At 27.4% G+C, this 57,671-nt stretch carries 56 protein-coding genes (2 of these 56 cut by a window edge); 17 read left to right on the forward strand and 39 right to left on the reverse strand.

The window, feature by feature from the left end:
- The 9 genes from pqqB to D9T19_RS06600 all read right to left on the reverse strand — a co-directional run.
- A protein-coding gene (pqqB, locus tag D9T19_RS06560) for a pyrroloquinoline quinone biosynthesis protein PqqB (RefSeq protein WP_121627430.1) crosses the window boundary here: on the reverse strand, positions 1-633 show its 5' portion. The gene continues 285 nt to the left of window position 1, outside the view; 633 of the gene's 918 nt are visible here — the first part of the coding sequence; the start codon lies at positions 631-633; its stop codon lies off the left edge, out of view.
- Between the two features lie 105 nt (positions 634-738).
- Positions 739-813, reverse strand: coding sequence for a pyrroloquinoline quinone precursor peptide PqqA (gene pqqA / locus D9T19_RS06565; RefSeq protein WP_071626476.1), 75 nt, complete (start codon positions 811-813; stop codon positions 739-741).
- Positions 814-846: 33 nt separating this feature from the next.
- Complete coding sequence (locus D9T19_RS06570) at positions 847-2,622, reverse strand: methanol/ethanol family PQQ-dependent dehydrogenase (protein WP_121627431.1); 1,776 nt, start codon at positions 2,620-2,622, stop codon at positions 847-849.
- A 76-nt stretch (positions 2,623-2,698) separates the two neighbouring features.
- Complete coding sequence (locus tag D9T19_RS06575; RefSeq protein ID WP_121627432.1) at positions 2,699-3,481, reverse strand: ABC transporter permease; 783 nt, start codon at positions 3,479-3,481, stop codon at positions 2,699-2,701.
- 4 nt (positions 3,482-3,485) lie between these two features.
- Positions 3,486-4,208, reverse strand: coding sequence for an ATP-binding cassette domain-containing protein (locus D9T19_RS06580; protein WP_121627433.1), 723 nt, complete (start codon positions 4,206-4,208; stop codon positions 3,486-3,488).
- 283 nt (positions 4,209-4,491) lie between these two features.
- A complete protein-coding gene (locus D9T19_RS06585; protein WP_121627434.1) occupies positions 4,492-5,193 on the reverse strand; it encodes a pentapeptide repeat-containing protein in 702 nt (233 codons plus the stop codon).
- Between the two features lie 86 nt (positions 5,194-5,279).
- On the reverse strand, positions 5,280-7,169 hold the full coding sequence (locus D9T19_RS06590) for a methanol/ethanol family PQQ-dependent dehydrogenase (protein WP_121627435.1): 1,890 nt from the start codon (positions 7,167-7,169) through the stop codon (positions 5,280-5,282).
- A gap of 329 nt (positions 7,170-7,498) precedes the next feature.
- A complete protein-coding gene (locus tag D9T19_RS06595; RefSeq protein ID WP_121627436.1) occupies positions 7,499-8,596 on the reverse strand; it encodes an Opr family porin in 1,098 nt (365 codons plus the stop codon).
- A gap of 18 nt (positions 8,597-8,614) precedes the next feature.
- On the reverse strand, positions 8,615-9,577 hold the full coding sequence (locus D9T19_RS06600; RefSeq protein ID WP_121627437.1) for a PQQ-dependent catabolism-associated beta-propeller protein: 963 nt from the start codon (positions 9,575-9,577) through the stop codon (positions 8,615-8,617).
- A gap of 131 nt (positions 9,578-9,708) precedes the next feature.
- Here D9T19_RS06600 and D9T19_RS06605 point away from each other — a divergent pair, with 131 nt between their 5' ends.
- Together D9T19_RS06605 and D9T19_RS06610 are read left to right on the forward strand one after the other, a co-directional pair.
- The gene (locus D9T19_RS06605; RefSeq protein ID WP_121627438.1) at positions 9,709-10,857 is read left to right on the forward strand and encodes a type 1 periplasmic-binding domain-containing protein; all 1,149 of its coding nucleotides are present in this window, start codon (positions 9,709-9,711) and stop codon (positions 10,855-10,857) included.
- The gene (locus tag D9T19_RS06610) at positions 10,854-11,315 is read left to right on the forward strand and encodes a DUF302 domain-containing protein (RefSeq protein WP_121627439.1); all 462 of its coding nucleotides are present in this window, start codon (positions 10,854-10,856) and stop codon (positions 11,313-11,315) included. The genes D9T19_RS06605 and D9T19_RS06610 overlap by 4 nt, the downstream gene beginning before the upstream one ends.
- A gap of 2 nt (positions 11,316-11,317) precedes the next feature.
- Here D9T19_RS06610 and D9T19_RS06615 read toward each other — a convergent pair whose 3' ends face one another.
- From D9T19_RS06615 to D9T19_RS06625, 3 genes are read right to left on the reverse strand one after another with little or no spacing between them, the layout of a single operon-like run.
- On the reverse strand, positions 11,318-12,016 hold the full coding sequence (locus D9T19_RS06615; protein WP_121627440.1) for an ABC transporter ATP-binding protein: 699 nt from the start codon (positions 12,014-12,016) through the stop codon (positions 11,318-11,320).
- A gap of 1 nt (position 12,017) precedes the next feature.
- Positions 12,018-12,752: an ABC transporter permease gene (locus D9T19_RS06620; RefSeq protein ID WP_121627441.1), complete on the reverse strand. Its 735-nt coding sequence runs from the start codon at positions 12,750-12,752 to the stop codon at positions 12,018-12,020.
- A 4-nt stretch (positions 12,753-12,756) separates the two neighbouring features.
- Entirely contained in the window at positions 12,757-13,728 is a 972-nt protein-coding gene (locus D9T19_RS06625; RefSeq protein WP_121627442.1) for an ABC transporter substrate-binding protein, read from the reverse strand.
- 164 nt (positions 13,729-13,892) lie between these two features.
- Between D9T19_RS06625 and pedF the strand changes: the two genes are divergently transcribed.
- Genes pedF through D9T19_RS06645 form a run of 4 tightly spaced genes read left to right on the forward strand, consistent with a single transcriptional unit; the run spans position 13,893 to position 16,863 of the window.
- A complete protein-coding gene (gene pedF / locus D9T19_RS06630) occupies positions 13,893-14,303 on the forward strand; it encodes a cytochrome c-550 PedF (protein WP_121627443.1) in 411 nt (136 codons plus the stop codon).
- A gap of 8 nt (positions 14,304-14,311) precedes the next feature.
- Positions 14,312-15,181, forward strand: a complete 870-nt coding sequence (locus tag D9T19_RS06635) for a substrate-binding periplasmic protein (RefSeq protein WP_121627444.1) — start codon at positions 14,312-14,314, stop codon at positions 15,179-15,181.
- A gap of 21 nt (positions 15,182-15,202) precedes the next feature.
- Positions 15,203-15,949 carry a quinoprotein dehydrogenase-associated SoxYZ-like carrier gene (locus D9T19_RS06640; RefSeq protein ID WP_121627445.1) on the forward strand — a complete coding sequence of 249 codons (747 nt, stop codon included), beginning with the start codon at positions 15,203-15,205 and terminating at the stop codon, positions 15,947-15,949.
- A 2-nt stretch (positions 15,950-15,951) separates the two neighbouring features.
- Positions 15,952-16,863 carry a quinoprotein relay system zinc metallohydrolase 1 gene (locus D9T19_RS06645; RefSeq protein ID WP_121627446.1) on the forward strand — a complete coding sequence of 304 codons (912 nt, stop codon included), beginning with the start codon at positions 15,952-15,954 and terminating at the stop codon, positions 16,861-16,863.
- A gap of 12 nt (positions 16,864-16,875) precedes the next feature.
- Here D9T19_RS06645 and D9T19_RS06650 read toward each other — a convergent pair whose 3' ends face one another.
- The 3 genes from D9T19_RS06650 to D9T19_RS06660 all read right to left on the reverse strand — a co-directional run bounded on the left by D9T19_RS06650 (position 16,876) and on the right by D9T19_RS06660 (position 20,303).
- Complete coding sequence (locus D9T19_RS06650; RefSeq protein WP_121627447.1) at positions 16,876-18,312, reverse strand: leucyl aminopeptidase; 1,437 nt, start codon at positions 18,310-18,312, stop codon at positions 16,876-16,878.
- 96 nt (positions 18,313-18,408) lie between these two features.
- Positions 18,409-19,476 (reverse strand): class II fructose-bisphosphate aldolase, encoded by a 1,068-nt coding sequence (fbaA, locus tag D9T19_RS06655; protein ID WP_121627448.1) that lies wholly within the window; start codon positions 19,474-19,476, stop codon positions 18,409-18,411.
- A 17-nt stretch (positions 19,477-19,493) separates the two neighbouring features.
- Complete coding sequence (locus tag D9T19_RS06660; RefSeq protein ID WP_121627449.1) at positions 19,494-20,303, reverse strand: foldase protein PrsA; 810 nt, start codon at positions 20,301-20,303, stop codon at positions 19,494-19,496.
- Between the two features lie 202 nt (positions 20,304-20,505).
- On the opposite strand from D9T19_RS06660, the gene hsrA reads away from it, so the two are divergent.
- On the forward strand, positions 20,506-21,216 hold the full coding sequence (gene hsrA, locus D9T19_RS06665) for a homeostatic response regulator transcription factor HsrA (protein ID WP_121627450.1): 711 nt from the start codon (positions 20,506-20,508) through the stop codon (positions 21,214-21,216).
- Positions 21,217-21,224: 8 nt separating this feature from the next.
- Positions 21,225-22,520: a sensor histidine kinase gene (locus tag D9T19_RS06670; protein WP_121627451.1), complete on the forward strand. Its 1,296-nt coding sequence runs from the start codon at positions 21,225-21,227 to the stop codon at positions 22,518-22,520.
- Between the two features lie 13 nt (positions 22,521-22,533).
- Here D9T19_RS06670 and D9T19_RS06675 read toward each other — a convergent pair whose 3' ends face one another.
- From D9T19_RS06675 to D9T19_RS06685, 3 genes are read right to left on the reverse strand one after another with little or no spacing between them, the layout of a single operon-like run.
- Positions 22,534-22,962 (reverse strand): CoA-binding protein, encoded by a 429-nt coding sequence (locus D9T19_RS06675; RefSeq protein ID WP_121627452.1) that lies wholly within the window; start codon positions 22,960-22,962, stop codon positions 22,534-22,536.
- Positions 22,963-23,005: 43 nt separating this feature from the next.
- Positions 23,006-24,016, reverse strand: a complete 1,011-nt coding sequence (galE, locus tag D9T19_RS06680; RefSeq protein ID WP_121627453.1) for a UDP-glucose 4-epimerase GalE — start codon at positions 24,014-24,016, stop codon at positions 23,006-23,008.
- Positions 24,013-25,065, reverse strand: a complete 1,053-nt coding sequence (locus tag D9T19_RS06685) for a glycosyltransferase family 4 protein (protein ID WP_121627454.1) — start codon at positions 25,063-25,065, stop codon at positions 24,013-24,015. The genes galE and D9T19_RS06685 overlap by 4 nt, the downstream gene beginning before the upstream one ends.
- A gap of 87 nt (positions 25,066-25,152) precedes the next feature.
- On the opposite strand from D9T19_RS06685, the gene D9T19_RS06690 reads away from it, so the two are divergent.
- The gene (locus D9T19_RS06690; RefSeq protein WP_121627455.1) at positions 25,153-25,866 is read left to right on the forward strand and encodes a tyrosine-protein phosphatase; all 714 of its coding nucleotides are present in this window, start codon (positions 25,153-25,155) and stop codon (positions 25,864-25,866) included.
- A gap of 30 nt (positions 25,867-25,896) precedes the next feature.
- Here the strand turns inward: D9T19_RS06690 and D9T19_RS06695 are convergent, their stop codons facing one another.
- From D9T19_RS06695 to D9T19_RS06740, 10 genes are all read right to left on the reverse strand, one after another.
- Positions 25,897-28,257, reverse strand: a complete 2,361-nt coding sequence (locus tag D9T19_RS06695; protein ID WP_121627456.1) for a polysaccharide biosynthesis tyrosine autokinase — start codon at positions 28,255-28,257, stop codon at positions 25,897-25,899.
- A gap of 2 nt (positions 28,258-28,259) precedes the next feature.
- Positions 28,260-29,045 (reverse strand): polysaccharide biosynthesis/export family protein, encoded by a 786-nt coding sequence (locus D9T19_RS06700; RefSeq protein ID WP_121627457.1) that lies wholly within the window; start codon positions 29,043-29,045, stop codon positions 28,260-28,262.
- A 462-nt stretch (positions 29,046-29,507) separates the two neighbouring features.
- Positions 29,508-30,236 (reverse strand): WecB/TagA/CpsF family glycosyltransferase, encoded by a 729-nt coding sequence (locus D9T19_RS06705; RefSeq protein ID WP_121627458.1) that lies wholly within the window; start codon positions 30,234-30,236, stop codon positions 29,508-29,510.
- Positions 30,220-31,401 (reverse strand): glycosyltransferase, encoded by a 1,182-nt coding sequence (locus D9T19_RS06710; RefSeq protein WP_162984553.1) that lies wholly within the window; start codon positions 31,399-31,401, stop codon positions 30,220-30,222. The genes D9T19_RS06705 and D9T19_RS06710 overlap by 17 nt, the downstream gene beginning before the upstream one ends.
- Positions 31,391-31,849: a hypothetical protein gene (locus D9T19_RS14675; protein WP_228197978.1), complete on the reverse strand. Its 459-nt coding sequence runs from the start codon at positions 31,847-31,849 to the stop codon at positions 31,391-31,393. The genes D9T19_RS06710 and D9T19_RS14675 overlap by 11 nt, the downstream gene beginning before the upstream one ends.
- Before the next feature lie 803 nt (positions 31,850-32,652).
- Positions 32,653-34,143 carry a hypothetical protein gene (locus D9T19_RS06720; protein ID WP_121627461.1) on the reverse strand — a complete coding sequence of 497 codons (1,491 nt, stop codon included), beginning with the start codon at positions 34,141-34,143 and terminating at the stop codon, positions 32,653-32,655.
- Positions 34,140-35,378, reverse strand: a complete 1,239-nt coding sequence (locus D9T19_RS06725; protein ID WP_121627462.1) for a flippase — start codon at positions 35,376-35,378, stop codon at positions 34,140-34,142. The genes D9T19_RS06720 and D9T19_RS06725 overlap by 4 nt, the downstream gene beginning before the upstream one ends.
- A complete protein-coding gene (locus D9T19_RS06730) occupies positions 35,379-36,428 on the reverse strand; it encodes an NAD-dependent epimerase (RefSeq protein ID WP_121627463.1) in 1,050 nt (349 codons plus the stop codon).
- Positions 36,429-36,438: 10 nt separating this feature from the next.
- Positions 36,439-37,608, reverse strand: a complete 1,170-nt coding sequence (locus D9T19_RS06735; protein WP_121627464.1) for a nucleotide sugar dehydrogenase — start codon at positions 37,606-37,608, stop codon at positions 36,439-36,441.
- A 109-nt stretch (positions 37,609-37,717) separates the two neighbouring features.
- Positions 37,718-39,547, reverse strand: a complete 1,830-nt coding sequence (locus D9T19_RS06740) for a mechanosensitive ion channel family protein (protein ID WP_121627465.1) — start codon at positions 39,545-39,547, stop codon at positions 37,718-37,720.
- 134 nt (positions 39,548-39,681) lie between these two features.
- Here D9T19_RS06740 and D9T19_RS06745 point away from each other — a divergent pair, with 134 nt between their 5' ends.
- Both D9T19_RS06745 and D9T19_RS06750 read left to right on the forward strand, forming a co-directional pair.
- Positions 39,682-40,653: a zinc transporter ZntB gene (locus tag D9T19_RS06745; protein ID WP_121627466.1), complete on the forward strand. Its 972-nt coding sequence runs from the start codon at positions 39,682-39,684 to the stop codon at positions 40,651-40,653.
- Between the two features lie 12 nt (positions 40,654-40,665).
- On the forward strand, positions 40,666-42,021 hold the full coding sequence (locus D9T19_RS06750) for a mechanosensitive ion channel domain-containing protein (protein ID WP_121627467.1): 1,356 nt from the start codon (positions 40,666-40,668) through the stop codon (positions 42,019-42,021).
- A 13-nt stretch (positions 42,022-42,034) separates the two neighbouring features.
- On the opposite strand, the gene D9T19_RS06755 is transcribed toward D9T19_RS06750, so the two are convergent.
- Positions 42,035-42,589, reverse strand: coding sequence for a GNAT family N-acetyltransferase (locus D9T19_RS06755; RefSeq protein ID WP_121627468.1), 555 nt, complete (start codon positions 42,587-42,589; stop codon positions 42,035-42,037).
- Between the two features lie 103 nt (positions 42,590-42,692).
- Between D9T19_RS06755 and D9T19_RS06760 the strand changes: the two genes are divergently transcribed.
- Complete coding sequence (locus D9T19_RS06760) at positions 42,693-43,355, forward strand: response regulator transcription factor (protein ID WP_121627469.1); 663 nt, start codon at positions 42,693-42,695, stop codon at positions 43,353-43,355.
- A gap of 33 nt (positions 43,356-43,388) precedes the next feature.
- On the opposite strand, the gene D9T19_RS06765 is transcribed toward D9T19_RS06760, so the two are convergent.
- The 8 genes from D9T19_RS06765 to rpsO all read right to left on the reverse strand — a co-directional run bounded on the left by D9T19_RS06765 (position 43,389) and on the right by rpsO (position 50,498).
- Entirely contained in the window at positions 43,389-44,582 is a 1,194-nt protein-coding gene (locus D9T19_RS06765; RefSeq protein WP_121627470.1) for a hypothetical protein, read from the reverse strand.
- Positions 44,582-45,943, reverse strand: a complete 1,362-nt coding sequence (locus D9T19_RS06770; RefSeq protein ID WP_121627471.1) for a c-type cytochrome — start codon at positions 45,941-45,943, stop codon at positions 44,582-44,584. Before D9T19_RS06770 ends, D9T19_RS06765 begins: the two co-directional genes overlap by 1 nt.
- Positions 45,944-46,099: 156 nt before the next feature.
- Positions 46,100-47,155 (reverse strand): succinylglutamate desuccinylase/aspartoacylase family protein, encoded by a 1,056-nt coding sequence (locus D9T19_RS06775; protein ID WP_228197979.1) that lies wholly within the window; start codon positions 47,153-47,155, stop codon positions 46,100-46,102.
- Positions 47,145-48,071, reverse strand: coding sequence for a 30S ribosomal protein S6--L-glutamate ligase (gene rimK / locus D9T19_RS06780; RefSeq protein WP_121627472.1), 927 nt, complete (start codon positions 48,069-48,071; stop codon positions 47,145-47,147). Before rimK ends, D9T19_RS06775 begins: the two co-directional genes overlap by 11 nt.
- Positions 48,068-48,502, reverse strand: coding sequence for an ATP-dependent zinc protease family protein (locus D9T19_RS06785; protein ID WP_121627473.1), 435 nt, complete (start codon positions 48,500-48,502; stop codon positions 48,068-48,070). The genes rimK and D9T19_RS06785 overlap by 4 nt, the downstream gene beginning before the upstream one ends.
- Positions 48,503-48,609: 107 nt before the next feature.
- The gene (locus D9T19_RS06790) at positions 48,610-49,671 is read right to left on the reverse strand and encodes a DHH family phosphoesterase (protein WP_121627474.1); all 1,062 of its coding nucleotides are present in this window, start codon (positions 49,669-49,671) and stop codon (positions 48,610-48,612) included.
- Positions 49,668-50,069, reverse strand: coding sequence for an RrF2 family transcriptional regulator (locus D9T19_RS06795; protein WP_121627475.1), 402 nt, complete (start codon positions 50,067-50,069; stop codon positions 49,668-49,670). Before D9T19_RS06795 ends, D9T19_RS06790 begins: the two co-directional genes overlap by 4 nt.
- A gap of 156 nt (positions 50,070-50,225) precedes the next feature.
- Complete coding sequence (gene rpsO, locus D9T19_RS06800) at positions 50,226-50,498, reverse strand: 30S ribosomal protein S15 (RefSeq protein WP_121627476.1); 273 nt, start codon at positions 50,496-50,498, stop codon at positions 50,226-50,228.
- 143 nt (positions 50,499-50,641) lie between these two features.
- Here rpsO and D9T19_RS06805 point away from each other — a divergent pair, with 143 nt between their 5' ends.
- Positions 50,642-51,289: a hypothetical protein gene (locus D9T19_RS06805; protein ID WP_121627477.1), complete on the forward strand. Its 648-nt coding sequence runs from the start codon at positions 50,642-50,644 to the stop codon at positions 51,287-51,289.
- Positions 51,290-51,311: 22 nt separating this feature from the next.
- On the opposite strand, the gene moaA is transcribed toward D9T19_RS06805, so the two are convergent.
- Together moaA and D9T19_RS06815 are read right to left on the reverse strand one after the other, a co-directional pair.
- Positions 51,312-52,283, reverse strand: coding sequence for a GTP 3',8-cyclase MoaA (gene moaA / locus D9T19_RS06810; protein ID WP_121627478.1), 972 nt, complete (start codon positions 52,281-52,283; stop codon positions 51,312-51,314).
- Positions 52,284-52,342: 59 nt separating this feature from the next.
- Entirely contained in the window at positions 52,343-53,260 is a 918-nt protein-coding gene (locus tag D9T19_RS06815; protein ID WP_121627479.1) for a glycosyl transferase, read from the reverse strand.
- Positions 53,261-53,458: 198 nt separating this feature from the next.
- Here D9T19_RS06815 and cobA point away from each other — a divergent pair, with 198 nt between their 5' ends.
- From cobA to D9T19_RS06835, 4 genes are all read left to right on the forward strand, one after another.
- A complete protein-coding gene (gene cobA, locus D9T19_RS06820; RefSeq protein ID WP_121627480.1) occupies positions 53,459-54,190 on the forward strand; it encodes a uroporphyrinogen-III C-methyltransferase in 732 nt (243 codons plus the stop codon).
- A 131-nt stretch (positions 54,191-54,321) separates the two neighbouring features.
- The gene (locus D9T19_RS06825; protein ID WP_121627481.1) at positions 54,322-55,338 is read left to right on the forward strand and encodes an amino acid ABC transporter substrate-binding protein; all 1,017 of its coding nucleotides are present in this window, start codon (positions 54,322-54,324) and stop codon (positions 55,336-55,338) included.
- A gap of 77 nt (positions 55,339-55,415) precedes the next feature.
- A complete protein-coding gene (locus tag D9T19_RS06830) occupies positions 55,416-56,600 on the forward strand; it encodes an amino acid ABC transporter permease (protein ID WP_121627482.1) in 1,185 nt (394 codons plus the stop codon).
- A 1-nt stretch (position 56,601) separates the two neighbouring features.
- Positions 56,602-57,671, forward strand: partial view of an amino acid ABC transporter permease gene (locus tag D9T19_RS06835; RefSeq protein WP_121627483.1) — the 5' portion only. It continues 10 nt past the right edge of the window; the window shows 1,070 of its 1,080 coding nt (coding positions 1-1,070); its start codon is at positions 56,602-56,604; its stop codon lies beyond the right edge, outside the window.

Here is a 57,671-nt window from a genome sequence, read left to right on the forward strand (position 1 = left end):
TTCAAAAACATGATCTTCTAATACTCCAAGACCTGGTAAATAAAACAGTCTTTTTCCTGTATTTTTATTTACTACTGTAAGTCCAATATTGTCACCTTTTCTTGGCTTATCTCTATAAGCAGAATATGGTGGTGCATTTGAAATTAATGCATGAGCATAAAATTCATAATTTGGCATTACAGGTATTTCAAACTTTGTTTTACTATCTGGAAGAATTTCATTCCAAAAAGTTCCTCCACCATCCCAATGTTGTAACATTTTAAATAATGGAAAAGAAGTATTAAGTTCTTCATTTACTTCTTTTGTACAGTATACTTGATGAGGACAGCCTTCACGTAGCATTAAAAGTCCTGTTGTATGATCGATTTGTCCATCATTAAAAACAATAGCTTTTATTTTTGTTTCTCTTAAAGCTGTAGGATGTAAAAAAGGGGAATTATGTATTTGTTCTAAAATATCTGGTGAAGTGTTAAATAAAACCCAATTCTCACCATCTTCACTTATTGTTATAGAACTTTGAGTTCTTCTTTTTACTGTTTTTGACCCTGCTCTATATGCTTTACAATTATCACAGTTACAATTAAACTGAGGAAGACCTCCACCTGCACCTGATCCTAAAACTTGAATTTTCAAAATAAATCCTTTTTCTTTTCATTTAAATAAGCTTTCTAAAAAAGCTCAATTAAATGAAAAAAGATTAAAAGCCTAAGCCCTTAATCTTTTTAACCTTAATTGAAATTATACTGTACAAATGTACATTGTAACTTCAAATCCAAATCTGTTGTCAACGTAAGTTGGTTTTTTCCATTCCATGATAATCTCCTTTCATTAAGATTTTTTTATTTGTTATTTTGATTTATGTAACTTAAATACATGAACCGTTCCACCTTGGTTTATGTTTTTAATTTGTTTTGCAACTTCACCACCCCATAAAGGAACAGCTCCACCCCAACCTGAAACGATAGAGATATATTGCTCACCATCTTGTTCCCAAGTAACTGGTGATCCAACAATTCCAGAACCAACTTGGAATTTGTATAAAATCTTACCTGTTTCATCATCAAACGCTAAGAATTTACCTTCAGGAGTTCCTGCGAATACTAAACCACCAGCAGTAGTTAAAACTCCACCCCATAATGGTGCAGGGTTTTTATATTCCCATTTAATTTTTCCAGTTAAAGGCTCAATAGCTTTTAAAGAACCAATATGGTCTTTAAAGATTGGTCTAATTGTAAATCCAGCACCTAAATATGCAGCACCTTTTTTATAAGAAACTGGTTGATTCCAAATATCCATTCCCCATTCATTTGAAGGAACATAGAAATTTTTTGTCTTTTTAGAATATGCCATTGGCATCCAGTTTTTAGCACCTAAGAATGCAGGTACAGCAAATACTGATTTACCTTTACTTGCAGATGCAGGATTACCTGGTCTTCCCTCTTCTATATAAAGTGGTCTACCATTTTTATCAATTCCTTTAGCCCAAGTAATATTAGAAACAAATGGATTAGCTGTAATAAACTTACCATTTTCTCTATTTAATACATAGAAGAAACCATTTCTATCCGCAGTTGCTGCAGCTTTAACTGTTTTACCGTTTTTATCTTTGTAATCAAATGAAATTAATTCATTTACACCATCAAAATCCCAACCATCATGAGGAGTTGATTGGAAATGCCAAACAATTTTCCCTGTATCAGGATTAATTGCAAGTCTTGAAGAAGAGAATAAGTTATCTCCAGGTCTTAAATGTGAATTCCAAGGTGATGGATTTCCAGTTCCTATATAAATTAAGTTTGTATCAGGATCATAAGTACTTCCTAGCCATGGAGCAGCTCCACCATTTTTCCATAAATCTCCAGGCCATGTTTTACCAGCTTCTCCACCACTAATACCATTTTCTTTACCATTTAAGTAACCCATATGACCTTCAACAGTTGGTCTTGACCAGATTAATTTACCAGTTTTTGGATCTCTTGCTTCAACTTTTCCAACAACACCAAACTCACCACCAGCAACACCAGTGATAACTTTACCTTTTACAATTTGTGGAGCGGCTGTAATTGAGTAACCCTCTTTATATTTTGCAATTCTTTTTTTCCAAACAACTTTTCCAGTTTTTCTGTTAAGAGCTACTAGTTTAGCGTCTAACGTACCAAAAATTACTACATCATCAATAATTGCAACACCTCTGTTAATAACATCACAACAAGGTAAAATAGCATCGGGAAGTTTTGCATTATATTGCCATAACTCTTCACCACTTGCTATATCAATTGCGAATACTCTAGAATAAGAAGCAGTAACATACATTACTCCATCTTTAACTATTGGTTGAGATTCTTGCCCTCTTTGTTTTTCACCACCAAAAGAAAAATTCCATACAGGAACTAAATCTTTAATTGTGTCTTTATTAACTTGAGTTAAAGGTGAATATCTTTGACCTTTTTGCCCCATACCATATGTTAATATGTCACCAGTTGTTTTTTCATCATTTAAAATTTCTGAATATGTTACTGGACTATACGATGCTTCTGTTTTTACATCACTATTTGCTTGTCCGCTAATAACTGCACAAAGTGCAAAAGCAGTAGCAGCAGAAAGTAGTTTTTTCTTAATCATTCTCTCTCCTTATAATTATTATAACAAATTGGGAATTTGTCTTATCGAAAGTATACATAACAAATATAGCTTCAGTTTAGCTATTTGAAATTTTTTTTGATTTAAACCCAATAAACGCCATTAATAGGCTAATTACAAATGAAATTGCTATAATTAGGAATATTTTTTCATCAAATTTTCCATATAAAGAGAATCTAATTGCCTCTACAATATAAGTAAATGGGTTATAAGATGATAAATTAAATAGCACTAATGATGAATCTTTTATTTTCCAAAGTGGATAAAGTGCTGAACTTAAAAAAAACATCGGGAAAATTACAAAGTTCATAACTGTTGCAAAGTTTTCTAATTGTTTTATAACTGATGAAATAAAAAGTGCAAAAGCATTTAATATAATTGATGACACTATTATTATAGGAATAGTAAGAATCATTGCACTATAAGAAATATCAACACCATACCATCTTGCAATTATTAAAAAAGCCATAGCTTGAAGTGTTGAAACTATTGCAGTTGCGAACATTTTACAAAATAAAAGATAGTTTCTATTTATATATGATGTTAAAAGTATTTTCATACTTCCCATTTCTCTATCAAATATCATAGTAAGTGAACTTTGCATTCCATTAAAAAGTAAAACCATACCAACAAGTCCTGGAACAATATATGTTTCATAAGTAATATATGTTTCATAAGGTGGAGTAATTGCAAGACCTAATGCTGTTTTAAATCCAACTGAAAATATGAATAACCATAATAGTGGACGAACCAATGCTGAGAAAAATCTACTTTTTTGTTTTAAAAATCTAATTAATTCTTTGTAAACAATACCTTTCATACAAGAAACATATTTTTTCATAACGCTACCTTACTAAATAGTTAAATGTATTTACTAAATTGTTTTTTTCGTGTTTAGCAACAATATTTTTAACTATTCCTTTATCTATAATTTTTCCTGCTTTTATAATCGTAATATCATCATTTTCATCTACCTCATCAAAAAGGTGTGTTATCCATAAGACACTAAGTCCTTCTCTTGCAACTAAATCTCTAACATAATCTAAAATATCAAATCTACTTTTTAAATCTAATCCAACAGTAGGTTCATCAAGTAATAAAAGTTTTGGTTTATCAATCAAAGCTCTTAAAATCTCAACTCTTCTTCTATGTCCACCATTTAGATTTCGTACAGTTGTATCTAAAACATTGTCTAGTTCTAATCTTTTTATTTCTTCATGGATTGATTTTAATGTTTCTTTAAATCCCAAACCTTTTAATGCACCATAATAATACAAATTTTGTTTTACAGTTAAATCTAAATCCAATGTAGGTTCTTGAAATACAATTCCAATATCTTTTAATGCTTTTGAGTAATTTTTAATAGGATAATCATTTATAATAATTTCACCTATTTGAAGATTTTGGAGTCTTGTTACTAAAGAGAATATAGTAGACTTCCCTGCTCCATTAAGTCCTAATAGAACTGAAAATGAACCATTATTTATTTCAAACGATATATTGTTTAATACTTGTTTCTTTCCATATGAAAAGTCTATGTTTTTAAGTTCTAATATTTTTTTTTGCATTTTTATCACTAACTTTTATTTTTATTCATTATATGTAAAGTTTATAGCAATAATTTAGCATTGAGTTTTAAAGCAAAATTATATAGATAAAAAATCTAAAAAAGTAAATAAAAAATAATTTTTTACTTAGAGAATAGAAAAAGTACATATTAAATACAATTTTTCTAGATATTTTTAGTTATTTAATCTGCTGTAATTATCAACAAAAAATTATTAATTCTAGATAGCAAGTTAAAAATATGCAACTTACTATCTAATAAAATTATACATATTTTATGAATTTTTACCAATCAACAGGACAATCAACACAATCTTGCATATAAACAGAATTAAAATTTGCATAATGAATTCTTGCACCTGTTAATATCGCTTTATAAAATGAAGAATCTGATAATTTTGATTCTTGTAAATCTGCATTTGATAAATCTGAACCTTCAAAATCAACCTTGTTCATCCATGCTGCTTCTAAATTAACTGCTTGTAAATCACAATTTTTCATACTTGCACCATTCATTCTTGCAAAATTAAGATTTGCTCCATGAAAAGAGGAATTATCAAAAGTTCCACCTTGTGCAAATATTGCCCAAGCATTAACACCATCAAAATTAGCATTTGTAGCTTTTGTAACTTTAATATTTGTATGTCTTAAATCTGCCATTGCTAAATTTGCATTTTCAAGATTAGTATTACTCATATTTGATTGTTTTAAAATAGTATGTCTTAATTTAGCATTTTTAAAATTTGCTTTTTTTAATATAGACTTTGTTAAATCTGTACCATCTAATATTGCACCTTCGAAGTTAGCACCTTCAAAGTTTGATTCTTTTAAATCTAAATTTGATAAATTTTGATTACTTAAATCTACTTTAGGACAGCTAGTTTTAGGCTCTAACTTACATCCATTTATAGTAGGATAAAGTTCATCTTCTTCATAAGCATTTGCAATATTAAAAAGTATAAACAACGTTATAATTATATTTTTCATTTTTATACCTTTTTAAAACAAGTAGTTTAAAACTACCTGTTTTTTATAAAATTTTATTTTTCAATTCCCAATTTGTTTATAAAATTTTATTTTTTTATTTTAAATACCCAGAAAGAACCACCTTGTGATACAGGTTTTGTTAATTCAGCCATTTCACCACCCCATAAAGGAACAGCTCCACCATAACCACTTGCAAGACCTATATATTGTTCACCATCTTCTTCCCAAGTTATTGGACAAGAAACAATTCCTGAACCAGTTTGGAATTTAAATAATTCTTCACCTGTTTTTGCATTAAATGCTTTTAAGTAACCATCACCAGTTCCTGTGAATACTAATCCACCTTTAGTTGCTAAAACACCTGCCCATAAAGGAAGTTTTTCTTTATGTGACCAAACAATTTCACCTTTAACAGGATCTACTGCTCTTAAAACACCTACATGATCATCATAAGTTCTTTTAATTCTAAATCCTTGTCCTAAGTAAGCTGCACCTTTGTTATAATGAACAGGAGTTGTCCAATAATCTTCTTCCCAGTGGTTAGCTCCAAGATAGAATAATCCTGTATCTTGACTATAAGCCATTGGATTCCAGTTTTTTCCTCCTAAGAATGGTGGAGAAACTCTAATTGATTCACCTTTAGTTTCACCCTCTTTTGCTAATGGTGGATATTGTCCTGGATTTTTAACTGGTCTACCAGTTTTTTCATCAATATGACTAGCCCATGTAATTTTATCAACAAAAGGGAATGCTTTTACAAATCTTCTAGCTTGATCTTCTCTTTGTTTTTTAGCTGCTGGCATATTTCCTCTATTAATTACATAGAAGAAACCATTTCTATCTGCATGTGCAGTAGCTTTTATAGTTTTACCATCTTCAACATAATCAAATAATACAAGTTCATTATTTCCTGAGAAATCCCAACCATCATTTGGTGTATGTTGGTAGAACCATTTAATATTACCAGTTGTTGGATCAATAGCAATTTGTCCCGAAGTATATAAACTATCCCAATCATCAGGATTTCCACCATCTGCTGTTCGCTCCCATGTATTCCATGGTGCTGGATTACCTGTTCCTATTATAATTGAGTTTGTTTCTACATCATAACTTGCACTTTGCCAAGGAGCACCACCACCATGACTCCAAGAAATTTTCTTACCAGTTTCATTGTTAGGATCATTTGGCCAAGATGGAGCTTTAGGGTCACCAGAAGGTGTAGATTTTTTACCATTTAATCTTCCATAGTGTCCTTCAACCATTGGTCTCATCCAAACTTCTTTACCTGTATCAGGGTCTAGTGCAAATAATTTACCAAGAACACCAAACTCATCACCTGATGAACCATGAATTAATAATACTTTTCCAGTTTTTTTATCTTTTACAATAGTTGGCGCACCAGTCATTGTATAACCGTCTTTGTATCCTTTATTTGGTCTATCTTCATAACCAAATCTTTTTTTCCAAACTACTTTCCCTGTTTTTTTATTTAATGCTACCATACCTGCATCTAGCGTACCAAAGAATACTTTATCACCAAATATTGCTGCTCCTCTATTAACAACATCACAACAAGGCTTTATATCAGCTGGTAATCTATGACCATATTCCCAAATCTTTTCCCCTGATTTTGCATCTAATGCAAATATTCTAGAATAAGAACCTGTAACATAGATAATACCATCATGTACTAATGCTTGACTTTCTTGACCTCTTTGTTTTTCACCACCAAATGAGAAATTCCATGCAGGAACTAAATCTTTTACAGTATCTACATTTATTTCATCAAGTTTAGAGTACCTTTGTGCCTTAGGTCCCATTCCATACATCAATACATCTTCAGGTGTATTTTGATCATTTAGTATATCTTCCCAAGATACTTTTTTTGTATCAGTACTTGCAATACCAGATTGTAATCCTAATAAACCAATAAACGTCACAACAGCTGCTTTTCGTAACAAATTACTTTTCATCATCTCTCCTTAGTTTTATTATTTATATTATTATTTAATTAGCTATTACAATAATAATAATGATAACTAAAATTATATGCTATAAATAATTATAAGAATTTTACATGTTTTAAATAGCATGAATTTAGCGATATATGCAATTATAATAATTTAGTAATTTATAAATTAGTGTAATAACTTTATTATTTGTATAAAATTGGAATTTATACATAATAAAAAATATGTACTTGTATTTAGTCAATTTTGTTTTGATTTTTTGAATTTTGGAATTTTTTGAAATTTTGTAAGAATTTATAACTTAGGATCATTTTCCTAAGTTATAAAAAGAGTTTTTAGAAAGAATATTCTACTTCAAGTATAAATTTATTATAATCATCATCACTATTTTGCGCATCAACTTTTACAAATAATGCTTCAAGTTCTATTACATCTTCAACTATTTCTATTTCTGCTGAAAGATTTAATTCTTTTTCTTTTTCATCTGCATATTTAGTTTCACCATATAATGCACCAAAAGCAATATCATCTATTGAATAAGAAGCAGAACCATAAACTGTTCTTGCATCTTCATCATAAATATAATTACCATCTTCAAATGGCGAGATATTATCACCTAGTTCTAATTCTGAAATTATAGAACCAGTTCCATCTTTATCTGTTTTAACATATCCAGCTGATAAGTTTACTCCCATTAATGATGTATCAATATTAACATGAGCAATTGATCCATCTTTATATCCTGAGGCTGTATCTTCTTTTGATTTAGCATATTGAGCACTAAGTTCAACATCATCAAAATAATAAGCAACTTTCATACCATATAAATCTCCCATATCAGGAGCTGTATAATAGTATGGATTTAAGTCTAAATCTGAAATACCTTGATAAATTACATCAGCAACATAAATACCTTTTGATCCATTAACTTCTTCAAATGTTTCAGATAATTCATCAGCATCAGCTAATGCTATTTTATCTGAGTATCCAAGTAGTATTGATGTATTTGGAATTGATGTGATTTCTGCAATAACAGCTTCATGATAATCTGTCATCCATTCTAAATTAACATTTTGTCTACCAGCTTTTATTAAAAAACCTTCTGTTTCATATTTTATATTGGCTACATTCATTAAAGCTTTACCTTCAACTTCTTCAGCACCATCATTTTTATCATCAAAAACATGAGCACCTATAAATCCAACTTTTGCACTAAATCCTTTAAAAGAATCAGTTTCATAAGATAATCCAACAGTACCTGATATAAAACCAGTATCTTTATTGCCACCTTTGTTATCAGTTTTTATTCCATACATTTCTAAAGAACCATTTACTGTTCCACTTTTTAATGCTTCTTCGAATGAATTTGCACCAAAAGCTAATGAACTAGATAAAATCAGTCCTGAAGTTATTAGACTTAATTGTTTTTTCATATATTTATTTCCTTTTTATTATTTATTTGATGGAATAACTGCTAATCCCCAAGGATATCTTCCAACTTTAATTGTTTTTTCAACTTTTAAACTATCTATATCAATAACAGAAACATCACCACTTACACCATTTGTTGTGTAAAGTTTTTTCTCATTTTCAGAAAAAGCCAATTGCCATACTCTTTTACCAACTAATAAATATTTAATTACTTTATATGTTTTTGCATCAATTACAGCAACGTGATTTGCAGGTCCTAGTGCAACAAAAGCATATTTACCATCACTTGTTAATTTAATTCCAACAGGTTGTATTAAATCTTTGAATATTCTTGGTATTCTGAATTTTATTTTTGCAATACTCTCTTTTTTATCAGAGTCAACAACAGTTACAGTACCACCAATTTCACTTGATGCCCAAACTTTATCTCCTGTTTTAGAGAATTCTATATGTCTTGGTCTTTGATCAATTAAAGTATTATGAACAATTTCTTTTGTACTTGTATCAATCCAATGTAAAAAGTTTGATGTTTCAGTTGAGTTAATTGCCATTTTTCCATCAGGACTTACAGCCATTCCTTCAGGTTCAACTCCAACATCAATTTGTGCTACAACTGATTTATTTATAGTATCTACAACTGTTACAATTGCATCATCTTCATTTGAAATATATAATTCTTTTCCATCTGGAGTTAAAGCAAACTGTTCTGGATCTTCACCTGATGGTAAGTTATATAATATTTTATTTGTTTTAATATCCATAACTTGAACAGTATCATCATCACTAGCACATATATATAGTTTTGAATAATCTTTGTTTAATAATATACCTCTTGGTCTTTGACCTACTTGTACAGTATTTATAACTTTATTTGTAACTGAATCAATAACTGATACAGTATTATCTTTTTCGTTTGAAACATAAATAGTATCACTTAAAAGTGAACTTACAATCAACGATGTAGCTAACAATGTCTTTTTCATAAAATAATTCTCCTTGTTTTTAATTTTAAGATTATAATTAAGATTTATAGCATGAGTTTAGCAAAATAATTTTGCTAAACTTATGCTATGGAAACTAGATATACTCAAAATAAAAGATATAAAGGATTAAAATGAAAATAATACTGTTTCTGATTTTTATTATCAGTTTAGCAAATGCAAATACATTGAAAGTAAATATTCTATATTTAGAACAAAAAATACAAACACCCCCTGTTCTATCGAATGTTATCGAAGCTCCATCGGACCTTGGAATAAAAGGTGCACAACTTTCTGTTAAAGATAGTAATAGAAGTTCAAAATTTTTAAATCAAAACTTTAATCTTATAAGTAAAATATCTTATGATAAAAAAGAGCTAATTGATACTTTTGAAAAATTTATAAATGAAAATAATTCATATGTAGTTTTAAATGTTGAAGATGATTTATTTAGAACTTTATTAAAAAATCCTTTATCAAAAAAAGCTTTGCTAGTAAATGCAAGTAGTCAAACTTCTAGTCTAAGAAGAAATTATTGTGAAGATAATCTAATACATACAATTGCAAGTAATGCAATGCTTTATGATGGATTAGTTCAATTCTTAGTAAAAAGAAATTTCAAAAAAATTCTTTTAGTTAGTGGACAAGATCCAAAAGATATATTAATCAAAGAAGATATGAAACACTCAATAAAAAAATTTGGTGCTAAAATTATAGAAGAAAAAGTTTGGGATAATAAAAGTGATATTAGAAGAAAAGCTGGAGCTGAATTTCCATCATTTACACAAGCTGATAATTATGATGTAATTTTATTAGCAGATTATTATGGTGATTTTGGAGAGTTTATGTATTTTAACTCTTGGCTTCCAAGACCAGTTGCTGGAACGCAAGGTTTAACTCCTGTTACATGGCATAAAGTTATTGAACAATGGGGTGCAGCACAAATGCAAAAAAGATTTGAAAAGTTTGCTTCAAGATGGATGGAATCAAAAGATTTCTCAAATTGGATAGCAATTAGAACAATTATTAGTTCTATAAATCAAACAAAAACTGATAATGTAGATAAAAATATAGCTTTTATACGTTCAAAAGATTTTGAAATTGGTGCATATATGGGAAGAAAAGTTTCTTTTAGAGATTTTAATGGACAAATGAGAATGCCTATTTCACTTGTACAACCAAGAGCTTTAATATCAACATCTCCACAAGTTGGTTTTTTACATCCTGTAACTGATTTAGATACTTTAGGTGTAGCACCTTATGAAATGAAATGTAAAAAATGATTAAAATAATATCTTTTCTTTTTATCTTTATATCTTTTATGAAAGCAGATTATCAAATAATCAAAAATGATAATCTGTTTTTAGTTGAAGTAAAAAATAGTACTTTTGAAGATATTTTAATTAATTTAAAAGATGAAATTAATTACCAAGGTTTTACAATTGTTTATGAATTAAATCTAGCAAAAGCTACAAATGAAATTGCTGAAGTTCTAAATAAAAAAGGAACATTGAAAAATGGTACAAATCTTGGAATTTGCAAAAGTAGTTTTACTTTTGCAATGGTAAAAGAAAATTACAATAATATAAATTATTGTCCTCTTGGATTGTCAATTTATTCACATAATGATAAATCAATTTTCCTTTCATATAAAATCAATAAGGCATTTAAACAAGATGATATAATCTATAGTAAAATAAATGAAACACTTAAAAAACTTATTTTAGATAGTTTAGATTAGTTTTATAATCTTCCTTCTAAAATTTTTGGATATTTTTCCAATAATTGATGTTTTATTTCATCTATTTTTTTTAGATTAAACTCTTGATTATTTGGATTATCAAATTCATAAATGATTTTTGCAGGATTCTTACATAAAAACAAAATTCTATTTGATAGATAAATCGCTTCACTAATATCATGAGTTACTAAAATTACTGTAGGTTTAAACTCTTTACAAAAATTAAGAAAGTCCTCTTTTAAAGCACAAGCAGTTGGATAATCTAGTGATATAAAAGGTTCATCAAGAAGTATTACTTTTGGTTTATTGATAAAAGCTCGCACAAGAGAAACACGTCTTGCCATTCCTCCTGATAGTTTATTTGGATATTCATCCAAAACATTTTCTAAGCCTACAAGTTTTAACAATCTATTTATTTCATCTAAATTTTTATCTATTGAGATTAATAAAAGATTTTCTTTTATTGTAAGCCAAGGAAGTAAGCAATGCTCTTGGAACATAAATGCAATATTTGAAAAGTCACCATTTACAAAACCATCATAATCTTCATCAAGTTTTGCAATGATATTTAATAATGTAGTTTTTCCACAACCTGATGGACCAATTATTGATAAAAATTCAGAATCTTCTAAAGAAATTTGTACATCTTTTAAAATATTTTCTTTTTTGTATTTTTTCTCTTTTATATTTATATTAATCATTTTACTTCCATTTTCCTAGCTTATTTTCTATAGGTTTTAAAATCACACTTTCTATTAAAAGGATTATTAAAACAAATGCAAGAGAATAAGCTAAAATAGATGTTATATCAAATAATTGAAAGAACATTGATATTTGAAATCCCATACCATCACTTCTACCAAGTAATTCAACTACTAAAACAATCTTCCAAATTAAAGATAAAGATAATCTAGCACTTGCCATTATAAAAGGATATATTTGTGGTAAATAAATATTTTTAACAGTATCATATTTACTTAATTTATAAACTTTTGCAAGATTAGTATATTTTGGATTAATTGCTTTTGTACCTTCTCTTACATTTATAACTATAATTGGAACTTTATTAATAACAACAGCTAGAAGTGCAGAAAAATCACTAAGTCCAAACCAAATATAACAAATGATTATTGTTACAAGTGCAGGTGTATTTAATCCAATAATTAGTAAAAAATCAAACATATCATCAACTCTTTTATATAAACCCATCAAAATACCAAAAATAACACCTAAAAAAATAGATATTATAAAAGCTATAAATACTCTATATAAAGTAATTAATAAATGATGTATTAATTCTCCGTTTATTAAATGGTCAAATAAATTTGCTACAATATCCACTACTGTTGGAAAAACAGATGAGTTAATTGCAAGAGATAATGCTTGCCATAAAATAATAAAGACAAAAATTGATACAAATTTTGTTTGATTTATCATAGTTTTACCATTTCATATTTGGTTTAAAGTCCCAAAAAGTTTCTTTTTCTAAAGATACACTTTTTCCAACTAATTTTTTTCCACCCTCTTCTAAAAGAATTTGAAATATTTTTGCCTGAGCTTGAATATTGTTCTCATCAAATTTTTTGATAATTCCTTTTTTATATCCATTTTTTAAAGCTTCAAAAGTTATATCATCTTTTACTTTCATTAAAGGTCTAATTCTATCCCATTCTTTATTGCTATCATTTAAAAGTTTTTTACTACTTAAACTTGCATTTAAAAATGAATTTATTAACTCTTTATTTTTTAAAGCAAAATCTCTATTAAAAGTCCAACCAACAAATGATATATCATTTGTAATACCTAATTGTTTTGATATTTCATCAAAAGTGATTAAAGGTTTTAGTCCTTTTGCTTCAAGTTTAGCGTTAAAATGCCAAAAATTAATTCCTGCATCAAGACTATTATTTGATAATTTTTCATATAAAATTGGAGCTGAAGCAAATACAGGATGAATAATATCTTTTAAATCTTTATTATATTTATATTTACTATAAGCTCTAAAAAGTAACCATGTTTTATCAAGTGGTCCACCTGAAACTCCAACATACTTGCCTTTTAAATCTAATAAAGTATTAATATCATTAGCAGGATCTACTAACATAGTACCCATAGCTTTTGAATAAGGATAAAATGTAAAATCTTTATTTGATGCTCTTTGTCTATTTACCCAAACCCAATCTGTAACTATAATATCAACAGCACCTGATTGAAAAGCAACAGCTGATGCATTTTTTGATGCTAGTTTTACAACTTCTAATTGGAAATTATTCTTTTTATCAAAATTGTTATGCTTTAGAACATCTAGTTCCCAATTTACAGTTCCGTATGCTAAAACACCTACTCTTAATTTATCTTGTGCATTTAAATTTAATAAACACAAAAAGAAAATTATGATTAATTTAGTTTTCATTTATACACCTTTATTTATCTAATCTATTATATTTAAAATATATAGCTTGAATTTAGCAATACAAGAAGAGTCTGTTTTTATAAAAAAAAGATATTTTTAATTGCTATAATCAGGCTATAAAATGTCTCTATAATACAAAATCTAAAAAATTAAAAGGAATGTTTATGAATAAAATTCAAAAACTTGGACTAGCAGTATTATCAACTACTATTTTCGCATTTGGACACGGTAGTGTTACTCCTCAGGCAATTGATACACATGAGTTAAAATCACTTGGTGAAGAATGGTTAGAAGAAAATCCATACACTGATAATGAAACAGCTATTAAAATTGGTTCTTATGCATATAGTGAAAACTGTGCTAGATGTCATGGTCTAGAAGCTCAATCTGGTGGAATTGCTCCTGATTTAAGAGAATTAGAAGATGGTATTGATGGTGATGAGTGGTTTATGGAAAGAATTAGAGGCGGAGCTGTTAGAAATGGTAATGTTTATATGCCACCATTTGAAGGTGTTTTAAATCAAGAAGCAATGTGGTCTATTAGAGCATATGTAGCTAGTTTACCAAAAGATTAGAGTTTAGAATGAAGAATTTTCTTAAATTAACAGCATTATTACTATTACTTTCAATAACTTCTTATGCAAGAAGTATTGAAGATATAAAAGAAAGTGGAGAAATTACAATTGCAGTTTATGAAGATTTCCCACCTTATTCTTTTGTAGAAAATGGTGAATTAAAAGGAATTGACGTCGACCTTGGGAAAAAGATTGCAAAATCTTTAAATGTTAAAGCATTATGGTATTTAACAGGTTTTGATGAAAATTTAGCTGCTGATTTAAGAAATACAATATGGAGAGGGAATAAAGTCCATAAAAATAAAGCTGATTTGATGTTTAGAATTCCATATGATTATGAATATATGAGATTAACAGATGTATCAACAGGCGAACTCCAAAATGAAATGGTTACGATAAAAGGACCATATCAGAGTGAAAAATGGATAATTGCTACACACAAAGATATAATCCCTGAAATAAAAACTTTGGCTATTTTTGCTTATCAAACTATTGGTGTGGAAGTAGATATGCTTCCAGACCTTCATATGAGTGGTTTTGCAAGAGGTATGCTTCAAAGAAATATTAAGCATTATAGAAATTTCCAAGATGCAGTTAAAGATTTTAAAGATGGAAAACTAGATGCAATTGCTGGTTTAAAATCACAAGTTGAATATTTACTTGATTATAAAAACAATAAAGACAAGTATTATTTAACAAAAAATATTCCTCAAATGAAATCTCAATGGGATATTGCAACTGCGGTTGCTAGTACTTATAGAGCATTGAGTTATCATGTTGATGGAGAAATTGAAAAAGCATATAAAAATAATGAAATAAAGAAGATCTTTGAAAAATATAATGTAGAGTATCTTCCTCCAATATCAAGAACACAATAAAAATATAACAAAGGACATATCATGAAATATATATTTTTTTTTATAGTCTCGTTGTTTTTAGCAATAAATTTACATGCTAAAAATCCAGTATCATCTCCAACTTTTATTGATATTATAAAAGAAATTATAAAAGATGATAAATATATATTTGATGATAAAAATATTGAACTTTCAGTCCCAAACTTTGCAGATAATCCTACACAAGTTCCTATTTTTGTAGATGGTAAAAAAATAAAAAATGCTACAAGAATGATTTTATTTGCAGATTTAAATCCTATTCCAGAAATTATAGATATGCAATTAGGGAAACTTTTACCTGTAGTATCTTTAAATATTAAAGTTGCACAAGAAACTCCTATAAGAGCTATGATTTTAGATGAAAAAGGTGTTTGGCATATTGGAAGTAAAAATATAAGAAGTTTTGGTGGAGGATGTTCTGTATCAAGTTCTGAAGCTATGGATACTGATTATAGTAAATACTTAGGAAAAACAAAAACCAATTTATTTCAAACTTCTAGCAAGGATATTCATAGATTAAAAGCTTCTATTTTTCATCCAATGGAAACAGGGCTTGTATTTGGTAATAGTGAGTTTTATATAAATAAAATTCTAGTAAAAAAAGCCGATGAAGTTTTAAGTGAAATAAAAACTTTTTCTCCAATTAGTCAAAATCCACGATTTACATTTGAAACAATTGATAACTCAAAAAATTATACAATTGAATTTTATGATAATGATGGAAATGAATTTATTTCAGAGAGTAAATAGTTATGAAAGCATTAATATTTTCAATTATAAGTTTTAGTTTTTTATTTTCTAGTTCATTTGATTTTAAATTAAAACCTATAAAGTTATCAGATAATAGCTATTATTTCTATGGTAAAAAAGAGTATTTCTCACCTTCAAATGGTGGAGATATTGCAAATTGTGCATTTATTATTACAAAGAAAAGTGTTATTTTAATTGATACTGGAAGTTCTAAAGAATATGGTGAACAAGTAAAAAAAGAGATTAGAAAAATAACATCAAAACCTATAAAATATATTATAAATACACATCATCATCCAGATCATTTCTTGGGAAATGCTGCTTTTACTAATAGCGATATTTATGCAACAGAATTTACAAAAAATGATATTGAACAAAATGGTGAATTATATATAGTAAATCTTGTAAATCTAATTCACGATGCAATGGATGGAACAAGAATAAAAGCTCCAAATCAAGTATTAACTACAGAAACATTAAACTTTGATAACTATAAACTAAAAGTATTATATATGGATGGACATACAGAAAGTGATATTGTAATCTTTGATGAAAATAGTAAAATACTTTATACTTCTGATTTAATTTTTAATAAAAGAACACTTACAACTCCACATGCAAATATTGATGAATGGATTAAATCTTTATATCAATTAGAAAAAATAAACTACTCTGTTTTAGTTCCAGGACATGGAATAGCTTCAAAAACAAAAGAGCCTATAAAAGAGAATATTGCTTATTTAAACTTTTTAGAAAATACTTTAAAAGATAGTGCAAATAAAGGTTTAGATATATTTGAAATCTTAAGCAAACCAATTCCAAAAGAGTTTGAAGATTTTGCTATGTTCAAAGAAGAGTTTGAAAGAAGTATTATTAACTTATATCCTTCATACGAAAGAAATGTTAATAAATAGTAGAAAATTCTACTATTTATTTAATTTTTTTATAAAGTCTAATGTTAATCTAATTCCAGCACCAGTTCCACCAAATGAGTTATATCCCCAAGGTGATTCACTATAAGCAGCACCTGCAATATCTAAGTGTAGCCATTTCTTTTTATTCTCTTTTTTTACAAAGTTATCTAAAAATAAACCAGCAGTTATAGATCCAGCTGCACGTGAAGATGTTGAGTTTACAATATCAGCAATTCCACTTTTTAATTGTGCAGGTAAATATCTATTAAATGGTAATATCCCAATTAATTCACCAGAACTATTAGCAGCTTTTTGCATTTTTGCTTTTAATTTATCACTATGTCCCATTGTTCCAATTGTCTCATTTCCAAGAGCAACTATACAAGCACCTGTTAGCGTTGCATAATCAAACATATAATCAATATCTTCTATTTCATCTTGTGCATAACATAAACAATCAGCAAGAACAAGTCTTCCCTCTGCATCTGTGTTTCTCACTTCAATAGTTTTACCATTTTTAGCAACTAAAACATCATCAGGTTTATAAGCATCTCCACCAATCATATTTTCAACCGCACCAATGATTCCATGAACTTCATATTCACAATTTAATGCTTTTAGTGTATTCATAATTCCTAAAACAGCAGAACCACCACTTTTATCACATTTCATAGAAACCATACCTGCACCAGATTTTAAGCTTAAACCACCACTATCATACGTTAAACCTTTTCCAACAAGTACAATCTTACCTTTTGCATCTTTTGGCTTATATGATAGATGTATAAGCTTTGATTCATGTCTTGAAGCTCGTCCTACATTAAACATTGCATTCATTCCATTTTTGATCAAATACTCTTCACCATGAATAATACACTCTAAGCCATTTTCACTTGCAATTTTTTTTGCATCATTTGCCATAGTAGCAGGGAAATAATCTTCAGGAGGAGTGTTGATAATACTTCTAACCATATTTACACTTGAAGTAATACTTAGACTTTCTTTTAAGTCTTTGTTTAATTGCTCTTCATCTTTTTTAGATTTTGAAATAGAAACAATTAGTTCTAAATCTTTTTCTTCTTCTTTTTTAGATTTGTATTTAGTAAATTCATACTCACCTAAAACAGCACCTTCAACAATTTCGCTTATTTTTAACTCTTTTTCATTTTGAATTAAATCAAGTTTAATAGTTTTGATATTTAGTTTTTTAATAGCTCTAATTGCAGAACATAAACAAAGTTTCAAATCTTCTTTTTTTAGCTTTGAAGATGAAACAAAAAATTTATTATTGCTTGCATCAAAATAAGTGTCAAATGATTTTAAATCAAATGATATTTTTTTTAAAAGTTTTTGCTCTTTTTTTGATAATATTTTTAAGTCTTTAACTACTACTAATTCTATATCAGAATTAATATTTTTTAAATCTTTTTTTGATAATTTTATATTCATTGATATTCCTTTAAGAAGGATATATTATAAGTTTTTAGATTAAAGAGAGTTTATAAACTAGTAAGTTTCTTACTAGTTTATAGATATTTGTTTTTGTTAGTTTTTATTTAGGCCATTTAAATCAGAAAAAGCGATTTCAAGTCTTGCAATCATTGATTCTTGCGAAGCTCTAAGCCATTTTCTTGGGTCATAATAAGATTTATTAGGTTTATCTTCACCTGTTGGGTTTCCGATTTGTCCTTGTAAATAATCATGGTTTTTAGCAACATAAGCTCTTACACCATCCCAAGTTGCCCATTGAGTATCTGTATCAATATTCATTTTGATAACACCATAATCAATAGCTTCTCTAATTTCTGAAAGTGCAGAACCTGAACCACCATGGAATACAAAGTCTACAGGTTCTATTTCTGTATTTAATTTTTCTTGAATATATTTTTGTGAATTATCTAAAATTTTTGGACTTAATTGTACATTTCCTGGTTTATAAACACCATGAACATTTCCAAATGATGCAGCTATTGTAAAGTTAGGACTAACTTTTTTTAACTCTTGATATGCAAAACATACTTCTTCTGGTTGAGTATAAAGAAGTGCATTATCAACATCAGAGTTGTCAACACCATCTTCTTCTCCACCTGTAATTCCAAGTTCGATTTCAATCATCATATCAATTTCGTTCATAGTTTTAAAATACTGTACACATGTTCCAATATTTTCTTCTAAAGACTCTTCACTTAAATCTAACATATGAGATGTATATAAAGGACGACCTGTTTTATCAAAGTGAGATTTTCCAGCTTTTAGTAAACCATCAATCCAAGGTAATAGTTTTCTAGCTGCGTGATCTGTATGTAAAATAACAGGGATACCATAAGCTTTTGCCATTGTGTGAACATGAATTGCTCCACTTATTCCACCTAAAACAGCAGCATCTGCTATTTTTAAGCCTTTACCAGCATAATATCCTGCTCCACCATTTGAGAACTGAATAATAACAGGTGAGTTAACTTTTGCCGCTGCTTCTAATACTGCATTTACAGAATCAGTCCCCACAACATTTACAGCAGGTATTGCAAACTTATTTTTTTTTGCATATGCAAATAATTTTTTCGCTTCACTACCTGTTAAAACTCCTGGTTTTACTACGTCTAATACACCCAAATCTATCTCCTTAAAATCTATTTAATTACAATTTTAGCTGTTTTTCTTAACTTATCTGAAAGTTCTTTTACTCTTTTATTATAAGCATTTCCAACTAACATTTGTGTAATATTACCTTTTACTTCATTAAAAGATAATGACTTACCAGGAATTTTGTCTTTTAAATAGATTACATGGTAACCAAATTGAGTCTTAACAGGAGTTTTTGAATATGTATTTTTCTTTAATTTATTCGCTGCTGCTGAGAATTCTGGAACCATTTGATTTGATTGGAATTTACCTAAGTAACCACCTTTAACACCTGTAGGTCCAACTGATTTACTTTTAGCTAATTCTACAAATTTTGCAGATTTATCTTTTGCTGAATTAAGTTGTTTGATAATACTTTTTGCATCTTTTTCTGTTTTTACTAAAATATGACTAGCTTCTAGTGTTGCAGGTACTACAAATTTTGATTTGTTTTTATTGTAAAAATCTGTAAGTTCAGACTCTTTTGGCTTATGTTTTGTGATTTCATTTTTTTGCCAAACTTGAAATGCTAAATCTTTTTTCATTTTACTTAAAGCATCTTTGTATGCAGGATCTTTTTCAATTCCATTTTTAATAGCTAAGTTTGCTAATAGTTTTTTGTTGATGATTTGTTCTAGTACTTGTTTTTGAGAACTCTTTGGAAGTTTTGCAAAATCAATTCTTGGATCTTGTAAAACTAAAGCAACATCTGCTTTTGTGATTTTTTCTCCATTTACAGAGGCATAATAATCAGCCGCATTTAATGTTACTGTAGTAATTGCTAATGTAGCTACTAAACTTGAAATTATTTTTTTCATTTTTTTCCTTGTGAGTTTAAAATATGACTAATTTTATCAATACTAAGTTAATAGAAAGTTAATTTACCTATTATTTATTCAAATATAAACATAACTTAAATAAATTTTAAAATTTAGCTTAAAAGGGCTTTGGTTTTTTGAAAATTTATGATACAATTCCGACAAATATTAAACTTAACTTAAATTTAAGGATACACAACTTATGAGAATATTAGTAATAGAAGATGAAATAACTTTAAATAGAACACTACAAGAAGGCCTAACAGATATTGGTTATCAAGTAGATGCAGCAGAGAATTATAAAGATGCAGAATATTTTATAGATATTAGAAATTATGACTTAGTTTTAACAGATTGGATGTTACCTGATGGTGATGGAATTGAATTATGTAAAATTATTAAAAATAGAAGTTCAAGAACAGCAGTTGTAATTATCTCAGCAAGAGATGATAAAGAATCAGAAATTGAAGCATTAAAATCAGGTGCAGATGATTACATCAAAAAACCATTTGATTTTGATATTTTATTAGCAAGAATCGAAGCTAGATTAAGATTTGGTGGAACTAATGTAATTGAAATTGATGACTTAATAATCAATCCTGATGAAGAAAAAATTGAATATGCTGGAAAAGAAATAGAATTAAAAGGTAAACCTTTTGAAGTTTTAACTCACCTTGCAAGACATAGAGATCAAATTGTTTCAAAAGAACAATTACTTGACGCAATTTGGGAAGAACCTGAATTAGTAACTCCAAATGTAATTGAAGTTGCGATTAATCAAATTAGACAAAAAATGGATAAACCATTACAAATTTCTACAATTGAAACAATCAGAAGAAGAGGTTACAGATTTTGTTACCCAAATTTAACTGAAGATGAAAAATCAGCTAAAAAAGCAGCAGCTGCTAACTAGAACTTAATATGGAAGCGAAGAGTATTTACAAACAGTTTTATACAAAACTAATAATTGCTACTTCGCTTTTTATTATTACACTATCATTTATTTTTTATGAATACACAAGAACTACAGTATATGAAAATATCCAAAAAAAAATGCTCAAAGATGCAAAAGAGATTTATTTAGTATCACTTGATAATAAACTTACAAAAGAAAATCTTACAGCAAAACAAAACAATGAAACAACTATTACATTAATAGACAATACAAATATTAAAAAATATAAATTTTATACTTATGAAAAAGAAAACAACTATTATATAAAACTTATTTATCCTATAAATTTAGATAAAAAACAATATCTACAAATCAATAGAAATATTAATTTTGAAAGAGAATTGCTCTATTCAATTATTTTTAAAAACCTATTTATACTTGCAATTCCTGGTTTTATTTTAATGCTTTTATATTCACTTGCAGTATCAAAATCTTTACTAAAACCAATTATTCAAATAAATAAAAAATTATCTAATATGGATGAAAACTCATTAACTCAAATTGATAAAAAAGATTTGCCAATTGAATTTCACTCACTATCTGACTCGATTAATTCATTAACAAATAGAATTGAAACATACGTTAAGTTTAAAAAAGAGTTATTTATAGGTGCTGCTCATGAACTAAAAACTCCCCTTGCTGTAATGAAACTAAAAAATGAAGTAACATTACGTAAAGAAAGAGAAACAGAAGTTTATGAAGAAGCTTTGAAACTTACAGTTAAACAAATAGATGATATGAATAAAATGATCTCTTCTATTTTGGATATTGGACGAGCTGAGGGCGCACAGTTTGAACAAACTATTGATTTGGATTTAGTAGAATACCTAAAGAAAAAGTCTAATGATTTTAGGATGTTAAGTGCACAGAAAAATATTATTATTACGTTTTTTTCAAATGTAAATAGTTTTAATACATCAATACAAGTAACACTATTAAACCAAATATTACAAAATTTTGTTCAAAATGCTATTAAATTTACACCAGAAAATAAATCAATTGCAATAAAATTAAAGAAAACAAGATCTAGAATCGTAATAACAGTAACTGATGAAGGTGAAGGAATTGATGAAAATATTAATTTATTCGCTCCATTTAAAAGATATGGAAATCAAAGTGGTGTTGGATTAGGATTGTTTTTAGCCAAAAATGCGGCAGATTCTTTAAGAGCTAGGATATCATTAAAAAATAGAAAAGATTCAAAATCAGGATGTGTTGCAAAACTAGTTATTAACAACACATCAGGATTTAAAAAAGCTTAAAATTTATTAGGTATTAAAATAAATTTGCGTGTTCTATTTTCGTACATTTATTTTGAACTACTTTCATTCCAGCTTCTTCTGCTTTTTGTGCAGCTGCATTGTTTACAAGTCCAAGTTGAGTCCATACAGTATCTATATCACCTCTTGCAATACACTCATCTACAATAGCTCCAATAGCATCTGGTTTTCTAAAAATATCTACCATATCAATTTTGAAAGGTATATCAGATAAACTTCTATAAACTTTTTCACCCAAAATAGTATCTTCTTTTGGATAAATTGGAACTATTTTAAATCCTGCTTGTTTTAGGTATTTTCCAACCATATTTGAAGCTTTATCTTCATTTGGTGATAAACCTGCAATTGCTATTGTTTTTGTATTATTAAAAATTTCTCTTATTTCTTCATTATTTGAATTAACACTTGGGAATTCACATTCCATTTTAAATCCTTTTTGTAAAATTGTTTTAAATTATATCACAAGTTTATTTATATCCATTTGGATTGTTTGACTGCCATTTCCAAGAATCTGCACACATTTGCTCAATACCTTTTGATGCTTCCCAATCTAAAACTTCTTTTGCATAAGAAGGATTTGCAAAACACTTAGCAATATCTCCAGCACGTCTACTTACAATCTTGTATGGAACTTTTTTACCACTTGCTTTTTCATAAGCTTTTACCATATCTAAAACTGAATAACCATTTCCTGTTCCTAAATTTACAGTTAGTACATCATCAATGCTATCAATCTTTTGTAAGGCTTTTACATGACCTAGTGCTAAATCAACTACATGAATATAATCTCTTACACCTGTTCCATCGTGAGTATCATAATCTCCACCAAAAACACTAAGATATTCTCTTTTCCCTACTGCTGTTTGAGAAATAAATGGCATTAAGTTATTTGGAATACCATTTGGGTCTTCTCCAATTGTTCCAGAACTATGAGCTCCTACTGGATTGAAATATCTTAAAAGTACAATCTTATTAGAATTATCAGATATGTATATATCTCTTAATATCTCTTCTATAAAGAGTTTTGTTCTTCCATAAGGATTTGTAGCACTTAAAGGAAAATCTTCACTAATAGGTGTTGTATGAGGATCACCATAAACTGTAGCAGATGAAGAAAATACAATCTTTTTACAATCATAGTTTTTCATAACTTCACACAATACCAAAGTACCATTGACATTATTATCATAATACATATGAGGTTTTTCTACAGATTCACCTACTGCTTTTAATCCAGCAAAGTGAATAACACTATCTATCTTATATTTTTCAAATACAGAAGATAAAGCTTTTTTATCTCGTATATCACCTTGTACAAAATCTATAGATTTACCTATAATTTTTTCTACTCTTTTCAAACTCTCTTTTGAAGAATTGCAAAGATTATCAAAAACTACAAAATCAAAACCAGCTTCGTGTAATGCTATACATGTATGTGAGCCTATATATCCAGCTCCTCCTGTTACTAATACTTTCATCTTATATTCTTCTTTTTTCTTTTTATTAATCTTGTTATTAATTTTTGTCTATCTTTCATACCTGTAAATATCATATAAAATAGTGCAAGTATACCTAAATAACTTAATAGTGCTAAAGTAGATGCGATACCTTCACCTAATTGTTTATGCGGTAATGCCAACATCAATCCAACTAGTGAAAAAAGAGATTGCATCAAAATAATAAATAGCACAGTTTTTTTGACCTTTTTCTTAAAAAACTTTAAAAGAATATGATGCATATGTGTTTTATCAGGTGAAAAAGGAGATTTATTGTTTTTTATTCTTCTTATCATTACTATTAAAGTATCAAAAATAGGAAGAGCTATTATATAAACAACAGCCATAGGATGAATATATTCTAGTGCCATAACAGAAAGAGTAGCTATAATAAAACCTAAAAGTAAACTCCCACTATCTCCCATAAATATTTTTGCAGGAAACCAGTTGAAAAGTAAAAATGGTAATAAACTAATAATAGTAAACAATGAAATCACGCACATAAGATTATTTTGATTTATATATCCTACATATAAAAATGTACTTAAAATCACAATACTAACGCCACTTGCTAAACCATCCAAACCATCTAATAGATTTGCACCATTTGTAACCCCTGCTATAAAAAACATAGAAAAAGGCAAGGCTAAAAAACCTAAGGGAATAATATATCCAAAGTATATACCTAAGTTATGAATATAAATATTATTAAAATACAGTAGTATTGAAGCTATAAACATAGCGTAAAATTTTATTTTGGGACTTACGTCCTTATGATCGTCCAAGACACCAGTAAAGAAAACTATAAAAATAGCTAAAAACAGAAGGTAGTTTTCAATAAATAAAGAAAATTTAAACAAAATAATAGAAATAAAAAATGCTAAACCAAAAGAAATACCAGCACCTCGCGGTGTTATATTAGTATGTGAGCTTCGCTCATTTGGAATATCAACTAAACCTAGTTTTTGAGAAAATTTAATCAATAATTTTATGAAAATAAATGATATAATAAATAGTGTAATATATTGCATTCGGAATTATAGCATAAAAAAAAACGACTACACTAATAAATAAATAAATAAGGTATAAAATTGATAAATAACTTTTTTAAGAGTTTTATGAATAAAGACATTATTTTACCTGAGTTTTACAGTATTGATTTGCACTCACATCTTATACCAGGTATTGATGATGGTTCATTGAATATGGAACAAAGCATACAAATGGTTAAGACATTAAAAGAAATGGGATTTAAAAAACTTATTACTACACCACATATTATGTCACATAAATTTCCAAACAATAAAGATATTATTTTAAGAGGATTAGATTATTTAAAAAATGAACTTGTATCTAATAATATTGATATACCGATACAAGCAGCAGCTGAGTACTATTATGATGAGCATTTTATGGAATTAATCGAAAAAAAAGATTTATTAACATTTGGTGATAATTATGTATTATTTGAATTTTCATACACTACACCTGTATTTGGCTTAGAACAAGTTGTATATAAACTTTTAAGTGCAGGTTATAAACCAATACTAGCTCATCCTGAGAGATATTCATATTTTAACTCAAAGTTAGAAAAATATCATCAACTAAAAGATATGGGATTGTTATTTCAACTAAATGTAAATTCGTTAAATAATTTCTATGGCAAAAAAGTAAAAATAGCTGCAAAGTATTTGGTTGATAGAGGATTGGTTGATTTTATAGGTAGTGATACACATAGACCTAACTATTTGGAATCACTACAAAAAAGTTTATCGTTGAAAGAGTTTAAATCTATTGAGAATAAAAATAGAATATTAAATAAGTATTTATAATACTTTAAAAAAGATAGATAAAATCAAATTTTATCTATCTTGGTAATACTTGGCATTACCATATCCATAACCATAGTTTGAACCATATCCATAACCATACTTATCACCAATCTCAACACCATTTAGGATTAACCCAAAGGTATTGTTTTTGTGTTCTTTTGATAATCTATCAAGATTTTTTACAAACTCTTTTCTAGTATAAAATGCTTTTATAACCAAAAATGAAATATCAGCATAATTTATAAGAATCATAGCATCTGTTACTAATCCAACAGGTGGTGTATCAAATATCACATAGTCGTATTTTGCTTTTAGAGTATCTATCAATTCTTTCATCTTATCACCCAAGATTAACTCAGATGGATTTGGTGGTAACGAACCTGTAGTTAGAACTGTAACATTGTCTTTTTCTACAAAGTTTGTAATCTCTTCAAGTGTATTTTGACCTGATAAGTAAGAGCTAATACCAATAGTATTAGGAATATCAAAATTCAAATGAAGACTAGATTTTCTTAAGTCTAAGTCTAATATAACTACAGATTTATTTGCTTTTGCAATAATCTTTGCAAGATTTGCAGATGTAGTTGTTTTACCTTCTCCTGATACAGATGAAGTGATTGCTATTACATTACTATTTTCATGTTTTGGTAAAAATTGTAGATTTGTTCGTATAGAACGATATGCTTCATCTACAAGTTTTTTTGCTTTTTTACCCTTGTACTGAGGAATTATTCCATAGATTGGAATCGAGCTTAGTTTTTCAACATCATCAGAGTTTGAAACAGTGTTATTAAAAAACTCTCTCATAAATGCATAGAATAAAGAAAAAATAAATCCTAAAATAAATCCTACTAAAACTATTAGTTTTCTTTTGGGTTTTACAGGTTCATTTGCTATTATTCCTTCATCAAGCAATCTCGTGTTTGAGATTGTAGATGATTGGAGTATTGCTGATTCTGCTTTTTTCTCTAAAAGATATGAATATATTTTTTCATCAACACTAAATAGTCTTGTAAGTTTTGAAAGCTCTCTTTCTTGCTTTGGTAGAGTATTTATAGATTTGTCGTATTTTTTAATAATATTTTCTAGTGAACGTTTTCTATTTTGAAATTGTGCGATGTTATTGTTTATAGTCCCTACTATATTTCTTTTGATACTTCTTATTTTTTGGCTAACTTTTACAAGCTCTGGATGAGCTGGTGTATAGTCTATCAAAAGTGTAGACTTTCTTGCTGTTTCATCTTGGAGTTGGCTAACTAATGCTGAGATTTTAGGGTCGATTAGACTTGCAGATGTGATTGACATACCAAGTAGATTGGTATTTGAAGCAACATAATTTTTTAGACTTAGTAGTACGTTTAGTTCTGTTTTTAGCTCTTCTAGTTGTGTTTCGTATTCACTAAGCTTTTCTGTTGATTTTATAGCTTGTCCGCTTAATTCTACTAGCTTGTTTTTTTCTTTGAAAGATTCTAAATTTGTAGCTGAGATATTTAGTCTTTTGTTTATTGATTCTAATTGAACATCAATAAAATCTAGAGTTAGCTTTGCTTCTTCTGTTTTTCTTTGTATATCTTCATTTGTATATGTGTTATATATTGAAGTTAGTATATCTTTTATTCTGTTTGGTTCTGTATCTTCTAGTGATACATTTAAGATACTTGCACTTTTTGAGATTTGAGATACGCTAAGATTTTTTTTGTATTTATTAAATACATCCATATTTGTCATATGGTTAAAGTTGTATGTGTTGTATTTTAAATCAAAAACTTTTTTTATCGTCAGAGAAAAATACTCTGTTTGTATAAGTTCGTTAAATTTATGATTTTGATTATAAGAGAAGGTATCTCCTAGTTCGTAATTTTTTATATCCAACATTTTAAGAACATTATCCAAAGAATAAACAGAAGGCTTTTTTAATTGTAGATTAAAAGTGTTTTCATCTATTGGTGTTAGTGTAAAATTACGCCCATTTAAAAAATCATCTAGAAAAGAAAACTCCACTACAAATGGTGAGTTTTTATAATACTCGATTTTTTTGAACTTGTTATTTGCCCAATAGTTTGTGTTTAAATCAAGTTTGTCAAAAGATTTTTGTAAAATCAATCTTGATTTCATAACCTCGATTTCATTTGCTATTCCTGCACCTGAAGAACCTGATAGGGCTTCCATCATAAAATCAGCACCTGCTGATGCTGTTTTATTGTTTTTTTTGTCTTCAAGTTCTAGGACTATAGATGTAGTATATATATTTGGTTTTAAGTATGCAAATATACCAGCACCCATAGTGAAAATATAGGTGATGATGATGATTTGTATCTTGTACTTTAAAATAGTTTTAAAAAGTTCTTTTAAATCTATCTCGTCTTCTTTTATGTTATTTAGAGTACTCAATCTTAATCATCCGTTACTATGCTATATGATAATAGTAAGTTTGTAATAACTTGTAAGATAGGTAGACCTTCTTTTATAGCTACGTTTATACCTTTTAGTGAGCTTGGTTGTACATATACTATGTCATTTGGTTTTAATACTAAGCTTGTTTGTTTTATAGCATCTAAGCTTGTCAAATTTATTTGCATAATTTTAGGGTTTCGTAAGTCACCTCGCACTACTAAGATATCATCTCTTGATGCTACATCTGTAAAGTCACCTGAACGTGCTAGGACTTCTATGATGTTCATATTTCCATTTACTATTGGTACTATACCTGGCTTTTTAACTTCACCTAGAACTATGATTCGTTGGTTTTGTATTTCTATTAGAACGTATGGATTTCTAATATATTTTTTGTACTTTTTTAATAATAACGCAGTAGCTTCATGCTGTGTAAGACCTGAGATCTTAACTTCTCCAACCAATGGTAAAATAACACTACCTTTTTTTGATACTAGTAAACCTTTTGTCTCTACTTTTGCACTTGAGTTTATCATGTCTCCTGATAAGATAGGTGTCATTTGTTGCGAGTCTTTACCTGACTGTACATATACAGTGATATTTACCCTGTCGTTTTTCGATATTACACTTTCAAAGTTGACGTCTTTTTGGTATTGAGCTTTGCTTACTGTTGTTTGGGCACTTGAACTTTCTTCTTGTTGTTGGAAGAGTTTGTAGTTTTTACTACCACATCCTGTAAGTAAAATAAGAATACTTAAAAATACTACGTTTTTTAATACAACCATTTGATCTCCATTTTCGATATAATTGCTGCGATTATATCTAAAGAAATATATTAATATTATTAATTTCTCTTAAAAATAAAAAAGGTAATAAACTAATCTGATCCACTTGGATGCAAAATAATTTTATTATAAATTAAAAAAATTATTAATGTGGATGTTGGTAATAGGAACAACAAGTTTTACAGTAATATATAGAGATACTGAATATACACTAAAAAATGACACATATAGAACCAGAATCCTTCTGAAGACTTGATTCAATTTATTATCTTTCTAATAATTAAAGAAAAACCGGACAATATCAAAAATATAGGTATATGAAATATATAGATAAAATTTTCTATTCTTGCTTGTATATTAGTAAAAGTTCCAATATATCCTATACCATTAATGTTATATAAAAACCTTTAATTATACCAGCCTGTAAACTTCTTACAAGAACTCCCTCGTATTATGTTTAAATTATTTATAAATAATATGATTATAAATATATTTAATTAAAAAACTTGGATAGTCTTTTAAAAGCCTATTTCTTACATGCTTATGCATTATTGCTCTTTGTAACCATCGAAGTCCAAACTTTTTAACTAAAGGATGATAATAATCAGCTTTTATTGATGTTTGTGTAAAAAAACCACCACACGTAAAAATTAGAGGAATTTTAAGTCCTGCATTCTTAACTCTAACCGCAAATTTTTCTTGGTAAGGACTTCCCATACCTATTACAAGCATATCAACAGTAAGACTTGATAATTCATCAAAACAGATTTCATAATCTTCTTCACTATTAAAATAACCATTTCGATGATATACAATATTTATATTAGAATACATTGTCTTAATATTTTTAATTGCACCATTTAATTCATCTTGTTTTGCTCCTATAAAAGCAATATTCATACTCTTTGTATTAGCAAAATCTAGAACATCTTTAGCAATAGAAGAAAAATCAAAACTCACTCTATCTATTTTCTTAGAGTTAAAAATATTATGAAGTTTTACAAGTAAAGCCCCATCTGCAAAAAAAACATCAAATTCATCTACCAAATTTGGATTTTCTAAATAGACAGTATATGAAAATGGATTTAAAAAAGTCACAAGCTTTATGTCTGAACTTTCTGTTTCCAATAACTGAGTAAACTCTTTTTTAGTATTGAATTTATCATCAATTTTTTTATATATTGTTTTCAATAATCTCTCTCCATTTTTCTAAAGCTACTTCATCTGAGTATTTATTAAAATCTAATTTTTTAAATTTTATGTCACTATGTGCATATTTATTAAGAGCTTTAAGTAGACTATTATTTACTGTATTTTCACTTTCTAAATTTACTAAAATTCCATAATCACTTATTTTATAATCTTCAACTATTTGTGTATTTTTACTTTGCATGATGATTTCATATGGACCAGATAAACAATTTACACTTATTGGGACTATTCCACAAACCATACTTTCAAATAAAGCATTGGGAAAGCCTTCAAATCTTGAAGTAATTAAATAATAATCTGCATCCTTAAATACTGTAAAAGGATTTGTAATATGGCCAGTTAAAAAAATATTTTTATTGTTACTTATAAGTTTTTCAATCTCTTCTCTATCATTCCCATCCCCTATTAATATTAATAAATCATTCTTATAAAATTTTATATGTTCTTTAAATGTTTTCACTAAAGTGAAAAAATCTTTTTGACTATCAAACCTGCCAGCACTTGTAAAGATTTTACCATTTTTGTTTTTATACATATTAATAATTTCAGAAAAAGGATTATCTTTATTTGATAATTTTTTTATATTCTTTAAGTTATATGAATTATAAATCACAATGATTTTATTTTCATCAATCTCAAAGTTTTCTACTAAGTCTTTTTTTATCTCAAAAGAATTACAAATAATTTTTGTTGCTTTTGAATATGTATTTTTAATAAAAAATAAAATTAATTTTCTCTCTATATTACTTCTATTTCTGTATTGGCTTGACAAATGATTTCTCACATTTATAAATACAGGAGTCTTAAACCAATTTCCAACTAAAATAGATGAAATATTAGACCGCTCAAGAAATGAAAAAACAAAACTATACTTATGTTTCCTAATATCAATAAATAGTTTTATCATAAAACTTATTTGCAAATAAATTTTCCCAATTGTTGAGTTTGAATTTAAATTATTGTTCGTTGCTGTTTTAAATCTAGCTTTATTGTTCAATACAAACCATTCTGATTTAGTATTTAAAATAGTAAAAACTTCTAAACCATAAGAATTTGAAAAATATTTATACAGTTTATAAAATACTTTTTCTGCTCCACCATTTGATATTTGATCAATAATCATTAAGCCTTTTTTATTTTCCATTGTTATTATCATTCCTAAAATTATAAATTGCAGCTGAGTACATCCCTAGTATTAATAAAAATAAATAAGAAGATTTATTAGCATCTAACGGTGATCCTGCAAGAGAAAAAATCAATAATGAGAACCCACTTAAAAACATTGAAATTCCGATAGACCTATGTCTAATATCTATTGTATTTTTAAAGATAAATTTTAAATTTAAATAAAGTTTAATTATAATGAAAAAAATTAGCAACAATAAATTTAAAAGTCCAAATATACCATAGTAGTACAAGTAGTGTCCATATGCATTTTCGATAATTAAATCAACATCTAGTGGTGTTCCTAATAACATATTATTATCTAAAGTAATCCAAATTGAAGATAACTGTTTTAATCTGGTTTTAGTAGAAACATCTGAATTACCATCTGAATAAGCAGATAAAGCATTAACTAAATGAGAAAACATATCCTGATTTTCCAACACATAGAGTGTTGCTATTGAAAAAAGAATAAATCCAACAATAGTGACTCTTATAACCTGCTTAAAATATTTATATTTTAATAAAATAATAATATATATATACATGTATATAAATAGAGCAAGATACGCAGCTTTGGATTGTGATAATAATGTTAACACTAAAAGAAAAAAGATTAAAAAAATATTTAAAAATGAAATTTTTTTATTTTGAATTTCAAATAAGAAGAAAAATATAATTGGTAGTATAACAAATGCCATAATGTAACTCCATACAAATGGGCCACCAATTCTAAATCCAGTATAATCTATAAGCTTCCTATTGGATATTATAGTGACTATTGTAGATTCTGGTATTAAAATTTGTAACAATATATAAAAAAGTAATATCAATCCTATAAAGTAATATACTAACCTTAATCTATCTAAGGTCATATTTAAGTTAATTGCAATGTTATATACTACTAGATATACAAATCCATAAGCAATGATTCGAAAATGATTGATAATAAAACTTATTTCCATAAAAGAAAATTTAGAAATAATTGTAAAAAATTGTAAAGTTCCAACAAAACAAAAAATTAAAAATAAATTATCATAAAGAATCTTAGCTTTTTTTAAATACATCAAAACTAATAATATACTAACTAACAGTAAAGGAAACATTACAAAGAGTATCTTCTGACCTTCTTTAGCTGTATTTCCAAAATAATATGTTGGAAATAATATAATACATGTTACTAAAAGTAATGGTATTACAGTATTTGTCTTTATTAATATTAATGACATATTTAGTTTGTAAACCTATTTTTATTATGCCAACCAGCTATTAAATATAATCGATAAATATGTGAAGCAGACACTCTTCCTTTTCTATGTTTATCGTTCATAGATTTTTTCATTCTATTGACCACTTTTTTTATCCCTTCATTATCCCAAAGAGTACATGAAAATATCTCTTGTGTTATGCTTTGCCAATTTTGAAGTACAATACTTCTAGAATCATACGAAAAAACCATCTTACCTATAGCATCACTATCTAAACCTATCTTATCTTTTAAAATATCTCTTAGTATAAGTTTATTTTTTAATAGTTTTCTATCGAAAAGATACTCTTCTGGCATCTTTGCGAAATAGCTTGCTACTTTTTCATTAGTAAAAGGTAAAACCAAATTTGTATTTATAGAATTTGCAAAATTTCTAACTTTTCTTGTAAACATTTCTGTTGATTTTGGATTTGCCATATCATTTTTAAAATCATAAATATTCCAATTTTTTCTTTGTTTTGATACATTATCCCAATAATAAAAACAATTTATACTTTTTGAAAAAATCTCTTTACTGTCATAGTAACTTAATCCACTTGGACCACACCATTCAGCAGGTGTCTTTAATAGTGGCAATAAAACAGATTCAGAAGAAATATAATTTTTCAAAAAAGACAATTTACTTGTAATTTTTGAAACTGGAATAAAAAACTTCTCTCTTCTACTTACATCCCTCGCCATATGAGAATCATTTCCCATACCATCTATGATATTTGCACCTCTTAGCTCAGGTATTTGTGTAGCATAAAGTGGATAAGCCAAAGTCACATTATCTACACAAGGAAATGGAGTATTTGTAAAGTACTCATCTATAGCAATTTTGTGTTTATCTTCTAGCGCATCTACTTCATAAAGTATCTTATGTTTGAAGCCCAACTGTTTTGCTATAGATTTTGATATCTCACTTTCGTCTGCTTTACCTTTTGACTTGTGAGTGATGAGTGTGACTTTATCCTGATAACCTGCTTCTGCTAACGCCAAAGCAATAGTATTGCTATCTTTTCCTGCACTATGGAATAGAAAAGTTGGTTTTGAAGGGTCTATTCGCTCTATTGTAGCATCTGCTATGAGTTTGAGTATAGTATCTACATCAGGAGTCATTTCTTCTTTTTTGAGACGATTTTCATTCATAAAAGGAAACTCATGAGAAAACTCTATCTCTATCTTCTTATCTACTATTTTGATTAGAGCAGTATCGCCGATTCCTACGATAAATATATTTTCATAAGCAGTATAAGGAGGAGGTACCACCCCACTTTGAAGTAAAAAAGAGATTCCTTTATCTGAGATTTTCAATGGTTTTATCACTCGTTCATCATCTAAAAGTTCTACAATTGAGTCACCATAAAGCAAAGTCTTTTTATCATCACTTATATAAAGATAAAGAGGAAATTCTCCTGCTAGGTCAGAGGCAAGTATTAATTCTTTTGTATTCTTTTTGTATATATTTATCATTTTAGTTTCCTGCTTTGTTTATATATCATCGTTCCTAAAAAAAATCGTGTTATAACGATAGTAAGTGCTGCTCCATATGCTCCATACAATGGTATCAATAAAATAGAAGTTAAAAATCCTAGTATTGATACTTTTACAATTGTCTTTCTATACTCTTTATCATATTTTAATACAACCATTTTATTTGATCCAAAAGTGTAGCTTATAGATATAAAAAATGGACTCAATGCCAAAATATAAATATAAACTAAACTTTCATAAGCTTTTTCTCCAAACACAAAAGGAACTACCCAATAGGATGTTAAAAAAATTATTAAACTCATACTTAAACCTGCAAAGATAGTTAGTTGTGCTATTTTTTCAAATTTTGAATAATCTTTATTTAGGTATGGGAAAGTTACATTTCGTATTATTGTTATTACATTATTAAATACACTTACTATTTGATTTGCTAATGCAAAATAACCTACATTATCCATCGTTGTTACAAAACCTAGTAAAAATGTTGAGAAATTATTGTAAAGGTTTGGTATAAAATCACTTACAAAAAGATTCCAACTACTTGTAAGTGAGTTTTTTATATTTATGATAGGTTGAACTGTAAATCTTATGTCATACTTTTTTCTGATGAAGTATAAAGAGTAAAGACCCACGAGTATAAAACCTAACCCATTGAGCAGTGGTTGATAAATATAATCTTCACTAGACTTTACAAAAACAAAAATTCCTGCGGTAAAAAAAAGTTTTGCAGAGATATTAAAGTAACTAATATACTTCATCTCTTCAATTCCTTGAAAAAACCAAATTGGAAAAATTGCATTACCGATGACTATTAAAAAAGTCAAATAAAATAATAGCCATTCATTAGTAAATTTTTCAATAGTTAAAATAAGGAGTGAAAGTATCATAAAAGAAACCAATGTCAAAATAAGTTTTACACTAATAACAGTGCTGTATATTTCACTTAGTTTTTCTTTATTTTTATGATTAAGTGCAACTTCTCTTGTAGCTGAAAGATTATAACCATACTCAACAAATTTATCTAAGAAGAATATAGTTGCAACCGCAAATGCGACTAAACCATATTTTTCTGCACCTAGTACTTTAAAGAGGTACGGCATAGTTAAAAGCGGTAAGATATAATTAAGTCCTTGTAAGCTAAGAAGTGAAAAAAAATTTGACAATAACCTTTTGTTCTCTTCTGATTTGAATTTAGATTTTATTTTTTTTATCATTTATTTATAAAAATCTTTATACCAAGTCACAAACTGCTCAATCCCATCTTTTAAATCTGTATCAGGTTTATATCCGAAGTCTTCTATTAGTCCACTTACATCTGCATAAGTACTCACTACATCACCATCTTGCATAGGCATATAGTTTTTTTCTGCTTTTTTACCAAGTGCATTTTCTATTGTTTCTATGAAAGTCATAAGAGGAAGTGGTGCATTGTTTCCTATGTTGTAGATTTTATATGGTGCACTAGAACTAGATATCTCTGGATCTTTTGCGTTCCATTGTTTGTTTGTTTGAGATGGTTTATCTATTACTTTTATTACTCCATCTACTATATCATCTATATAGGTAAAATCTCTACTCATTTTTCCATTGTTAAATACTTTTATAGCTCTATCATGAAGTATTGCATCTGTAAAAAGCATAGGAGCCATATCAGGTCTGCCCCATGGTCCATAAACAGTGAAAAATCTCAATCCTGTCACATGTATACCATAAAGATGAGCATAAGTATGTGCCATCATTTCATTTGATTTTTTTGTTGCTGCATAGAGGCTTACTTGGTGTTCTGTTTTATCAGTAGTTTTAAAAGGTTGAGATTCGTTTAGTCCATATACTGAGCTACTTGATGCAAATGCTAGGTTTTTTATATTTGTATTTCTACATCCTTCTAAGATATTTAAAAATCCTACTATATTACTTTGTATATAAGCATGTGGATTTTCTAGTGAATATCTAACTCCTGCTTGTGCTGCTAGATTACAAACTGCATCAAATTTTTCTATTTCAAAAAGTTTTTCCATAGCTTCTTTGTCTGCTAGGTCTATTTTATAGAAGCTATGCTTTTTATATGTTTTAGAAACTATTTTAGTATTGTCTTTTATTTCATCTTTTGATATACCTAACTCTTTAAGTCTTCCATATTTTAGATTTACATCATAATAGTCATTTATATTATCTATTCCTATTACCTCATCACCACGTTCAAGAAGTTTGCGTGCCAAGTGAAAACCTATAAATCCAGCTGTTCCTGTTACTAATATTTTCATTAACTATTTCCTAACTATCACTATTGAAGATATCTCTTGTATATACTCTATCTTCAATATCTTTTATATCATTTGAAAGTCTATTTGCAACTACTACATCACAAATATTTTTAAAATCATCTAGATTTTTAATCACTTTTGAATTAAAAAAGTCATTTTCTTTTAGTGCTGGTTCATAGATAATCACAGCAATACCTTTTGCTTTTATTCTTTTCATAATACCTTGAATAGCAGAACTTCTAAAGTTATCACTTCCTTCTTTCATCACTAGTCTATATATACCTACTATTTTGGGGTTTCTTTTCATTATACTATCTGCTATAAAATCTTTTCTAGTTCTATTTGCATTTACAATAGCTTCTATCATATTTGATGGTACATTTTTATAGTTTGCTAGTAGTTGTTTTGTATCTTTTGGTAAACAGTAACCACCATATCCAAAACTAGGATTGTTATAGTGATTTCCAATTCTTGGATCTAATCCAACTCCATCAATAATTTGTTTTGAGTTTAGCTCATGAGCTTCTGCATAAGAATCTAATTCATTAAAATACGCAACTCTCATAGCTAGGTATGTATTTGAAAATAGCTTTATAGCTTCTGCTTCAGTTGAGTTAGTAAATAGTACATCTATATCTGTCTTTTTTGCACCATTTTTAAGTAAGTTTGCAAAAGTTTTAGCACGTTCACTTTGTTCTCCTACTATTATTCTAGAAGGATACAAGTTATCAAACAATGCCTTTCCTTCTCTTAAAAATTCTGGTGAAAATATTATATTTTCTGTATTAAATTTTTTATTAATCTCTTTTGTATATCCTACAGGTACTGTTGATTTTATTACCATTGTAGTATTTGGATTTATTTCTAGTACGTCTGCTATTACATATTCTATTGATTTGGTATTAAAATAGTTTGTTTTAGGATCATAATCAGTAGGAGTTGAGATAATTATAAAGTCTGCATTTGTATATGCTTCTTTTTTATCCAAAGTTGCTCTAAAATTTAGATCATCTCTTAGTAAATACTCACTAATCTCTTTATCTTCGATTGGAGATATTTTTTTATTTAACATTTCTACTTTAGAAGGAATAATATCTAATGCCACAACTTCATTATTTTGAGAAAGTAGGACACCATTTGAAAGTCCTACATATCCAGTTCCTGCTATTGCTATTTTCATTTATTTCCTTTTAATTTATTATCCAAACTAATTTTTCTGGTTTTAATACCTATTTTCAGATTTTTGAAGCGCATTTTATCCTAATAAATCTTCAAAGTTAATGAAAAGATTATTTCTTCATATGTAAATCAAGTTGAGGAAAGGGTATTTCTATTTCGTATTTATACAGTGAATTATAAATCAATGTTAAAAAGTCTGATTTTAATGAATTTGCTTTAAACTTATCATTTGCTTTTACCCAAACTAGTAGCTCAAAATCCACACTACTTGTATTCATATTTTCAAGTCTTATATCTGGTGATTTATCTTTTACATTTCTTAGATAAACTAAATCACTGTTTTCAAGTTCTAAAAGAATAATCTCTTTTACTCGTTCAATCTTAGTTCCATAAGCTACTCCAAAAGCTATATGAAGTCTTCTTGTTGAGTCATCTAGTGTCCAGTTTATTACATTGTTTTGGATAAATGATGAATTTGGGATTACTATATCTATATTATCAAATGTTTTTATAGTTGTTGATCTTATTCTTATATCTGTTACTGTTCCTTTTAGTAAATCACTTATTTCGATTATGTCCCCTATTCTAATTGTTCTCTCAAACATTAGAATAATTCCTGCTATCAAATTTGATACAACAGTTTGAAGTCCAAATCCAATACCAATAGATAAAGCTCCTGCTATTAAAGAAATAGATGACATATCAATACCTAGGCTACTCATTGAAACCATTATTGTGATTAGAATTATTAGATAGTATCCTACGTTTGCAGTTAATTTCAATGACATTTGGCTCATATTCGGCCATCTTGTTGAGATTTTATATATCCATCTTTTATAAAATATCCCAAATAAAAAGCCTATTATTATCAAAAACAGTGCTTTTGTGATACTTAGAAAGCTTATTGCTTGTTCGTTAAACACAAAAAGTGTAGAGGTAAAATACTCTTTTAGGTCTTTGATATAATTTTTACTATCAAATAGGGATTTGTTAATAAATACTTTTGTATTACCAAATACTTTTTTTGATATATTTTTGATTATATTATTTTGCTCAAAATAAACTTCTGCTAATTCACTATCAAGATTAACCAATAAAGAATCTATTTCATCATATAGTTTTAAAAACTCTTGGCTATCTTTGCTTATCAAGGTATCTAATAACTCTTCATTTAAGAAAATCACTTTTTCTAAATAAGCATTTTCTAATAGCTTTTGTGTTTTTGATATCTCTTTTTTTAGTACTTCTGTATTTTTATCATTTTCACTTATGATTTCTTTTTCTAGTTCTATTTCATAGCCAACTTTTTGTTGGATTAGTTTTTTTATATTTTCATCGATTTTTTCTATATCATTTTGATTTTTTGTGCTTTTATTATTTTCTAGTGTTTCTTGTTTTTCTAATATTTCTAATTTTTCTATTACCTTATTTAATACTATATTTTTATTAGATGCAAATAACTCTACTCTAGTTTCGATATTTGTTTTTTGGATTTTATAATATGCATATTGTAATTGGTATGATAGTAAAAAGTCTTTATCTTGTTCTATTATATTTTCTATTCTTTTTTTCAAAACTAATAGTTTGTTTTGAATATCATTTAAAAGCTTGTTTTGTTTTATCTGTTTTACTTCAATTTCTGAGATATAAAAAAGTGCTTTTAAAATAGAGTTTTTCAAATCTTTTTGTTTTTCTAATAAACTTAGATTAAACTCATCTATTTGTATTTTTTTTTCTGATGCTTCTTCCAATCTTTTTAAATGCGCTTTTTGTTCATTTGTGATTTCTATACTTTTTGTTTTTTGTTTTTCACTTTCATTGATTTGTAATAGTATTTCTTTAAAATATGTGCTATTAAGAGCTGTATCATATAGCTTTGTATCGATTTGTGCACAAAACAATGTACTAACTGTTATGATAAATAAAACTAAATATTTCATTTTTTATATTCCTTATATTATGTATTTGATTATATTATATTTGTTGTTAAAAAGAATCTTTAAAAAAATAAGTTTTTTTAAGTAGATAAAGAATAAAATCTATTTAAAAATTATGATTAAAATGGAAAAAAATAATGAATGGAAATGCTTTTTCACATGGTATTATCTTTGATGGTAATGGTGGTGCAAAAAAAATAAGCTTTGAACAGCTAGATGAATATACTCCTAGTATGGGTATTTTATGGGTTCATTTTGATTATACACAAGAACAAAGTATTGATTGGATTACAAATAAAAGCAATATTGACCCAATTGCCGTTGATGCTCTTTTATCACAAACTACAAGACCTAGAACAACGATTTTAAAAGATTCGCTTATTTTAGCCCTAAGAGGTATAAACCTAAATCCAAATAGCGACCCTGAAGATATGATTTCTATTAGATTGTATATAAATGAAAATATCATAATCAGTACAAAAAAAAGAGATCTTTTATCTGTAAATGATATGTTACTTTTTTTTGAGCAAGGTATAGGTCCAAAAAATTCATCAGAATTTTTAATAGAACTTACAAATAGATTAACAGATAGAATGGAAGATTATATTTTAGATATGGATGATCGTTATTCAGATTTAGAAGAGCTTAGTATCCAATCAAGTTCTGCCAAGCTTCGAACAAGTATTTCAGAGATTAAAAGAGAATCAATTTCATTGAAAAGATATTTAAGTCCTCAAAAAGAAGCGATTTTTAAACTATATGATCAAAAGATTTCATGGATTACTGAACACGACAGAATACAATTAAGAGAGATTAATCATAAATTGATTAAATATATTGAAGATCTTGATTCAATAAAAGACAAGGTATCTCTTATTCAAGAAGAAATATCAAATAACTTAAGTGAGCAATTAAATCAAAGAATGTATGTACTTTCCATAATTTCTGCGATTTTTTTACCACTTGGGTTTTTAACAGGTTTATTAGGAATAAATGTAGGAGGAATACCAGGAGCTGAGAATAGCTTTTCTTTTTATATATTTATATTATTTCTTATAGTTATAGTTGCATTACAGATATATATATTCAAAAAGAAAAGATGGTTATGATGAATGATTTAAATGAATAAATATATTTTAGTTTTACTACTTTTTATAAATACTATTAGTTTTGCTACTAGTAATGTTTGGTTAAAAACATATTCTAATTACAAAAATTATAATACTGTTTTAAATAATATTAGTAAAATAGAAGATGATCTTAAAATAGTTAAGAAAAAAAATAAGCAAGAAAAAATACAAGAACTAAGTAATAAATTAAATATTTATAAATCAAAACTAACTCTTTATGAAAAAAAGAATAGCTTTGATGATTTATTAAAAGCACATAAATATGAAATTATTAATATTACTATTTATGATTATTTATTTAATATTTCATTAGAAGAATTAAGAAAAAAGATTAAAAAGTACGATTCTTTGAAAAAAGAATTTTATTCTGCGATGTTATATATTCAAGACTCTTATGATCAACAAGTAAAACTCAATCCCAAAAGTAAAAAAACACTACTTTTACAAGAACAGCTTGAGTATTTTCATGAATATAGTGAAAATATAGAAAAAATGTATCAAAGTCTTTTAGAAACAAAAGATGACTTAAAAAAGAAATATATAGAATATAAAAATGAAGTTTTTATCAAGCATTTGATTACTTTTAGTATTATTTTATTTTCTTATATTCTTTATAAATTTTTATTATTTATTTTCTTTTATTTATTTAAAAATAAGAAAAATGAAGAGCTTGAAAAAAATTATAGAAAAATCATAGCGCTTTTATTTGTATTGTCAATTTTGATTTTTATAATAATAAGATATATAAATGACTTTCTTTATATTATCACTTTTTTAGGAATTATTGCAGCGGCACTTACTATTGCTATTAGAGAGATTTTATTAAATATTGCAGGTGCAGTTTATATATTCTTTTCAAATGTGATTAGAGTTGGTGATAGAGTTATGGTTCAGTTTGAAACAAGACATACTATAGGTGATATTACAAATATTTCTTTGATTAAAATCAAACTAAATGAAGTGTGTGATTATACAAATATAAAAGAGATTAAAAATGTCGGTAGGACTATATATATTCCAAATAGCTATATATTTACAAAGGTTTTTTATAACTATTCTTTAAAAAAGAATGGAATAATCAATGACTTAATAGAGTTTGACTTTGATATAGATAATGATTTTGAGATTATTGAAGATATTACAAAAGCTGTATTTGAAAAGTTTGAATTGCTCTATACTCTTTCTTACTCTTTAAATACTACAAAAACAGGAATAATTGCGATTATTTCATATCAAGTAAATTATAAGATTGTAGCAAAAATAAGAGGAGAGATTTCTATATCTTTATTAAAAGAGTATACAAATAACCCTCAGGTAAAACTAAAAGCATCAAAGAAAGTACCGTAAATAATTCTAATTTTTAAAGCATTTTTATCATATGGTGATATTTATGCTTTGATACTTCAATGATAATATTCTTTTTGAAACCTATTTTTTCATATAGTTTTAGTGCTTTTTCATTTTTTAAAGCAACTATTAGTGATACTTTTTTAAAGCCTAAGTCTTTAGCTTTTTTTTCTATAAAAGCAAATAACTCTTTTGCAAATCCACGACCTTGGTATTTTTCTAAAACACTTACAGTATTGATATAAAATTCATCATCAAAACTCTTTTTTTCAAAAGAATCTACAAATATATTTTTTGAAGCTAGATTATCTATAATAGGTTTATCAAGTTCATCTACTCTACTTGACGCATATCCTAGTATTAATCCTGCTATTTCATTTTCATACTCATAAATATAGATATTTTTATGGCTAAATCTATTTACATCCATATTAATATATTCATTTAGTGCTTTTAGAACCTCATCTTTTTTATCTTCACCTGTTATATCATTTGCAATACTTCCAATTGCATTTATAATAAGATTAGCAATAATAAAATTTTCTTGTTTTTTTGCTGGAACTATCATAATCTCTCTTTTTTTGGTTTTAAAATTGTATCTTAATTTAACTAACACATAATTAATAGTTTTATTTTATAATAAGTTTTATTGTAAAAATTGGAGAAAATTATTGAAAGCATTAAAAGTTTTAGTTCTAAAAAGTAGTGATAATTCAATTTCTCAAATTATAAAAGTTCTAAAAAATAATGATTTCTATGTTGATATATGTAATAGTAATAATGAGTTTTTAGAATGTATTTATAATAATCTATATGATTTATACCTAATAAATATAAATGAAAAATCACTTCCGAAGTTTCAATTAATTCAACTATTAAATGAATATCAGGATATAACAATGAAAATGGTAATTGCTTCTATTCCAGATATTACAAAAGCTTCTTTTATATATGGTTGTGATGAATGTATTTTTCAAAGTATAGATGATAAAGAAATTTTATTACGTGTAAAAGCATTGATTAGAAGACAGTTCAAGATCTATTCTGATTCTATTCTTTTAAGAGAAAATATAGAATATGAGATTTTCAATAAACGAATTTTTTTGGATAATAAAGAGATTATATTAGGAGAAAGAGCTTCACAAATCTTGGATTATTTATTAAAATTCAGAGGTGTTTTTGTATCTTCAGAAAATTTAGAAAATGCTGTCTATCCTGCAAATACTAGTTCTAAAAATGGTTCACTAAGATTTCATATCCATAAAATAAGACAAGCTCTTGGAAATGATATAATAGTTTCAAATAGAACAAATGGTTATAAAATAAATATTTGAAATAAAAAAAGGAAGTATTTAACTTCCTTTTTTTTATAGGCTATTTTTAAATAATATAAAAAATCCCCAAGCAAAATATACTACAGTCCATATAGATAAAATCCATAAAAGCATATTTGCCATAAGTGTAACTGCTTTATCTTTTGATGCGTCAAATACACCTTTTGTTTTACCAACTTTCCAAGCCATAGTAGCAATAAAAGATACTCCAACTCCACCTAATGATACAAAAGTTAATACAAACATAGTAACAGATGACCATTCTATATTTACAGGATAATTATAAATATCATATCCAAAATCAAACATAATATTGTATCTGATGTATTCTCTAAATCCTGAAATTAAAAGTATTAAAATAACAGATATTCCTGTTGTTAAATAACTATTTTTAAGAGTTCTTGAAAGTGCTATTAATACTATAAAAGAAAGATAAATAATAATTGAATAGATATCAAATAATTTATCTATATCATTTGCCCAAAAAGCAAATAATACTAAAGATATTACAAGACCAACACTTGCTATTTTAGTACCAATATTTCTTGAAAATGAGATAAACTTTTCATCAAATTTTTCACTACTTTTTAAGAAATCCCCATAATTTTGTAAAAATAAACCAAGAATAGGAATACTAAGTGACATAAGAAATAAATATCTTATTGTTTCAGGATGAAATGTTGTTCCAGATGTATCAACTACACCATTTGGTGCATACCATTCAATCCATTTATCAGGTTGTATTACTTGTACTGAAAATACATGCATAATCAATCCACAAAAGATTAAAAACAAAAATGAAATAATACCAATAATACTACTTGATGAACTTTGTTTTTTATTTGCATAATAATACCAATAATACATACTATAACCTACAAGTAATGCATAAATAAAAGTAACAACCCAAATTCCTGATATTGCATTTACTGTATACCAGTTTGGATCGTAAATTACTTGTGTAAATAACAATGGAGCAACACCTAAAACAATAAGTAAAGAAACACTAATCTTTCCTGTTTGTAATAAATGTGAAGTTAAAATTCTCCAGTTTTCATCTGTTTTTTGTTTAGTACCACCATAAAGTGATAAACCCATACTTCCCAATGCTAAAAATACAAATAAAGCATGTAAAGCCCATGTTAATATATATAATCCTTGAAAAACAACAGGATAAAATGGAAGTCCCGCTGGATCTCTAAGAAGGTTTAAAGTTTCTGCATCCATTATTTTTCCTTTTGTAGTTGTTCTAGTTTTGGTAGTTGTGATTCAATCCATGCTGCCATTGCATCAAACTCTTCATCAGGTAGATCAATTTTTGGCATATAAGGAATTGCGCCAGTTGCTAGTGAATACTTCATAAATGATTTAATCATTTCTTTATCTTGTCCAACAAATTTTTCTAATAATGGTCTATATTTACCAGTTGCTTCTAAAGAGTGACAATTTGAACAAGAAAGTTTAGTAAGAAGTTGTCCAACTTCTAATTTATTTTCAGGTGTAATTGTTTTTAATCTATCAGGAACCCAAACATTTACATTTAATAAACCATGTTTAGCAACAATATCAACTTCATTTTTGATATTTTTTCCTGGAACATCTCTACCCATAATTTGATTACTATAAACATATTGACCAACAACGAAAGGTTTTCTAATACTTTCTCTTAATTTTTCTCCAGGCCATAATCCAAAAATAGCAATTACAAATAACATTACAACTGCAAAAGGTCTATTAATCCAATTTGGTTTTAAAATTGCAATTGCAAAATATATAGAGAATACTACTACTAAAATTATTTTCATATTTATAATTTGAGGCATATAAATACTTAATAATATTTTCGCATTTTCAGGAATTGTTGTCATGTACCACATAAAACAGACTAAGGTAATAAATCCACCTATAAAACTTACGATTCCCATTTTTCTTATAAGTTCATTTTTTAACTCTTTATCACTTAAAGCAGAAGCAATTATAAGTCCAATAACACCAGACATCATAATCATAAATCCAACTCTTAAGAATAAGTGAGGGAAGGTAGTAAGACCAAAGAAAGCATCACTAACTGAACCTGTTTGATAAAAAGCATCGTTTCCAGGCCACATCATAAAACTTATGATTCCAATAATCATAAATAGTGTACCAAGGGAAGCTAATGCAAATGCATAGGTAAGTTTAAGATGAGTTTTTCTATCTATTTTATTTATAAAGTAAACAAGTGCAAATACACCTACTACTTCAAATACAAAAAACACCCATTCCGTTGCCCAAACCCACACAAAGTTGTGAATTAAAGCACTAATACCTCTAGGGCTTGCAGCTGTTGCTGTAAACCAGATTCCAGGACCTGTAATTGAACCAATAACATAAGAAAAAATAAGTAAAAACATACCGTATTTTTTCATATATTCATAAAGTTCAGGTCGATCTTCTTTATAAGCCTTATGTGCTAAGAAAGCAAAAAGCAAAGCTGCACCAACTGAGGTATGTGATGCCAAAATGTGGATAGTACCTGTTATTCCCATAATCCAAGCAGAGCCTATTTCAGGGAAATAAAAAAGTGGAAACATTCCAATTTGTTCCATCCTTTTCTCCTTTTATATATTTATTTGGTATTTTGCTTAAAAAAATGAGCAAAACCGAAATGCTATAGTATTGCTACTGTGTTAATTTTATGATAGTTAGGGGAGGTAGGAAAGAGAAACTTATGAAATAATCATAAGTTTCGTTATTTTTTAGTTTTATTCTATTATTTCTTCTTTTTTTAATTCAGAAAATTCACTAACTTCAATAGCGTCTTCATTGAAATATTCCATTTTATCTTCAGCTCTTTCTAAATCTTTTAGTTTTGCAATATGGAAAATTGCATCACCTTCTTGAATTAGTGGTATTTCAGATTTTCCAATAATTACACCATCAAATGTAGCTTTTATTTCAAAGCTTTCATCACCTAATGGTTCATCTACATAAGCTATGATTTCATCTTCTTTTACAATGTCACCTAAGGCTTTTATTGTTCTTATGATTCCACTTTCTGTAGATCTAATCCATTGGCTACTTCTTGCAACTATTGGGATTTTGTATTTTCTTTTTCTATTTACAATAGGTAACATATCTAATTCTCGTAAGATATTAACAATACCTTTTACACCAATTCTAATAGATGTTTCATCAAATCTTAGTGCTTCACCTGCTTCATATAAAAGTACAGGTATCTCTTTTTCTTGAGCTTCTGCTCTTAATGAGCCATCTCTTAATTCAGAGTGTAAAACAACTGGCGCTTCAAATATTTTTGCTAGATTATAAGTAAATTTATTATCAAGATTTGTTCTAATTTGTGGTAAGTTTGACTTATGAATTGATGCTGTATGTAAGTCTAATCCAAAATCACATTTAGAAACGATTTCATCAAAAAATACTTTTGCAACCCTACTTGCTAATGAACCTTTTTTTGTCCCTGGAAAAGATCTATTTAAATCTCTTCTATCTGGCATATATCGTGATAGTGTCATCACTCCATAGATATTAACAATAGGAATAAGTACAACAGTACCTTTTAGTCTTTTTAAAATACTTAGTTTTCTAAATCTTCTAATAATCTCAATACCATTAAGTTCATCACCATGAATAGCAGCACTAATAAAAATAGTAGGACCGTCTTTTTTCCCTCTTATTACTCTAATTGGTAAATCCATAGGAGAGTGATAGAGTTTAGGTAGTTCTAGATTAATAGTAACATTTGTTCCTCTTAATATTTCTGTACCTGCAAACTCTACTTTTGAATTTTTATGCTCCAATATTGTCTCTTTTTATTCTTCTTTTTTTATTAGGGTCTGCTGGAGTTACATTTTTTTCAATATAATCCATAATTTTTCCAGCAATATCTAATTGTGTTGATTTTTCAATTCCTTCTAATCCAGGAGATGAATTTACTTCCATTACAAGTGGTCCTCTTGATGATGGAATCATATCAACACCACAAACACCAAGTCCCATAGCTTTTGCAGCTGCTAAGGCTGTTGATTTTTCTTTTCTATTTAATTTATATGAAGTTGCACTTCCACCTTGATGAAGATTTGATCTAAAATCACCCTCAGCACCTTGTCTTTTCATAGCTCCTACAACTTCACCACCAACAACTAAAGCTCTAATATCAGCTCCACCTGCTTCTTCTATAAACTCTTGAACAAGTAAATTTACATCCATTCCATAAAATGCATCAAGTACAGATTTTGCTGCTTTTTCACTATCAACTAATACTACTCCAACACCTTGTGTACCTTCTAGTATTTTTAAAACCAAAGGTGCGCCACCACTTAAGGCAATAACATCTTTTGCACTTGATTTATTTGATGCAAAAACAGTTTTTGGCATATCTACATCATTTTTTGATAAAACTTGTAAACTTCTTAGTTTATCTCTACTTCTAGCAATTGCAAGATTTCCAGCTGTACTAAATACATCCATCATTTCAAAATGTCGAACCATTGCAGTTCCATAAAATGTTCTACTAGCACCAATTCTAGGAATAATTGCATCAGGAGTTGGTAATACTTTTCCAAGGTAATTAATAACTAATTCACCTTTCATAATTTCAATTGTACATTTTAGATAATCAATAACTTTTACATCCCAATTTTTTGCTTTTGCTGCTTCTATTAATCTTGCTGTTGAGTATAAGTTCTCATTTCTTGATAATATATATACAATCATTTTATTTCCTCTTTTATTTCTTTACTCATGTATTCTTTAGATACATCAACCAAAAATCTATTTGCTAAAAATCGTCTTCCTATCAACATAGGAAACTTCATATCAGACCTATTGGTTAAAGATATAATACTTGTATATCTTTCTTGCATAAATTCAACTTGAACTTTTATTGAAGGTCTAAGTTCTATCTCACCATTTGAACTTTTCACTCTCTTTACTTTATATAAAGGAAGAGAAATTCTTTTTCCATGATAAGAGTCATGAACCTCATCTAATAAAGAAAAATGAACCATATCATTTTCAATTACAATGTTATCACAATGTAAAGCATTAGAATCTGCTCCTGTGTCTACTTTTGCATCTAAATCATATAAATCTAAATCCAAAATAGAAATAATTTCTCTTCTACCAATTATTTTTTTGTTTTTCATCTTTCATCTTTAATTTTATGATAATTATATCACAGTATTTATCTTTTATATACAAAATAAAATAAGAAAGTTTTTTGAGAGTTTAAGGGGTTTAAAGTAGAGAAAAATTAGATTTTATCTAATTTTCCTTGTACGTAAGTTTTTACATCGTTATAGTTAATAGTTTCTTTGAAATCATCAAATTTTCCACCAGAAGCATTAATATGTCCTCCGCCTTTTGCTATTTTTGCAGCCATTTGAGAAACATCAACTTTCCCATCAGCTCTAAAGCTAGCATTTCCTTTTCGTCCAATATCTATAAAGAAATCAAAATCAGGATTTGCTTTCAAAAAAGCATTAGCAGGAATAGAAATTCCACCTAAGCAATATGTTAAAAGACCTTTATGACCTTTGAATGTAACTGTAAGTTTATCTTTTACATCAGCAAGTGATTTTACAAGATACTTAGCAGATAAATTATCTAAAGTATCATCTTTTTTATCCAATTTTAAAAACTCTTTTTTCATTGAATGAAGTGCGTTATCTAGTAATATATTTCCATTTCTTTCATCTATATATTTAATAGACTCTTTTAATAAATAAATTCTATATTCTCTATTTAAATCTGCAAATAATATATTATTCACTTCTCTTGCTTTTGAAACCATCATTAATAAAACTTTTCCAAATTCAAAGTTTTTTATTTCATGGTCAAGCCAAATATCAACAGCATTAATAGTATCTACTAAAGGAGATAAGCACTCTTTTTCTTCAGCAGTAAAAGCATCAAATTCTTCACACATATAATCATATACAATTTTACTTGCACATCTATTTATATCTAAATAATACCAATCATATATATCTGCACTTTTTTGCCCTGTTGCATGATGATCTAATACTTGAAATTTTATATTAAAACCATTTGCATTTAGTTCATTTATATTTTTATCTAAATCTTTTGATTCTTGTGTAGTTAAATTTAAATCAGAGATTAAAAGAAATATTTCATCATCTTTAAAATCTTCAATCTGATTTAAAACTTTTTTAATAGTTAATTTAACTTCTACACCATAATTTGCATTATAAAAAAAACCTTTTCTAAATAATTCTTTAGAAAGCATCTCTTTTGTAATTAGCTGACATCCATATCCATCTAAATCTGTATGCGAAATATGAAAAAGAATCATGAAGCAATATCTTTTAATGTAAGATCTTCTAAAAATCCATTGATTTTTAACTGTAAATTATTTAGTAAAGGCCAAATAGTACATAACATTCCTACTTGACTTGGACAATCATTCACTGAAGGCGAACACTCAAAAACTGAAGGTATTTTTTCTTCTGCTGCTGTTGTAATCTCTAAAATTGTTATCTGGTCATAAGACTTTTTTAAAGCAAATCCACCATTAACACCCCTATGAGATACTACTATTTCGTGTTTTGCTAAATTTTGCATAATTTTCGCTAAAAATGATTTTGATATATTTAATTCTTTTGATAATACATCTACGTTCATTGGTTCAGTGCTTTTTGCAATTGAAATCAAAGAAAGAAGTGCATATTCACTCTTTTTTGTTAATAACATTTATATCCTGACATATTTTATTCTTTATATTTTACTTGAAATATTATTAAGGTTTGTTATTTTGAAGGATTAATTGTAAAATTTAATATTTTGGCTAAAAAAAAAGGCTTACAGCTAAGCTGTAAACCTTTTTTAAAGAAATTTAAAAAACTAAAATTATTTAGCTCTAATTCCTAATGAAGCAACTAATTCAGTAAATCCTGCAAAGTCAGTTCTTCTTAAATATTTTAAAAGTCTTTTTCTTTTTCCAACCATTTTTAAAAGTCCACGTCTTGAAGAGTGATCTTGTTTAAAAACTTTTAAGTGTTCAGTTAATACTGAAATTTGTTTAGTTAATAAAGCAATTTGTACTTGTGCTGAACCTGTATCACCGTCTTTTTTTGCGTATTGTGCAACTATTTCTTTTTTTAAGTCCTGATCTAAAGCCATGTTGACCTCCTAATAGGTATATGTAATTTCACTTTATATTTATAAAGTGGTCGCGTATTATATATAAATTAACTTTAATCAAGCTTTAACTATTTGTAAAATCATGCTATACTATTTAATCTAAAAAAAAGAAAAGGATATTTATGTTTAATTTACCTGAATTATTAAAAAATCCTAATAATAAAATTTATAATTTAAGTGAATTTGAAAACTACTCTTTAAAAGAAGCCAATGAATTAATAGAAAATGAGGAATATGAATACTGCTTATTTGCTATTTGGAATGCTGTAATTATAAATATTCAAAGAAGAATAGAAAAGTTTGGTATTAAAAATCTATATATTGTAATTGATAATAAAGATAATTTTAATGAAAATGCATCAACATTAAAAGATAGATGGATAAATGTTAATGAATACAAAACAATAGATTATGCAAAAAATTTAAATATTATTAATCATATAACACATGATATTATAACTACTCTTTATTGGATGAAATCTAATAATAATGAACAGAACCATATACAAATAGATGAAAATGAGATTTATGCTATTACATATTTATTAGAAAAACATCTATTTTTAAAAGAGTTTAAAATTGACCAAAGAATTAATAAAACAAATATACAAAGTAATTTTAAACGTAGAGAAGAGGATAGATATAATGACTTAAATCTTGTACCTCTAACACATCAAGAACTACTTTTAAGGTCAAAAATCAAAGTCTTTGAAAAAGAACAAAATAATGAAGAAAGTAAAACTCCATCATTAATAGATAAGTATTGTTAAATACTTAATCTATTATTGTCTATCATCCACCTGTTTCATAAAATGCTCTACTTGAAACTTCATTATCATCTTTTACAGACCATTTATTTTTTTCAGGTTTACCAGCTAGCACTTTTTTCAAAATTGCAACTGCTTCATCTATATTATCATTTCTTACTGCATCCTTAATACTCATTGCATCTTCAAAATATAAACAAGGAATCAAGTAACCTTCTGCTGTAAGTCTTATTCTATTACAAGCCGAACAAAAGTCGTCTTTATGAGGTTCTATAATACCAAATTGGTAACCATCTTCTAATTCATAATATTGTGCAGGTGAGCTTGTATCTCTTGGTATTGTTTTAACAATTTTATATTTTCTTGAAATAATTTCTTTCATTTCATCAGAATTTAAACCCTTAGCACCCTCTTTTGCATGATGATTTTCCATAAATTCAATAAATCTAATAATATAACCACGTTCTTTACAAAAATCTAAAACCTCAACAATGTCTTGGTCATTTATTCCTTTTATTGGAACACAGTTTATTTTGATTTTTAAACCTGCATCATCGGCTGCTTGAATACCTTTTAATACTGTTGGTAAAACATTTTTTTGAGCGATTTTTGCAGCTACATCAGCTCTCATACTATCTAATGAAATATTTATTCGTTTTAGCCCTGCATCTTTTAACTTTTGTGCTGCATTTGGAAGTAAAAATGCATTTGTTGTTAAAGCTAAATCTATATCATTTTTATAGTCAAAAATCATTTTAAGAAAAGTGTCTAAACCTTCTCTTAATAATGGTTCACCACCTGTTATTCTAACTTTTTTAATACCTTCATCTATTGATGCTTTTATAAATTTAAATAAATCTTCGTATGAAAGTAAGTTTTCTTTTGGGACCCATGAAAAAGGTTTTTCAGGCATACAATACTGACATCTAAAATTACATCGCTCTGTAACTGATACTCTTAAATAATCATGTTTTCTACCATATCCATCTATTAACATATTTTTTCCTTATCTTCTTAACTTACAAGAGTAATATAATTTAACTTAAAAAGGTCAAATTAATTTAACCTTTTCCACGCTTCTTCTAAGCTATCAACTCTTTGTGCAAAAACTAAATATAATGCAATATTAAATTTAGCAAGTTTTAAAATCTCTTCATCAGGATTTTTAACAATTTCCAAGGCTTCTTCTAATGTAATATTTTCATAAGTTTTATCATAAGAGATTCCAAAATCTTTTAAATCAAAAGGAAATTCAACTATTTCGCCATTTACTTCTTTCCAATATTTACCATTTTTAAATACTTCAGGACTTCCTTCACTAGCTTTTACTACTAAAACTTCTTTGTAATACTTTTTAAATATTGCTAGGTATTTTTGTACATAAGGTTTATGAAATGCTGTTGTAACTCCATATTCACTTGAAGCTGGATTTAGTAATTTCTCAACTGTATTAAAAACAGTTCTTAAACCTAACTCATGTCTTAAAGGTGTAATATCACTTAATTCTTTTAAGTACTCTGCTCTATTGAAGAAATGAACATACTCTTTTATATCCAATGCTTCAAATACTTGTTTTGTAGTTAAACCATTTTTTGCAGGTTGTAATAAATCACCTGATATTACTAAGTGTAATTCTTTTATATCTTTATTATTTTTATGAAACTCTTTTAATATATTTTCATATAAAGGAAATAAAAATGGATTGTTTGTTCTTCCATCAAATGAATAACCTAGTTCTATTGAGTTTTCTACTTTTGTAAATTTCATATATTTTTTAAGTGCTTTTACACATGCTATTAATTCAGGATTTGTTTCAAGTTTAGTTCTCCATCCAATTAAAAATGCACCCATTTGGCTTTGTGTAACTTTATTTTCTAAAATAGATTCGACTGCATCAATTACTTCATCTTCTTCTAATTCTCTATTTCCTTTAGGACCTGTTCCTACTGCTTTTATATATTTTTTAAAATTCATTATAAATACCTTATTCTTATTTAATTTAATAATTTTGTGCAAGCATATTATAGAGTTGCTTAAAAAAACAATTATAAAGTAGAGTTTTTTTACCTATACTTAAACCATGGAGTTATTGATTTAGATACAATACTTTTAAAAAAATAGAATTTAATTACATTTAATAAAAAAGAAATATTTATATAAGGATATAAAAAAATGGGAAAAGTATATTTAACAGGAGCAGGTCCTGGAGCAATTGATTTAATGACAGTAAAAGCTGCAAGAATGATTACTCAAGCTGATATTATCATATATGATAGATTAGCAAATCCAAAAATATTAGAAACAGCAAAAAAGGATTGTGAATTAATTTATGTAGGAAAACAAAAAGGTAAGCATTCTGTTCCACAAGATCAAATAAATGAACTTATTTATCAAGCAGCACTTAAACATGAAAAAGTTGTAAGACTAAAAGGTGGTGATCCTTTTGTATTTGGTCGTGGTGGTGAAGAAGCAATTTTTCTTTTTAATAAGGGAATAAAATTTGAAATAATCCCAGGTATTACATCTGCTATTTCTGTACCTGCTTATGCTGGAATTCCAGTAACACATAGAGGTGTTACAACATCATTTAGAGTAGTAACAGGTCATGAATCACCAAATAAAAAAATATCTCAAATAGAATGGGAAAGTTTTTTAAATGATGAAACATTAGTTTTTTTAATGGGCTTTCATAATATTGGACTTATTACTAAAAATTTAATGGAACATGGTAAAAGAAGAGATTATCCCTGTGCTGTAATATCAAAAGGCTCAACACCTGACCAAGAAGTTGTAGTTTCAACTTTAGAAAATATTGTTGAAGACTCTTTAAATATGCCAACACCTGCAATTATAGTTGTAGGAGAAGTTGTTAAATTAAGAGAAAAAATAAAGTGGACATATTAGTTCTTAAATTGCATATAAATTATCTATTAGTTTCATAAATATTCAAATTGTTTAAATTTTAAACAACTTTGCTATGCAATTGCTACAATTAGGCTATACAATTATTACAGACAAAAAAAAAGGATTAAAAAATGAAATTTTTAAAAACTGCGTCATTATCTGTAGTTGCTATAGCTTTATCTTCAAGTCTTGCATCAGCAGATACATTAGATTCAATCAAAAGTAAAGGTACGCTTAGTTGTGGTGTTTCAACTGGTATTGCAGGTTTCTCTGCTACTGATTCTAGTGGTCAATGGAAAGGGATAGATGTTGATATGTGTAAAGCTGTTGCATCTGCTGTTTTTGGTGATGCTTCAAAAGTAAAATATGTTCCTTTAACTGCAAAAGAAAGATTTACAGCTCTTCAAAGTGGTGAAATTGATATGCTATCAAGATCTACTACTTGGACTAATACTAGAGATACATCTTTAGGTTTAAACTTTGCAGGTGTAAATTATTATGATGGGCAAGGTTTCCTTATTTCTACAAAAATTGGTGTAGATTCAGCATTAGAGCTTGACGGTGCAACAGTTTGTATTCAAGCAGGAACAACAACTGAATTAAACTTAACTGATTATTTCAAAGCTAATAAAATGACATATAAACCAATTACTTATGATACATCTGGACAAACAATTGAAGGATTTAAATCAGGTCGTTGTGATGTTGTAACTTCAGATGCTTCTCAATTATATGGACTAGTATTAAAAGTAAAAGATCCAAGTACAGTAAAAGTACTTCCTGAAATTATTTCAAAAGAACCTTTAGGACCTGTTGTTAGACAAGGTGATGACAAATGGTTTAATATTGTTAAATGGACACATATTGCAATGTTAAATGCAGAAGAAATGGGTATTACTCAAGCAAATGTTGATACTATGAAAAATAGTAAAAACCCTAATATCCAAAGATTACTAGGTGAATCTGGTGAAGCTGGTAAAAACTTAGGATTAGACGCTAAATGGGCATATAACATTATAAAAAATGTTGGTAACTACGGTGAATCATTTGATAGAAATGTAGGAAAAGGTTCTCCACTTAAAATTGATAGAGGTTTAAATAAACTTTGGAATCAAGGTGGTCTTCAATATGGAGCACCAATTAGATAATAAGTATTTTATATAATATTCATCTAATACAAAAAAGGGGAATTTAAATTCCCCTTTTTTAATGATAAGGCAAAGAAATGAAAAAATACAAGAAAACCCCTCAACCGCAGGTTGCATTTTATAACAATCCCGAAAACAGGGCAATTATCTATCAAGTACTAGCATTAGTACTTATCTTCTTATTAACATATTTTGTAATAAATAATATGTTTATAAATATTGAAAAACGTGGGATTAATACAGGATTCGATTTTTTAAATAGCGAAGCTGGTTTTGGAATCTTACAATCACTAATTCCTTATGACGAATCTGATACACATGGAAAAGTATTTATTGTAGGACTTTTAAATACAATTTTAGTTTCTGTGATTGGTATTATATTTGCAACAATAATTGGACTTTTAGTTGGTGTTGGAAGACTATCAAAAAACTTTATGGTTTCTAAATTATCTTTAGTTTATGTAGAAACTTTTAGAAATATTCCAATTTTATTACAAATTCTATTTTGGTATAATGTTGTATTAGCCTCACTACCAAGTCCTAAACAAAGTATCTCATTTTTTGATTCTATTTTCTTTAATAATCGTGGACTTTATATTCCAAGACCTATATTAGAAAGTGGATTTACAGCTGTTATAATTGCATTTATAATTGCAATAGTTTCTGTAATATATCTAAAAAAATGGGCTGATAAAAGACATGATGAAACAGGTCAAGATTTTCCTTTATTTTGGGTTTCTATTGGTATTTTAATAAGTGCTCCAACTTTAGTATTCTTTTTAAGTGGCACTCCTGCTACATTAGAATATTCAGTATTCAAAGGATTTAACTTTAATGGTGGATGGACTTTAATTCCTGAACTTCTAGCACTTGCTTTTGCACTTAGTATCTATACTGCAACATATATCGCAGAAGCAGTTCGTGCTGGTATTGAAGCAGTACCTCAAGGTCAAAAAGAAGCTGCTAGTGCTTTAGGATTAAAAGATAGTACAATTTTGAAAAAAGTAGTATTACCACAAGCACTTAGAGTTATTATTCCTCCTGTAATTAACCAATATCTTAACTTAATAAAAAACTCCTCACTTGCAACTGCAATAGGATATCCTGAGTTAGTAACAGTTTTTTCAGGAACTTCACTAAATCAAGTTGGTCAAGCAGTAGAAATTATTTTAATGACAATGGCTGTTTATTTAACATTAAGTATTCTCATCTCCATATTGATGAATTACATAAATTCTAGAATGCAAATAAAGGAGCGATAAGATGGCAATTTATGAAAAATTAGAAGCTAAACCAGCTCCTTTAGGAACAAAAGGATTGATTCATTGGGCTAAAGAGAATTTATTCTCTTCAATTCTTAGTTCAATATTAACAATACTTTCTGTATATCTTCTTTATGTAACTATTCCTCCATTATTGGATTGGTTGATTTTTGATGCAACTTGGAGTGGGACAAAAGAAGAGATTACAAAAGATGGTGCTAGATGGATTTTTATTATTGAAAAATTCAATCAATTTATTTATGGTTTCTATCCTGAAGAGTTATATTGGAGACCAAACTTAGCATTAGTAATTTTTGCAGTTTATATTATAATATTTAAAAAAGTTCATAATATTAAAGTAAAAGTATTTATTCTTATATCTTTTCCTATTATCACATATACTTTAGTATCAGGTGGATTAGGATTAGAAGTTGTTGAAACAGAAAAATGGGGAGGATTACTTCTTACTATTATTGTAGCATCAGTTGGTATTATTGCATCATTTCCAATAGGGATTTTATTTGCATTAGGTAGACAATCTAATATGCCAATTATTAAAACAATATCTGTTATTTATATAGAATTTATTAGAGGTGTACCTTTAATTACCTTACTATTTATGTCTTCAGTAATTTTACCACTATTTTTTCCAGAGGGAATGGATTTTGATAAATTATTAAGAGCATTAATTGGTATTACATTATTTCAAGCTGCATATATAGCAGAAGTTGTAAGAGGTGGACTACAAGCTATTCCTAAAGGTCAATATGAAGCTGCTGATGCAATGGGCTTGAGTTATTGGCAATCAATGGGATTAATTGTTCTTCCACAAGCACTTAAAATATCAATTCCAAATATAGTTGGTTCATTTATTTCACTATTTAAAGATACGACTTTAATTTTAATTATTGGATTATTCGATGTATTAGCAATGGTTACATTAACCAATAGTGATACAGACTGGTTAGGATTTGAAACAGAAGGTTATGTTTTTGTAACAATGATATATTGGATAATTTGTTTTAGTATGTCAAGATACGCTAAATCAATTGAAGATAAATTTAATACAAA

It is taken from the genome of Poseidonibacter antarcticus (assembly GCF_003667345.1).
Taxonomy (GTDB): domain Bacteria; phylum Campylobacterota; class Campylobacteria; order Campylobacterales; family Arcobacteraceae; genus Poseidonibacter; species Poseidonibacter antarcticus.

Bases quoted from the DNA above. Each gene is read 5' to 3' on its own strand.
- D9T19_RS06570 (WP_121627431.1), bottom strand. From the start codon at position 2,622: ATGATTAAGAAAAAACTACTTTCTGCTGCTACTGCTTTTGCACTTTGT.
- D9T19_RS06575 (WP_121627432.1), bottom strand. From the start codon at position 3,481: ATGAAAAAATATGTTTCTTGTATGAAAGGTATTGTTTACAAAGAATTA.
- D9T19_RS06580 (WP_121627433.1), bottom strand. From the start codon at position 4,208: ATGCAAAAAAAAATATTAGAACTTAAAAACATAGACTTTTCATATGGA.
- D9T19_RS06585 (WP_121627434.1), bottom strand. From the start codon at position 5,193: ATGAAAAATATAATTATAACGTTGTTTATACTTTTTAATATTGCAAAT.
- D9T19_RS06590 (WP_121627435.1), bottom strand. From the start codon at position 7,169: ATGATGAAAAGTAATTTGTTACGAAAAGCAGCTGTTGTGACGTTTATT.
- D9T19_RS06595 (WP_121627436.1), bottom strand. From the start codon at position 8,596: ATGAAAAAACAATTAAGTCTAATAACTTCAGGACTGATTTTATCTAGT.
- D9T19_RS06600 (WP_121627437.1), bottom strand. From the start codon at position 9,577: ATGAAAAAGACATTGTTAGCTACATCGTTGATTGTAAGTTCACTTTTA.
- D9T19_RS06605 (WP_121627438.1), top strand. From the start codon at position 9,709: ATGAAAATAATACTGTTTCTGATTTTTATTATCAGTTTAGCAAATGCA.
- D9T19_RS06610 (WP_121627439.1), top strand. From the start codon at position 10,854: ATGATTAAAATAATATCTTTTCTTTTTATCTTTATATCTTTTATGAAA.
- D9T19_RS06615 (WP_121627440.1), bottom strand. From the start codon at position 12,016: ATGATTAATATAAATATAAAAGAGAAAAAATACAAAAAAGAAAATATT.
- D9T19_RS06620 (WP_121627441.1), bottom strand. From the start codon at position 12,752: ATGATAAATCAAACAAAATTTGTATCAATTTTTGTCTTTATTATTTTA.
- D9T19_RS06625 (WP_121627442.1), bottom strand. From the start codon at position 13,728: ATGAAAACTAAATTAATCATAATTTTCTTTTTGTGTTTATTAAATTTA.
- pedF (WP_121627443.1), top strand. From the start codon at position 13,893: ATGAATAAAATTCAAAAACTTGGACTAGCAGTATTATCAACTACTATT.
- D9T19_RS06635 (WP_121627444.1), top strand. From the start codon at position 14,312: ATGAAGAATTTTCTTAAATTAACAGCATTATTACTATTACTTTCAATA.
- D9T19_RS06640 (WP_121627445.1), top strand. From the start codon at position 15,203: ATGAAATATATATTTTTTTTTATAGTCTCGTTGTTTTTAGCAATAAAT.
- D9T19_RS06645 (WP_121627446.1), top strand. From the start codon at position 15,952: ATGAAAGCATTAATATTTTCAATTATAAGTTTTAGTTTTTTATTTTCT.
- D9T19_RS06650 (WP_121627447.1), bottom strand. From the start codon at position 18,312: ATGAATATAAAATTATCAAAAAAAGATTTAAAAAATATTAATTCTGAT.
- D9T19_RS06660 (WP_121627449.1), bottom strand. From the start codon at position 20,303: ATGAAAAAAATAATTTCAAGTTTAGTAGCTACATTAGCAATTACTACA.
- hsrA (WP_121627450.1), top strand. From the start codon at position 20,506: ATGAGAATATTAGTAATAGAAGATGAAATAACTTTAAATAGAACACTA.
- D9T19_RS06670 (WP_121627451.1), top strand. From the start codon at position 21,225: ATGGAAGCGAAGAGTATTTACAAACAGTTTTATACAAAACTAATAATT.
- D9T19_RS06675 (WP_121627452.1), bottom strand. From the start codon at position 22,962: ATGGAATGTGAATTCCCAAGTGTTAATTCAAATAATGAAGAAATAAGA.
- galE (WP_121627453.1), bottom strand. From the start codon at position 24,016: ATGAAAGTATTAGTAACAGGAGGAGCTGGATATATAGGCTCACATACA.
- D9T19_RS06685 (WP_121627454.1), bottom strand. From the start codon at position 25,065: ATGCAATATATTACACTATTTATTATATCATTTATTTTCATAAAATTA.
- D9T19_RS06690 (WP_121627455.1), top strand. From the start codon at position 25,153: ATGAATAAAGACATTATTTTACCTGAGTTTTACAGTATTGATTTGCAC.
- D9T19_RS06700 (WP_121627457.1), bottom strand. From the start codon at position 29,045: ATGGTTGTATTAAAAAACGTAGTATTTTTAAGTATTCTTATTTTACTT.
- D9T19_RS06710 (WP_162984553.1), bottom strand. From the start codon at position 31,401: ATGGAAAATAAAAAAGGCTTAATGATTATTGATCAAATATCAAATGGT.
- D9T19_RS14675 (WP_228197978.1), bottom strand. From the start codon at position 31,849: ATGTTTTCTCATTTAGTTAATGCTTTATCTGCTTATTCAGATGGTAAT.
- D9T19_RS06720 (WP_121627461.1), bottom strand. From the start codon at position 34,143: ATGATAAATATATACAAAAAGAATACAAAAGAATTAATACTTGCCTCT.
- D9T19_RS06725 (WP_121627462.1), bottom strand. From the start codon at position 35,378: ATGATAAAAAAAATAAAATCTAAATTCAAATCAGAAGAGAACAAAAGG.
- D9T19_RS06730 (WP_121627463.1), bottom strand. From the start codon at position 36,428: ATGAAAATATTAGTAACAGGAACAGCTGGATTTATAGGTTTTCACTTG.
- D9T19_RS06735 (WP_121627464.1), bottom strand. From the start codon at position 37,608: ATGAAAATAGCAATAGCAGGAACTGGATATGTAGGACTTTCAAATGGT.
- D9T19_RS06740 (WP_121627465.1), bottom strand. From the start codon at position 39,547: ATGAAATATTTAGTTTTATTTATCATAACAGTTAGTACATTGTTTTGT.
- D9T19_RS06745 (WP_121627466.1), top strand. From the start codon at position 39,682: ATGAATGGAAATGCTTTTTCACATGGTATTATCTTTGATGGTAATGGT.
- D9T19_RS06750 (WP_121627467.1), top strand. From the start codon at position 40,666: ATGAATAAATATATTTTAGTTTTACTACTTTTTATAAATACTATTAGT.
- D9T19_RS06755 (WP_121627468.1), bottom strand. From the start codon at position 42,589: ATGATAGTTCCAGCAAAAAAACAAGAAAATTTTATTATTGCTAATCTT.
- D9T19_RS06765 (WP_121627470.1), bottom strand. From the start codon at position 44,582: ATGGATGCAGAAACTTTAAACCTTCTTAGAGATCCAGCGGGACTTCCA.
- D9T19_RS06770 (WP_121627471.1), bottom strand. From the start codon at position 45,943: ATGGAACAAATTGGAATGTTTCCACTTTTTTATTTCCCTGAAATAGGC.
- rimK (WP_121627472.1), bottom strand. From the start codon at position 48,071: ATGATTGTATATATATTATCAAGAAATGAGAACTTATACTCAACAGCA.
- D9T19_RS06785 (WP_121627473.1), bottom strand. From the start codon at position 48,502: ATGAAAAACAAAAAAATAATTGGTAGAAGAGAAATTATTTCTATTTTG.
- D9T19_RS06790 (WP_121627474.1), bottom strand. From the start codon at position 49,671: ATGATTCTTTTTCATATTTCGCATACAGATTTAGATGGATATGGATGT.
- D9T19_RS06795 (WP_121627475.1), bottom strand. From the start codon at position 50,069: ATGTTATTAACAAAAAAGAGTGAATATGCACTTCTTTCTTTGATTTCA.
- rpsO (WP_121627476.1), bottom strand. From the start codon at position 50,498: ATGGCTTTAGATCAGGACTTAAAAAAAGAAATAGTTGCACAATACGCA.
- D9T19_RS06805 (WP_121627477.1), top strand. From the start codon at position 50,642: ATGTTTAATTTACCTGAATTATTAAAAAATCCTAATAATAAAATTTAT.
- moaA (WP_121627478.1), bottom strand. From the start codon at position 52,283: ATGTTAATAGATGGATATGGTAGAAAACATGATTATTTAAGAGTATCA.
- D9T19_RS06815 (WP_121627479.1), bottom strand. From the start codon at position 53,260: ATGAATTTTAAAAAATATATAAAAGCAGTAGGAACAGGTCCTAAAGGA.
- cobA (WP_121627480.1), top strand. From the start codon at position 53,459: ATGGGAAAAGTATATTTAACAGGAGCAGGTCCTGGAGCAATTGATTTA.
- D9T19_RS06825 (WP_121627481.1), top strand. From the start codon at position 54,322: ATGAAATTTTTAAAAACTGCGTCATTATCTGTAGTTGCTATAGCTTTA.
- D9T19_RS06830 (WP_121627482.1), top strand. From the start codon at position 55,416: ATGAAAAAATACAAGAAAACCCCTCAACCGCAGGTTGCATTTTATAAC.